This is a genomic window from Herbiconiux dendrobii (assembly GCF_052048175.1).
Classification (GTDB): Bacteria; Actinomycetota; Actinomycetes; order Actinomycetales; family Microbacteriaceae; genus Herbiconiux.
On sequence record NZ_JBLZQV010000001.1, the window covers coordinates 900,183 to 955,619 of the forward strand.

The following is a 55,437-nucleotide window of genomic DNA, read 5'->3' on the forward strand; positions in this document are numbered from 1 at the left end:
CCGCCCCCGCACTCACTCCGACCCACTGACGAAAGACTCATCATGACCATCGCACCGACCTCCACCTTCCCCCTCCGGTTCGAGCTCACGCCGTCGCAGGATGCGCGTGACGAGGCCGAGCGCGAGGTCATCCTGTCCGACCCCGGCTTCGGAAAGCACTTCACCGACCACATGGTGAAGATCGACTGGACGATCGCCGACGGCTGGCACGACGCCGAGGTCATCCCGTACGGCCCGCTGCTGCTGGACCCCTCGGCCGCCGTGCTGCACTACGCGCAGGAGATCTTCGAAGGACTCAAGGCCTACCGCCACGCCGACGGCTCGATCTGGACCTTCCGCCCCGAGAAGAACGCCGAGCGCCTGCAGCGCTCCGCCCGCCGCCTCGCGTTGCCCGAGCTCGCCACCGAGGACTTCGTGGAGTCGCTCAAGCAGCTCGTCGCCATCGACGGCGGCTGGGTGCCGAGCGCACCCGAGACGAGCCTCTACATCCGCCCGTTCATGATCGCGAACGAGTCGTTCCTCGGCGTGCGGCCCTCGCAGAAGGTGGGCTACTACGTGATCGCGAGCCCCGCGGGCGCCTACTTCTCGGGCGGCGTCTCGCCGGTGTCGATCTGGCTCTCGACCGAGTACTCGCGCGCCGGCCGTGGCGGCACGGGCGCCGCCAAGTGCGGCGGCAACTACGCGGCCTCGCTGCTGCCGCAGCAGGAGGCCTACGAGAACGGATGCGCCCAGGTGCTCTTCCTCGACGGCGAGACCGGCGAGCACGTCGACGAGCTCGGCGGCATGAACGTGTTCTTCGTGCACCAGGGCGGCAGGATCGTCACCCCGCGCCTCACCGGCACCATCCTCGAGGGCATCACGCGCGACAGCATCATCCAGCTGGCGAAGGACCGCGGGCTGACGGTGGAGGAGCGCGACGTGACCATCGACGAGTGGCGCGAGGGCGTGGCATCCGGCGAGATCACCGAAGTGTTCGCCTGCGGCACGGCAGCCGTCATCACGCCCATCTCGGCGCTCAAGTCGCCCGGGGAGACGATCGGCGACGAGAACGCGCCCGCCGGCGAGCTGACGATGTCGATCCGCCAGGAGCTGACCGACATCCAGTACGGCCGCATCGCCGACCGCCACGGCTGGCTCACCCGGCTGGACGCCTGAGCGACCGCTCCGGCCGGTGGGCGGCGCGCTGTCGTCGCCGTAGGGTTGAGGCATGAAGATCGCACGGTTCAGCCATCAGGGCGCCATCAACTTCGGCATTCTCGACCAGAACGAGGCCGGGAGCACCGACCTGGTGGTGCTGAACGGCGACCCCATGTACGCCGGGTTCGACACCACGGGGGAGCGGGTGCCGCTGGCCGACGCCACCCTGCTGGCACCGGTCATCCCCCGCTCCAAGGTGGTGGCGGTGGGCAAGAACTACCACGACCACGTGGCCGAGATGGGGACAGGCGAGGCGCCCAAGGAGCCGCTGCTGTTCCTCAAGCCCAACACCTCGGTGATCGGCCCGGGCGACCGGATCGTGCGGCCCCGCCAGTCGAACCGCGTCGACTACGAGGGCGAGCTGGCGATCGTGATCGGCTCGGTGGCGAAGAACGTGGCGGCGGCGGATGCGGCGAGCGTGATCTTCGGCTACACGGTGGCCAACGACGTGACGGCGCGCGACCTGCAGAAGAGCGACGGCCAGTGGGCCCGCGCGAAGGGCTTCGACACGTTCTGCCCGCTCGGCCCCGTGATCGAGACCGAGTTCGACCTCGCGGCTTCGACCGTGGAGACCCGCCTGAACGGCGTGCTCAAGCAGAGCGCCCCGCTGACCGACATGATCCACGGTGTGGCCGCGATCGTGGAGTACGCCTCCGCGGTGTTCACGCTGCTGCCGGGCGACGTCATCCTCACCGGTACGCCGGCCGGGATCGGCTCGATGGAGTCCGGAGACACCGTCGAGGTGGAGATCTCGGGTATCGGCGTGCTGTCGAACCCCTTCGTGTAGGGCCCCGGGCGCGGCGCCGAGGGCACCGCTCGGCCATTCGGCAGTTCGGCTATTCGGCGGTGAGTCCGGCCGCCACGTCGAGGGCGTCGAGGGCCGCGGCGATCCGGGCGATCTGATCGGCGTCGAGCTCTTCGAAGACGGCGAGCACGCGCTCGGCGCGCTCGGCGCGGGCCTGGTCGATGGCTTCGGCGCCCGCCGCGGTGCCCTCCACGAAGAAGGAGCGACCGTCGTCGGGATCGGCGCTGCGGGTGACCAGCGCGCGGTTCTCGAGGTCGGCGAGCAGGCGCGTGACGGTGGGGGCGGCGACGTTCTCGATGCGCGCCACATCGCCCGGACGGATCGGGCCGCAGCGCACAATCGTGGCCAGCGCCGAGACCTGACCCGGCGTCAGCGCGCTGCTGGCCCGGATGCGGCGGTTCAGACGGCCGACCGACTGGGCCAGCCGGGCGGCGATCTCGGCGAGTTCGGGTTCGGTGTGTTCAGTCATCGAAGGGCTTTCGGTCGCCGGCGGGGAGGTTGCGACGAGTCTTTCACATCACGCAAGCATCGTGGCACATCACAAAGGCATCGGGGGGAGACGCCCCGCCGCCCGCCGATTCGGAGGCGCCGCCCGCGTCGTGCCAAGCTGTGCAGGTGAATTCGCGCGGCGCCTCGGGACCGGGATCCGGCTGGCGCGGCTTCGAGCGCGGGGAGAGCGCCTACCGCCGCATCGTGTTCGCCTTGTTCGCGGCCGGCTTCGCCACCTTCGCGCAGGTGTTCGACGCGCAGGCGGTGCTGCCCGCACTCCGCACCGACCTCGGCATCTCCTCCGCCACCGCGGCCCTGACGGTCTCGGCCACCACGATCGGGCTGGCGATCTCGGTGCTGCCGTGGGCATCCGTCGCCGACCGGATCGGCCGCACCACGGCCATGAAGATCTCGCTGGTCGCCGCGACCGCGATCTCGTTCACGGTGCCGCTCATGCCCACCTTCGAGACCGTTCTGCTGGCGCGCGGCTTCGTGGGCCTGGCTCTGGGAGCGGTGCCCGCGGTGGCCGTGGCCTACCTCGCCGAAGAGCTGCACGTCGACTGGGTGTCGGTGGCCGCCGGCACCTACGTGGCCGGCAACACCATCGGCGGGATCGTGGGGCGGCTGGTGGCCGGTCCGCTGTCGGAATCGGTGGGCTGGCGGATCGGGCTCGAGGCGGTGGCGGTGCTCGGTGCCCTGGCCGCTCTCGCGTTCTGCCTGCTGGTTCCCGAGGCGCGCGGTTTCCGGCCCGCGCCGGCCGGCGGACCGACACTGCGGCGACGCGTGTTCGCCAACCTCCGCGACCCCACGATGCTCGCCCTGTTCGCCCAGGGGTTCCTGCTGATGGGCGCGTTCGCGGTGGTGTACAACTACTTCAGCTTCCACGTGGTGGGCAGCCCGTTCTTCGTGCCCGAGGCCCTGGTGAGCCTGCTGTTCCTGGCCTACCTGGCCGGCACCGTCGCCAGCCGGGTCTCGGGCGGGCTGGTGCGCCGCTTCGGCCCGCTGCGCGTGATGCTCTGCGGCATCGCGGTGATGATCGGGGGAGCGCTGCTGCTGGCCAGCGACGTTCTGGCGGTGGCCATCCTTGGGCTCGTGGTGTTCACGATCGGCTGCTTCAGCGCGCATCCGGTGGCCAGCGGGCTGAGCGGACGGATGGCGCGCGTCGGCCGCGCGCAGGCCACGGCGATCTACCAGCTCTCCTGGCTCGGCGGCACCGCCTTCTTCGGCTGGGCCGTGGGGCTCGTGTACGACGGCCGCGGGTGGGGCGCGACGCTCGCGACGGTGATCGGGATGTGCCTGGTGGCGGCCCTGGCCGCGGTGGTGGGACTGCGGCTGCTGGCGGGACGGCGGCCCGGCACGGGGGCTTGAGCCGAGCGGGCGGGAATGTGTACAGTGTTCACATCGGGCTTCCGACTCCGTGACCGTCGTCGATCCGGATGTCGGTGGAATACGGAAGGCTACGGATCGTGTTCACCCCTGAGAGCACGCGTGCTCTCCCCTCACTTCTTCCCCACCTCATCCCGCCCTCATCGACAGGATCTCCGTGACCGACACCTCCTCCACCACCCTCGCCGAGTCGGCGGGTGACTCCGGCGTGCAGGTCGTACGCCGCAACAAGCTCGTCATCAACCTGCTGCTGGTCTCCGCGTTCGTGGTCATCCTGAACGAGACCATCATGGGTGTGGCCATCCCGCACCTCGTGGTCGATCTGAACATCACCGAGGTGGCCGCGCAGTGGCTGTCGACGGCGTTCATGCTCACGATGGCGGTGGTCATCCCCATCACGGGCTTCCTGCTGCAGCGCTTCAACACGCGGCCGATCTTCATCGCCGCCATGACGCTGTTCAGCATCGGCACCCTGATCGCGGCCGTCGCGCCCGGCTTCGAGGTGCTGCTGGTGGCGCGCGTGGTGCAGGCCAGCGGTACGGCCATCATGATGCCGCTGCTGATGACGACGGTGATGACCCTGGTGCCGCCGGCCGTGCGCGGGCGCACGATGGGCAACATCTCGATCGTCATCTCGGTGGCCCCGGCGATCGGGCCCACCATCTCCGGCATCATCCTCAGCACGCTCTCCTGGCGCTGGATGTTCATCCTCGTGCTGCCCATCGCCATCGGCTCGCTCGTGCTCGGCTTCCTCAAGGTCAAGAACGTGACGGTGCCGCGCGACGTGCCGATCGACGTGTTCTCGGTCATCCTCTCGGCCTTCGGCTTCGGCGGGCTGGTCTACGGGCTCAGCAACATCGGCGGCGCCACGGCCACGTTCGTGTCGAGCTGGCTGCCGCTGATCGTGGGCCTCGTGGCGCTCGCCGCCTTCGTGCTGCGCCAGATGGCGCTGCAGCGCTCCGACCGGGCGCTGCTGGATCTGCGCACCTTCCGCTCGCGCACCTTCACGGTGGCGGTGCTGCTGATGGGGGTGAGCATGATGGCGCTGTTCGGCACCATCATCGTGCTGCCGTTCTTCATGCAGAACGTGCTGCAGCTCGACGCCCTCACCACCGGTCTGCTGCTACTGCCGGGCGGTCTCGTGATGGGCGCGCTGGCGCCGTTCGTGGGGCGGCTGTACGACAAGGTCGGTCCGCGACCGCTCGTCATCCCGGGCGCGATCATCGTGAGCGGTGTGCTCTGGGGCCTCACCATGGTGAACGAGTACACCTCGATGTGGTTCGTGCTGGCCGCGCACATCACGCTCTCGGTGGGCCTGGCGTTCATGTTCACGCCGCTGTTCACCGCCGGCCTCGGATCGCTCCGGCCCCGGCTGTACTCGCACGGTTCGGCCATCATCGGCACTGTGCAGCAGCTCGCCGGCGCCGCAGGCACCGCGCTGTTCATCGCCGTGATGTCGGGCGTCACCGTCACCCAGCTGGCCACCGGCGCGAGCCAGGTCACCTCCTCGGCGGCCGGCATCCAGGCGGCTTTCCTGTGCGGGGCGATCATCTCGCTCGCCGGTGTCGTGGCCTCGTTCTTCGTGCGGCGGCCGCCGGAGTCGGCGCACGGCGACGACGAACTGCTCGAGTCGGGGGCCGGGGGAGCCGCCCAGGGCGTGCCGATCGGTCACTGAGCCGCGTCAGGCGCGGGCGGAGGCCCGGTACTCGACCTCGGGTCGGCCGGGCGTCCCGTACCGCTGGGCACGCTCGGCGGCCCCGGTGCCGGTGAGGTGCTCGAGGTACCGCCGAGCCGTCACCCTCGAGAGCGTCAGCTGAGCGCCGAGCTCGGCCGCCGAGAGGCCGGCCGGGGCGGCGGCCCGAAGGTGCGCCCGGATGCGGTCCAGCGTCTCGACGGTGAGGCCCTTCGGCAGGGGCGTGCCTGAGCCCTGCCGGAGTGCCGCCAAGGTGGAGTCGACCTCCTGCTGGTCGGTCACGGCCGAGGCGCCGATGCGGTCGTGGAAGTCCCGGTAGGCCCGCAGCTTCTCGGCGAACAAAGCGAAACCGAAGGGCTTGATCAAATACTGCACGATGCCGAGCGAGACGGCGCTGCGCACCACCGCGGCGTCGCGCACGGCGGTCACCGCGATGACGTCGGTCTCGATGCCGGCGGCACGCAGGCGCCGGCAGAGGTCGATCCCCGTGGTGTCGGGCAGGTTCACGTCGAGCAGGATCAGGTCGACGGGCTCGCCGGTGCCTTCCAGGCCGTCGCGCAGCAGCCGGATCGCCTCGTGCCCCGTGTGCGCGATGCCGGCGACCTCGAAGCCGTCCAGCCGGCCCAGGTAGGCGGCGTGCGCGTCGGCGGTGAGCGGCTCGTCCTCCACCACGAGCACGCGCAGCGGCGGCTGGACCGGGTCGCTCATGAGCGGCCGGCCGGGGTGGGAACCGGCTCCACCGCCGAGGGGAGCGTGACGGTGAACGCCGATCCGTCCACCCGGATCGAGCCGTGCAACCGGTTCACCGCCTGGCGGGCCAGCGCCAGACCGATGCCGTGGCTGTCGCCCGCCTTGGTCGTGCGGCCCAGGTCGAACATGGTGGCGGCGATCTCGGGATCCGGTCCCGGCCCGCTGTCGGAGACCTCGATCAGGAGGCCGTCGTCCGGTGCCGGCAACGGCTGCACCGTCACGGTCACCGAGCCCGAACCCGGGCCGCCCACGGCATCCATCGCGTTGTCGATCAGGTTGCCGACGATGGTGATCAGCTCCCGCGGCGGCACGGCGCCGCCGGTCAGCGGCTGCGGGATCGACACCTCGAGGTCGATGCCGCGCCCGGCGGCCTGCGCCGACTTGCCGAGCAGCAGGGCCATCAGCACCGGCTCGTCGAGGGCGGTCAGGATGCGATCGGCCAGCTGCTGACTGAGGCCCAGCTCCCCGGCGGCGAGTTCGGCCGCCTCCGCGGGGCGATCCAGTTCGATCAAAGCGATCATCGTGTGCAGCCGGTTCGCGAACTCGTGCGCCTGCGAGCGGAGCGCATCGGAGAGCGTGGTGAGGGTGGCGAGTTCGCCCGTGAGCTCTTGCAGCTTGGTGTGGTCGCGCAGCGTGGTGACGGTGCCGGCGAACCCGGGTGCGCTGCGCCGCCCTGCGCGGCCTGCCCTGCCCGCCCCGGCGCTGGCCGCCGCGGCGTGGCCTGCCCTACCGGACCCGGCGCGGCCACGGGGAGCCACGATCCGGTCGCGGTCGACCACCAGCACGTGCGTGGGCGTGATCAAGATCTGATCGACCACCGGATCGACGCCGGCCAGCACCTCGGAGACGGCACCGCTCAGCGCGAGATCGGCCAAGGGGACCGGATCGGCGCGGCCCCCGCGCCGGGCGGCGAGCGGCGGCAGCCCGAGCATCTCGGCCGCGCGGTCGTTGTAGAGCACCACCCGGCGCGCGTCGTCCTGCAGCACCAGTCCCTCCCCGATGGCGTGCAGCACCCCCTCGTAGTAGGCGAACATGCGGCTCATCTCCTCGGCACCGCGCCCGCCGGTGACCCGCCGGAGGTAACGGCTGAGGGCCCACGACGCCGCTCCGCCGACCAGCAGCGCGAGCGCCGCCGCGATCAGCACGGTGCCGATCCGGCCGCCGAGCGCCACCTGCGTGTTCGACACGGTGATGCCCGCCGCGATCAGCGCGCGGACCTGCCCGGCGGCGTCCTCGATCGGCACCACGGCCCGCACCGAGGGGCCGAGCGTGCCGGTGTAGGTCTCGGTGAACGCCTCGCCGGCCAGCGCGCGGTCGATGGTGCCGAGGAAGGGCTTGCCGATCTCGGCGGGGTCGCGGTGCGTGTAGCGGATGCCGTCGGTCGACATGATCGTGACGAAGTCGATCCCGGTGGCCTCCATCACCGCGACGGCGTAGGGCTGCAGCGTCGCGCTGGGGTCGGCGCTCGTCACGCCCTCCAGCGTGAACGGATCCTGCGCGATCGTCTCCGCCACGGCGAGACTGCGGGCCGCGGCGTCCCGCTCCACGTCGGCACGGGCGTCGGCCCAGATCAGTGCCACGGCCGCGGCGGTGAGGCCGACGATGACGACGAACTGCAACGCCAGCAGCCGCGTCGCGATGCTCCACCGTCTCATCCGTCGATCCCGCTCATCCGTCGATCCCGTCGTCGTGCGCGGCCCCGTCGCCGCGTGCTCCTACTGTAGGCAGCGCTCCGGCCGCGCGGGACGATCCGTGCGCGACCAGTATGAACACAACTCCCTCGAGCCCAGGTGCCCCCCGCAGTCTGGGCGGAACGCATCCGGACCCCCCAGGACCAACACCCGGTGGGCCGCACTCAAGGAAGAGGGAAGCACATGTCGTCGAGCACCGTGTCATCGAGCACCCGGGAGGCCGGCCGGAGACCCCGCCGCCGGCTGGACCCCTCGCACTATCTCTACATCGCCGTGATCGTCGCGGTCGTCTCGGGCGCGGCGCTCGGCCTGCTCGCCCCGGAGTTCGCGGTGGGGCTCAAGCCGCTCGGCGACGCCTTCGTGGGGCTGATCAAGATGATGATCGCGCCGATCATCTTCTGCACGATCGTGCTCGGCGTCGGTTCGATCGCGAAGGCCGCCACCGTCGGCAAGGTGGGCGGGCTCGCGCTCGGCTACTTCATCGTGATGTCGACCTTCGCCCTGACGATCGGCCTCGTGGTGGGCAACCTCATCCACCCCGGAGAGGGCCTGAACATCGGTGCGAGCACCTACGACGCCGGCGACTCCGCCGAGGCGGCCACCCCCACCGAGTTCGTGCTCGGGATCATCCCGACCTCGCTGCTGTCGTCGCTGACGGCCGGGAACATCCTGCAGGTGCTGTTCGTGGCGCTGCTCGTCGGTTTCGCGCTGCAGAAGATGGGGCCGCGCGGGGTGCCGATCCTGGGCGCGATCCGGCAGATCCAGGCGCTGGTGTTCCGCATCCTCTCGATGATCATGTGGGTCGCCCCGATCGGAGCCTTCGGCGCCATCGCCGCCGTGGTGGGCAACACCGGGTTCCAGGCCATCCTGAGTCTCGGCACGCTGATGATCGCGTTCTACATCACCTGCGCGCTGTTCATCGTGGTGGTGCTCGGCTCGCTGCTGTGGATGGTGGCCCGCGTCAACATCTTCCGGCTGATGAAGTACCTGGCCCGCGAGTACCTGTTGATCGTCTCGACCTCCTCGAGCGAGGTGGCGCTGCCGCGGCTGATCGCCAAGATGGAGCACATCGGCGTCTCCAAGCCCGTGGCCGGCATCACGGTGCCGACCGGCTACTCGTTCAACCTCGACGGCACGGCCATCTACCTCACGATGTCGTCGCTGTTCATCGCCAGCGCGATGGGCACGCCGCTGGCGCTGGGGGAGCAGATCTCGCTGCTGCTGTTCATGATGCTGGCCTCGAAGGGCGCCGCCGGTGTCACCGGCGCCGGGCTCGCCACCCTGGCGGGCGGCCTGCAGGCCCACCGGCCCGACCTCGTCGACGGCGTGGGCGTGATCGTGGGCATCGACCGCTTCATGTCGGAGGCGCGCGCGCTCACCAACTTCACCGGGAACGCCGTGGCCACCGTGCTGGTGGGCACCTGGACCCGGCAGCTGGACCGCGAGCAGCTCACCGCGGTGCTCGCGGGGGAGCGGCCCTTCGACGAGTCGACGATGAGCGTCGACGACCACCTGGGAACGGATGAGGCGGCCGAGGCCGCGCAGGAGGGCGCCGGCGGGGTAGCGGCCGCGGCGGCTCGCACCTCCGTGGCATCCGGCACCGAAGCCCGTCCTTCGACGGCGGCGCTCACCGCGATCGTGGAGGGCGAGGTCACCACGACCCGGCGCTGAACGCCGGCCGGCGGGCCTCCGGTACCCCTGCGGATTCGCGGGGGTACCACCGTTTCCCCCGCGAGGGCAGCGGCGTGAACGGCGCCGCGGCCGCCCGGGCGAGGTGGGCGGTGAACAGCGAACGGTCGGGCGCGCTCGCGAGGTAGCACTCGAGCAGCTGGGCCGTGGCGAAGGCGTCGACGGATGCGCGGTGCGCGCCCTCGAGGTCGATGCCGAACACCTCGCACAGCCGGGCAAGGGAACGCCGTGAATCGGGCAGGTACCGGCGGGCCAGGCGCTGCGTGCAGAGCGAGACGGGCGGGGCGGCGAAGCGGTAGCCGATCAGCTCGAGTTCGGCGACGAGGAAGCGCAGGTCGAAACCCGCGTTGTGCGCCACGACCACCCGGCCGCGCAGCAGCTCGAGCAGTTCGGGGGCGATCTCGCCGAAGTCGGGGGCGTTCACCAGCGCGGCGCGGGTGATGCGGTGCACGAAGGTGGGGCCCACCGGGCCGTGCGCGTTGATCAGTGTGTCCCACCGGCCCGTGATGACGCCGTCGGCATCGGAGTGCACCACCGCGATCTCCAGAGCGCGGGCGCCGCGGGAGGGCGCGAGCCCGCTGGTCTCGAAGTCGATCGTGGCGAATCCGCCGGGTGCCATGGTGCTCGCTCTGTTCGGGGTGAGGGTGAGGGGTGAAGGGTGAGGGGTGCTGGGGGTGGTGGGGTTCTCGGTCGTGCGCTCTCGACGCTAATCGCGGCCACCGACATCCGGCGCCCCCACGCCGTCGGTGGGCCGGAGTACCCTCGGGGCATGAGTCACTCGACGGGCATCTCCCGCGGCGAGGCGCTCGAGGTGTGCGCCGGCCTGCCGGCCACCACCGAGGAGCGCCCCTTCGGGCCGGAGACCTCGGTGTTCAAGGTGGTGGGCAAGGTCTTCGCGCTGACCGACCTCGAGAGCGAGCCCGCAACCCTCACCCTGAAGGCCGCTCCGCCGCACGCCGAGGCGCTGGTGCGCGAGCATCCGTGGATCATCCCCGGCTACCACATGAACAAGAAGCACTGGGTGACGCTGACGCTCGGCCCGGGGTCGGATGCCGCCCTCGTGGCCGACCTCATCGTGAACTCCTACGACCTCGTCGTGGCCGGGCTGCCCCGGGCGAAGCGGCCCTAGGGGCCTCGGCGGGTCAGAGGGTCAGAGGCGCGCGATCCGGTCGATGTCCTCGAGGAACTCGAAGGCGACGTCGTCGGAGACCGTGCGGCGGGTCGAGCGCACCGCGGTGAGGTAGTCGTCGGTGGACGGGCCCACGGGGCCGGCACCGGGCCCGCCGTGGCCGGCGCCGACCGGGATGCTGCCGTGCAGCGCGCGCTCGAGTGCGGCCTGTGAGGCCTTGCGGGCCGAGAACTCGATGTCGGCCGGCGTGAAGCCCGCCGTGTGCTCCACCAGCACCGCGACATCCACCGACGCCGCCACGTCGCGGGGCAGGTAGCCGCTCCAGATCGCGCGCCGGGCATCCGTGTCGGGGAGGCCGATCGGCACGACATAGTCGAAGCGGCCGTGGCGCAGGAACGCGGCATCCACCGCCCGGATGAAGTTCGTGGCGCAGATCAGCAGCCGTCCCGACTGCTCGCGGAACTCCGGGATCAGCTTGAGCAGTTCGTTCGTGACGCCCTGCGTGGGCGAGGGCGGCTCGCCCTGGCGATGCGAGGCGATCTCCTCCACCTCGTCGATGAAGACCACGGCGTGCTCGAGCTCGGAGATCTTCTGGAAGGTCTCGCGCAGCGCGCCCGCGAGGCCCTTCGGGTCGCCGGCGAGGCGCGAGGGGAAGACCTCCACGAACGACCACTCCAGGCGCGAGGCGACGGCCTTGGCGAACGTGGTCTTGCCGGTGCCGGGAGGGCCGAAGAGCATCACCGCGCGCGGCGGCACGACGCCGAAACGCTCGGCCAGGTCGGGTTCGGCGAGGGGGGTGACGAGCCGCAGCTCGAGCATCTCCTTCTCCTTCTGCATGCCGCCGACGGCGTCCCAGAGGCCGCGAGGGAGCAGCCGGCCGCCGAGCTCGCGCAGCACCAGCAGCTCCTCGCGCTGCACCGGCAGCTCGCGCTCGACGTACCGCAGGTTGCGTTTGAGCTCGAAGCCCTGCTCGGTGAAGTCGTCGAGCCGGGCCTGGGACTCGGGCATGAGCGCCGAGAGCTTGGCGAGGCCGAGCGGGGCCATGTGGCGCTCGAGGGCGGCGAGCATCCGGGCTCCGACGCCCGAGTCGCGCACCGAGGCCTCGGTGGCGAAGAACACGATCCAGCCCTGCGCGTGCGCGGCACGGCCCACGGCCGCGCCGACGATCCGGTCGCCCTCGACGGCCACCACGGCGTGGTCGATCTGGCAGGAGGCGATGACCTCGGAGAGCGCGTAGACGGGCTCGCCGTCGCTCAGCCGGGCCTGCTCCCAGAGGTGCAGGATGCCGTCGAGGTCGTCGGGGTGGAAATCACGGATGTGCGGGGTGGTCATGCCTGACGCTACCAAGCGGCGGCGCGGCATCCGGGGCCCGGCGGCGCATCCGTTCCCGAAGAATCGCGGTTCTTCCGGTCAGCCGAAGAACACCGGTTCGACCGGCCGGTGGGCCGGCGGCTGGGGGCCTGCGGGCCGGCTTGCTCGACTCAGTGGCTCAGCCGTGCCAGACCTTCACGCGGCCGACCGTGGCGTACAGCGCCGAGAGCAGGGCGATGAAGGGCACGAAGATGCGCAGGAAGTAGCTGAGCTCGGTGATCACGAGGAAGTCGCCGAGCGCGAACAGCGCGATGGCGACGAGGCCGGCGATCAGGGTGTTGCGGAACGGCACGAACCAGCCGATCTGCGCGGTGGCGAAGCCCACCGAGGCGAAGACGATGCCCGTGTCGATGAGGAATGCGCCCAGGCGCGGGTCGGCGATGTTCGGAGCGATGAACCAGAGAGCGAGCGCGATCAGCCAGAAGATCACGAACACGCCGCCCTTCAGCGGCTTCGGCAGCTCTTTGCGCGGCGCCTCCGGCAGCACGACTGTCGTCATCGGGAACGCTCCTTCACCTCGTCGCGGGATGGCGATCCGTCCCGCGCGTTCACAGAGAACTCTACCGGTTCCCGTGCATCCCAGAAGGTCGCCTCGATGACACACGCGAGCAGCCCGCCCGAACGGGGTCCGCGACGCCGGCCGCCGGTGAGGAGGCCCGTGAGGCCGGTGACGAGCCGACTCAGCGGACACGGCGGCCGAGAGGGCGAAGCGGTGGGCCCCGCCGATCCGTCACGCCGGGTGACGTGGCGGGCGCGGGCGGGCACTAGAGCGACCGGGGCGCGGTGAATCTGCCCTCGGCGGCGAGGCGGCGGATGCGGGCCAGGGCGGCGGCCTCCGAGGAGGAGGCTCGGCCCATGAAGCTGCGGACGATCGCGAGAACCCGGCCGGTGGCCCAGATGACGGGCAGCGGGGAGCGGCGCAGGCCCAGCATCCGGCGGTATTCCGGGGGCAGGGACGCGACGGCTCCGGCGAAGAGGATGCGGTAGGCGGGAAGGAAGCCGCGCGCGAGCGGTGGGCGGCGGATGAAGCGCACGGCCTCGGCCACGCGCTCGTCGCTCTTCAGCACGCCGGCCAGCCGGAACGCCTCGAGCTGTTCGTGCAGCTCGGCGGCGCTGCGGGGCGGATCGGCCACCCCGATCAGCTCGCCCGCCGTCGCCCACTCGCGCACGTAGCCGTCCGCGCCGCCGCGGATCGGCCCGCCCCAGAGGGTGTGGCTGCCGAGGAAGGCGTCGGTGAAGACCAGGTGCACCCACGACAGCAGCTCCGGATCGCCGGCCGAGTAAGCGCGCGTCACTCCCGCGGCGTCGACGTAGTCTCCGCGCACGCGGTCGTGGAAGTGTGCAACGCGGCCCGACTCGTGTCGCGCCAGCGCGGTGTCGGCGAAGGTGACCGTGACGAGCCAGCGGATGGTGCCGGAGAGCCGGCCGAGCGGATCCTCCCGGTACCGCGACCAGTCGTGCACCCCCGCCATCGCCCCCGGATGCAGGGTCTGCATGAGCAGGGCCCGGATGCCGGCGACCAGCGTCGCCATGTCGCCGTGCACCGCCCAGGCGGCCGACCCGGGGCCGAAGTAGCCGGCATCCTCCCCCTCGGCCATCGCGGCGACCCACTCGGGGCGTCCGTCGCTCCGACCCGAGAGCGTGGAGAGGAGGTGGGATCGCCAGCGCGCGGCGGCGGCACCGCGGCGGGCCGGCTGCGGGGCACTCGCCGGTGCGCTCGTCGGATGGCTCATCGTCCGAGCGTAGGACGCCCACCTGAGTGGACGACTTCGGCGTGGGCGGTTGGCCCGGGCGGGGGTGAGCGGGCAGAGTGGGAGGGCTAGTGCGCGCATCCGTGATGCCGTCGCCGACACGACAGATGACAACACGTGAGGGGAACACGCATGTCCGATCCATCCATTCCGGCTCCCGGGGGAGCGCCGGTCGCACCCGCCGGGGTGCCCGCGCCGGCCGCCGCCGCGCCGTCGACCGACGTCGCGCTGCAGCTGAACGGGCTCAGCAAGCGGTTCGGCGACAAGGTGGCCGTCGACTCGCTCAGCCTGAGCGTGCCCACGGGCTCGTTCTACGGTCTCGTCGGCCCGAACGGCGCCGGCAAGACCACGACGCTGTCGATGGCCACGGGGCTGCTGCGCCCGGATGCCGGCCAGTCGCTCGTCCACGGCGTCGACATGTGGCGGGAGCCGCTGAAGGCCAAGGCCCTCGTCGGCAACCTCTCCGACGGCGTGAAGCTCTTCGACCGGCTCACCGGTGAGCAGCTCGTCACCTACAACGGGCTGCTGTTCGGCCTGGACCGCGCCGAGGTGGCCGAGCGCGTCGGCGACCTGCTGCGGCTGCTCGATCTCGAGAGCGCCGCCGGTACCCTCGTCGTCGACTACTCGGCCGGCATGACCAAGAAGATCGCCCTGGCCTGCGCCCTCGTGCACGCGCCCAGCCTGCTCGTGCTCGACGAGCCGTTCGAGTCGGTCGACCCCGTGTCGGCCGCGAACATCCGCGACATCCTCACCGGCTACGTGCAGAACGGCGGCACGGTGATCGTCTCCAGCCACGTGATGGACCTGGTGCAGCGGATGTGCGACCACGTCGCCGTCGTCGCCCACGGCCGGGTGCTCGTGGCCGGCACGGTCGACGAGGTGCGCGGCGGATCCACGCTCGAAGACCGCTTCGTCGAACTCGTCGGCGGTCGCACCCACGCGGAGGGGCCGGAATGGTTGCGGCGCTCGTAAGGCTGCGCTTCCTGGTGCTGCGCAACTCGCTGAAGCGCAGTCCCTGGCAGCTCGTGGCCGTGATCATCGGGGCGATCTACGGGGTCGGCATCCTGGCGCTCGCCGTGGCGGGGCTGATCGCGCTGGGGTTCGCGCCGGTCGAACTGGCCTCGACCATCGTGATCCTGGCCGGTTCGGCGCTCATCCTGGGCTGGATCGTGGTGCCGCTGGTGGCCTTCGGCATCGAGCAGACGCTCGACCCGGCGCGGCTCGTCGTGTTCCCGCTGTCGATGCGGCAGCTCATGCTGGGGCTCACGCTCACGGGCATCCTGGGCGTGCCGGGGATCGTCACCTCGATCGCGGTGCTGGCGACGGTGGCCACCTGGATCCGCTCGCCCGCCGCCGCGGTCGCCGCCCTGGTGAGCGGCGTGATCGCGGTGCTCATCTGCGTGATCGGGTCGCGCACCATGGCCGCGCTGTCGACCAGCCTGCAGTCGAACCGGCGCTTCCGCGAGGTCGGCGGCATCCTGATCTTCATTCCGCTCATCCTGATCGGGCCGGTGATCGCGGGCATCAGCCGCGGGGTGGCCGCGTCGGCCGAGGGCCTGCCCGACATCGCCCGGGCGCTCAGCTGGTCGCCGCTCGGAGCGCCGTGGTCGGTTCCCGCCGACATCGCGATCGGCGACTGGGGGCCGGCCCTCGTGAAGTTCGCGATCGCGCTGGCCACCCTGGCGCTCCTGCTCGTGGTGTGGCGGCGGAGCCTCGCGATCGCGCTCGTGACGCCGCGGGCCTCGTCGGCCAAGCGTGTGGCGCGCGGTAAGACCGGCCTGTTCGGCGTGCTGCCCGCCTCGCCCGCGGGGGCGATCGCCGCACGCTCGCTCACCTACTGGCGCCGCGATCCGCGCTACACCCGCCAGCTGATCATCGTGCCGCTCGTACCGGTGCTGCTCTGGTTCTACTCCAACAACACCGAGCTGCCCTGGCTGGTGAACCTCACCGGCCCGCTGATCGCCTACTTCCTGGCGCTCGCGATCTACGCCGACATCTCCTACGACGGCACCGCCTTCGCCACGCACGTGGCCGACGGCGTACGCGGAATCGACGACCGGATCGGGCGCGTGACGGCGCTCGCCGTGATCGCGGTGCCGCTCGCACTGCTCGGCACGATCATCCCCGTGGCCGTCACGGACTCGTGGGGCTCGTTGCCGTTGCTGCTCGGACTCGCGGCGGGAGCCCTGCTCGGCGGGTTCGGCGTGGTGAGCGTCTCGTCGGCGCTGATCATCGTGCCGGTGCCGCAGGCGGGCGACAATCCGTTCAAGTCGGCACCCGGCGCCGGGTTCACGACCGCCCTGGTGGGCTTCGCGGCCTGGGGGGTCTCGCTCGCGCTGCTCATCCCGGTGGCGGTGCTGGCCGTGCTCAGCCTGGTGTTCTCCTCGGCGCTGTTCGGCTGGCTGACGCTGCTGGTGGGCGTGGTGCTGGGGGCGGTGTTCCTGGTGGTGGGGCTGCGGATCGGCGCGGCGCAGTTCGAGCGCCGGGCGCCCGACATCCTGACCCGGCTGAAGTCGCTCCGCAGCGCCGCCTGAGCGCCGCCGCCAACCCCGGCAAGAGCGGCGCCGCCGGGGCGGGGCGCGGCGGGGTGGATCGGGGACGAGCAAGGGCGGGCAGGTCGCGCGGGCTCATGGCAGGGTTGAGGGCATGAGCCTCGACGCGTCCTCGACCTCCCCGCAGCCTCCGACCGCATCGGGGGCGACGGATGCGGGCGGCGCCGCGGCGCCGGCGGGGCGCCACCCGCGGCCCGCGCTGCGTGACCTGCTCACCGACCGGCTGGGCGAGGTGGGGCTGCGCAGTGCCCAGATCCTGCTCGGGCTGGTGCTGGCGGCCGTGATCGTGTTCGCGCTCGTGCAGCTGAAGCTCGTGGTGATCCCGGTGCTCGTGGCGCTGATCCTGGCCGCGGCGCTGTCGCCGGTGATCCGCTGGATGCGGCGGCACGGCGTGCCCGCGATGGTCGCGACCTGGATCACGCTGATCGGCGGCATCGTGATCTTCGGCGGGATCGTGACCCTCATCGTGTTCGCGGTGCGCGGGCAGTGGGACGAGCTGTCGCAGTCGGCGAGCGACGGCGTCGATCAGGTCACGGGCTACCTGCAGAGCGGCGCCCTGCCGATCGACCCCTCGCAGCTCGACGGCGCACGCGACGCCGTGGTCGGCTTCTTCACCTCCAGCCAGTTCGGCACCGGGGCGCTCGCCGGGGTGTCGGCTGCGGCCGAGGTCGTCACCGGGGCGCTGCTGGCCGTCGTGGTGCTGTTCTTCTTCCTCAAGGACGGCGACCGGATCTGGGCCTTCTTCCTCCGCCCGTTCCGCGGGCGCGCGCTCGCCCGCGGGCAACGGATCGGCGGCACCGCGGTGAAGACGCTCGGCGGCTACGTTCGCGGCACGGCCATCATCGCGTTCGTCGACGCCGCCGGTATCGGGATCGGCCTCGCGGTGCTCGGCGTTCCGCTGGCCTTGCCGCTCGCGGTGATCGTCTTCATCGGCGCCTTCATCCCGATCGTGGGCGCGACCGTGGCCGGTATCCTGGCCGCGCTCGTGGCGCTGGTGGCCAACGGACCCGTCGTGGCGCTCATCGTGGTGGCGATCGTGATCGCCGTGAACCAGCTCGAGGGCAACTTCCTGCAGCCCGTGGTGCAGGCGCGCTCGCTGAAGCTGCATCCGCTGGTCATCCTGGTGGCGCTGACCGCGGGCACGATCCTCGGCGGCATCGTCGGCGCGGTGCTGTCGGTGCCGATCGCGGCGGTGGCCTGGGCCATCCTCAAGGCCTGGAACCCGCCGAGCGAGCCGGCGCCGGCGTTCGCCGAGCCCTCGGACGAGGAGAAGCGCGAGCTCGACGAGAAGCAGCGGGCGGAGGATCGCAAGAAGGCCGAGAAGAAGGCGAAGAAAGCTTCTCGCGAGGCACCGAAGGCGCCGTCCGCCACGACATAATTGGCCGCACCGAGGGTCGAAGATCGCTTGCGCTTGGGCGCGACAGCCATGAGGATTGCTCAATGGCACTCCTCGTCTCGCACGCACTGCACGCTCACGCCGCCTCGACCGGTGGGTATCGAGCCGAGGGGTGGAGCCCCGCGTTCGCCCTGATGCTCGGCGGGCCGACGCCGGCCGGCGCCTCGGTGGTGCTCTCGGTGGAGCAGCCGGATGGGGCGCCGTGGTTCGACGCACGGGTGGCGGTGCCGGAGCTGGCCGACGACGGCTGGACGCGCGTGGAGCTGCGCCACGACGGCAGCGGGAGCGGCGGTGGTTCGGGCGACCTCGACGGGCCCGGCTCCGCGCGGTTCACGCTGCGGCTGGTCTCGGAGCTCGACGGTGTGGACGACGTGTTGCACGAGGGAGTCGTGACCGCGGTGGCGCTCGAGGGCGAGCACCGGTACGCCCTCGCGGTGGGTGGTCTGCTGTCGCGCGCTCTGATGTGCCTCGACGCCGTCGACGAACCGGATGCACCCCGGTTGCGGGTCACCGTCTCGCTGGGCGGTGACGTCGACGGGTCGCGTCTGGAGGCGCACTGCTTCCGGAACGGCGTGCGGTTCGCAGCGGCATCCGGGATGCAGACCGATGCGGTGTCGACCGCGACCGACGGATCGGTGGTGGTGACCGAGGCCACCGCCACGTTCGACACGGTGCGCGGCTGGAACAACCTGCAGGACTCCGGCTGGGGTGCCGGGTGGGAGTTGCTGGATGCGGGCGACGCCGGGTACGAGCTGAAGGTGCTGTGCGATTCGCGGGTGGTGCGGATCGTCGCGTTCTCGGTGGCGGGCGGGCGGATCGTGGCGCCGGGAGCGGTCGAGGCCGATCCGTGGACGGGGTGGGTGATGCTCGGCGAGGCGCGGATCGTGGGGGAAGAGCAGGTCGTGGGTGAGGAGACGCCGGCGGGGCCGACGGCGGGTGCGTGGAGGGGAGGGCCCGGCCTCGACGAAGGGACCTCCGGTGCCGGGCGGCTCGCGGGGATCGACGAGGTGTACGCGCTGCGGACCCACCGCGTGGGGGAGCCCGGTGGGGCGCCCGGTCTCGGCGATGGATCGGCGGGTGCGGTGCTCGGAGACGGGACCGCGGAGGCGGCGTCCGCGGGTGCGGTGCTGGACGACGGGGCGCCGGCAGCGGTGCAGGCGTTCGTCGACCGGGCCGAGCGGCTGCTGCTGACGTGGGAGTCCGACCTGGTCGGTGCCGCGCCGCCGTTCGACCTCGCCCAGGTGCTGACGGCCGAGGCGGTGGAGCGGGAGGCGCCGGGCTATCGCGAACTGCGTGAGGCCGTGGCATCCGTGCCCGACGACTACGCCGTGCGGATGTCGGGTGAGCCGAGCACGATGGGTGCCCTGCGTGCCCGGGTGACGGCGCTGTTCGACGCCGCCCGCGCGCGCATCGGGAGCGCTTCGCAGGCGGAGGACGACGCACTCGCGCCGTTCCGCGCGGTGCTGAGGGGCGACAAGCGCGAGGTCTTCGACGAGCATCCGGCCGACTCGTTCCAGTACGTCACGACGGATCGGCGGTCGATCGAGACCCCGGACGAGCTGGCCGCCGCGGAGTACTGGTACTTCGAGGGCCCGCTCGACCTGCCCGGCACGGCCACCGCCGACGGTGTGCAGGTGAGGGTCTCGGTGCAGGGCTGGCGCGTGGTGGGTTACCGGTTCGACGGCGACGGGATGCTGCTGGACCAGTTCGAGAACCAGGGCCACGGCGCGAACGCCCCGCTGTCGGCCTACCGCCCGCGCCCGTGAGCCTGTGCACCCGCCGCGCCCGGCGCATGGTGCAGCCGGGGCATCCGCAGCGTCAGGCCGGGCGGCCACGGCGTCGGCCGGGCATCCGCGGCGTCAGGCGGGGACCTGCGCGATCCACTGACGGAGGATGGCGGTGAACGCGTCGCGCCGGGACTCCACCGCGGGCAGGTCGGCGAAGGCGACGACCGCCCGGTCGGGTGCGAGGCGGGTGAGCAGCGCATCCGGATCGTCGACGACGATCTCCGGATTCCCCGGCCGTGGCTTCGCTCCCGTGTGCAGCACGACCCGCACCGGGGTGCGGGGCCGCAGGTTGAGCGTGGCGAAGTCATCGGCCAGGGCGAAGCTCGGTGCGTTCCACTTCACCCGCTCGTGCACACGCGGATCGGCGGCCAGGATGACCTCGCGCAGTGCCAGGACCACCTCGCGGTCGGGGTGGTCGAGATCGCTCAGGTACGCATCGATGCCGGGCACGCGCTCAGCGTAGCGGGCTGGGCCTCAGCGCTCGAGGCGCGCCAGGCGCGCGCGGGCACCGAGGAAGACCCCGTACGCGATCAGCCCGATGCCCACCGCGATCAGCACCACGATGCCGAACGGCAGATCGGCCAGCGCCTTCAGCGCGCCGTCCAGTCCCGAGGCCTTCTCCGGGTCGACGGTCAGCGCCGCCACGACGAACAGCACCCCCACCACGCCGAGCGCGATGCCCTTGGCGATGTACCCGACCATGCCGAGCACCACGACTCCGCGTCCGGCCGCGCCGGACGGAACCCGGATGAGCTTGCGGAACGTGCGCCGGATGCCGATCGACACGAACCCCACGCCACCGCCGAACACGGCGAGTCCGATCGCGATCAGCAGGAACACGCCGCCGGGGGTCGACAGCAGCCGGGCGCTCAGCGTCTGGCTGGAGTCGGACGAGCTGGTGGAGCCGCCGAGGGCGAACACCAGGGCGGTGATGCCCAGCGCGATGTAGACCACGCCTTTGCCGGCCTCCGTCGCCCGGCGCCCCCACGTCTTCTTGGCGTCGCCAGCCGTAATGAGGGGCAACTGCACCATCTGCCAGAGGCCGAGCGCGAACAGTCCCACCACGGCGAGCCAGAGCACGAACAGGCCGCCCGGCGTGTCGGAGACGCCGCGGAGCGCGCCGGACTGATCGGCCTCGCCGCCGGACCCGCCCGCCACGGCGATGCCGATCGCGATGGCGCCGATCAGGATGTGCAGCAGTCCGTTGACGGCGTAGCCGCTCCGGGCGAGCACCCGGAAGGCGCGGTTGTCGCTGACGTCGCGGGCAGCGCGTTTCGGGCTCGAATTCATCTGCCCAGCGTGCCACGGGTGACGGCGTTCGGCACGCCGACCGAACAGCACCCGCGTGCGAGCATCCGCCCGGGCGTGGTCAGCGCTTCGAGCGGGCCGAGGCGGGCGGGATGTCGCCCGACAGCCGTGCGGCCACGAGCGCCTCGCTGCGCGAGCCGACGCCGAGCTTGCGGTAGATGTGCCGCACGTGCGTCTTGATCGTGTTGTGCGAGATGAAGAACTGCTGCGACAACTCGCGGAGCGACCGTCCGGCGCCGAGACCGATCAGGATCTCCTGCTCCCGCTCGCTCAGTCGGGCCAGCGGGCCGTCGTCACGGCTCAGGGAGTCGGACAGCTCGAGCAGCAGCTCGCTGACCCGCGGAGGCTGCGGACGGGCGATCGCCGCCGTCACCATCCGCCCGAGCAGCACCGGTGGCAGGTGATAGAGGGCGCGGCGGAACCCGCTGTCGGCGCACAGCAGCATCGCGTAGTCGAAGCTGGAAGCGCTGCGGGACTCGTCGCCGAGCGCGGCGCGGGCGGTGGAGTCGACCAGCAGGGCTTCGATCAGCGAGCCGCGCGAGTGCATCTCGCCGAGCCGCAGGCACTCGGCCACGGCGCCGATGGCCTCCTCGTGCCGGCCCTGGCCGATGAACAGCCAGCCGCTGTAGCGACCGCTGCAGAAGAGGTGCCGTGCGTCGTCGAGCTGGGCGCCGGGCGGCTTCTCGGCGGGGTGGTTGCGGCCGAGCGCGGCCTCGATTCCGACCCGGATGACGTAGGTGAGGGAGTCCAGCAGATGGGCGCCGGTCCAGCGGTGCGCGAGCTGACGAGCGAGGCGGAGCGGTTCGAGAGCCTCGGAGGGCCGACCTCGAACCAGAAGCGTCATCGATGTCACGAGGGCCGAGTAGCTGCGCCACTCCGTTCCGCGCACCGCCCCGTCGAGATCCGGCGCCAATTCGGCGGCGCGGTCGAAGTTGCCGCGGTCGAGCTCCATCAGGGCGAGCGCGAACACCGCCGGGGCGGCGGCCGCCGAGTGCCGCAGGGGGATCTCGCTCGGGTCGTCGGGGTGCTCGGCGGCATCCGCGGCGGCGAAGGCGCGATCGACCCACTCCTGCACCTGGGGGTAGTTCTCGTTCAGCAGGGCGTAGAGCGCGGCCGTACCGTACGCCCGCACGCGCTCGTCGGGCAGCAGCTGCTCACGGGCCATGGCGAGTGCCGGCCCGATCGAGGACTCGTGGTGGTCGAACGCGGCGCGATGCCAGTCGAGGATCGATCGTTCCAGGCGCAGGCGCACCTCCATCCCGATCCGCCAGTCGAACTGTGCGGAGCGGTCCCGCTCCAGATCCTCGCGGAGCCTCTCCAGCAGCTCGTGCGCGCGCTCGAACCGGCCGCGGTGCCGCTGATCCACCGCGAAGACCAGGCGTGCCATCATGTCGTGCGGATGCGCATCCGACCCGGCGCTTCCCGCTGCGGCCGGATGTGCGGCCTCGCGCTCGGCGTCGTGCACGGCGAGCTGACGCTTGGCCTCCGCGAAGTACAGGGTCGACGTGGCGCGCTCGACCGACTCCGCGGCGCTGTAATAGGTGCAGGCGAGACCGGTGAGCAGCCACGGATCGGCCTGCCAGACCCCGGTCGGCAGAGCGCGGATGGTGACGCGGACGAGGGCCGGATCACTGATCACGTACCGCCGCCAGGAGTCGGTGACGAGCGCAGCCGCGTCGGCGGATCGCCCCTCGTCGAGGGCGCTCCGAACCGCGTCACTCCACAGCCGAGCTGGTCGCACCAGTACGCGCACTCCCGTCAAGGGCGCGATCTCCAAGCCGCGTCCCCTCGTCGAATATAAGTCGACAGACCAGCAACCAGGAAATGATGAGAGCTGCGGATCGGGTTCCCCGGGCCCCGCGCCCCGTAGAATCGACGGGTCATGAGCGCACCGTCACCGCATCCCGCAGCCCCCGCCCACCCCTTCTCCGACGCCACCGGATCCGAGGTGCGCGTGCGGTTCTGCCCGAGCCCCACCGGCACCCCGCACGTCGGTCTCGTGCGCACCGCGCTGTTCAACTGGGCCTACGCCCGGCACACCGGCGGCACGCTGGTGTTCCGGATCGAGGACACGGATGCGAACCGCGACTCCGAAGAGAGCTACGAGCTCATCATCGAGGCGCTGAGCTGGCTCGGCCTCACCTGGGACGAGGGTGTGAACGTGGGCGGCCCGCACGGCCCCTACCGCCAGTCGGAGCGTTACGACATCTACCGTGACGTGATCGCCCGCCTGATCGAGTCGGGCCACGTGTACGAGAGCTTCTCGAACGCCGAGGAGATCGACGCCCGCAACGAGGCGGCCGGCCGCTCGAAGCAGCACGGCTACGACAACTACGACCGCGACCTCACCGAGGAGCAGAAGGCGGCGTTCCGCGCCGAGGGCCGCGAGCCCGCGCTCCGCCTGCGGGTTCCGGATGCCGACCTGTCGTTCGACGACCTGGTGCGCGGCGAGATCACCTTCCCGGCGGGCTCCTTCACCGACTTCGTGATCGTACGCCCGAACGGGCATCCGCTCTACACGCTCGTGAACCCGGTCGACGACGCCCTGATGGGAATCACGCACGTGCTGCGCGGCGAAGACCTGCTCTCCTCGACGCCCCGCCAGATCGCGCTGTACCACGCGCTGATCGACATCGGGGTGACCTCGTTCGTGCCCCGCTTCGGGCACCTGCCCTACGTGATGGGGGAGGGCAACAAGAAGCTCTCCAAGCGCGACCCGGAGTCGAACCTGTTCCACCACCGCGACCGCGGCTTCATCCCCGAGGGCCTGGTGAACTACCTGGCGCTGCTCGGATGGTCGCTGGCTCCGGATCGCGACGTGTTCTCGATCGAGGAGATGGTGGCCGCCTTCGACGTGGAGGACGTGCTGCCGAACCCCGCCCGCTTCGACCTCAAGAAGGCCGAGTCGATCAACGGAGACCACATCCGCCTGCTGTCGGAGGAGGACTTCGCCGGGCGCCTGGTGCCGTACCTCGCCGCTGCCGGCGTCGTGTCCCTGCCCGTCTCGGATGCCGACGCCGCGGTGCTCGCCGAGGTCGCGCCGCTCGTGCAGACGCGCATGGCTCTGCTGGGCGAAGCTCCCGAGCTGATGGGCTCGTTCTTCGTCTCCGCCGACGAGCTCACCTACGCCGAGGACGCGCTGGCCGGGCTGCCCGAGAACAGCGGTCTCGTACTGGTCGCCGCCATCGGGGCGGTCGAGAACATTCCCGAATCGGAATGGACCGCCGAGAGCATCCAGAACGCGCTCGCCGCGGCGCTGATCGAGGGGCTCGGGCTCAAGCCGCGCATCGCCTACGGGCCGCTGCGGGTGGCGCTCTCCGGGCGCCGCATCTCGCCGCCGCTGTTCGAGTCGATGGAGATCCTGGGCAAGGCCGAGACGGTCGCGCGCCTCGACGCGCTGGTGAAGTCGCGATGAGCGGGGTGGATGCGGCAGCGTCCGCACATGCGGCTGCGACCGGTACTGCGCCGGGCGCGGCTGCGGAGGTGGCATCCGGCGCCGATCGCTACGACGTCGTCATCATCGGCGGCGGGCCCGCCGGCCTGTCGACGGGCCTCAACCTCGTGCGGGCACGCCGTCGGGTGCTCATCCTGGACAGCAACCGCCCGCGGCACTCGGCCACGCTCGTGTCGCACGGCTTCCTGACGCGCGACGGCGTCTCGCCGCTGGAGCTGCGCGCGCTCGGCCGCGAGGAGTTCGCCGGGTACCCGGATGCCGAGTTCCACCAGGGGCTCGTCGGCTCGGTGACGGCTTCCGCCGGCGGCGGGTTCACGATCACGTCGCGCGGGGTGCGCGGGTCGGCCGATCGGACGATCGAGGCGCCCGTCGTGGTGCTGGCGAGCGGGCTCAGCGAGACGCTGCCGGCGCTGCCGAGCATCCGGGCCTATTACGGCACGAGCCTGCACAGCTGCATCGAGTGCGACGCCTTCGAGAAGAGCGGCGAGGCGCTGGCGCTGATCGGCTCGACGCCGGACCTGGCCGAGCGCGCCCTGCTGATCTCGCAGGTGACCGACGACCTGATCGTGTTCACGGGCGGGTCGCCCGACGCCGTCACGGCCACGGAGGAGGCCGACCTCGTCGCCCGCGGCATCGCGATCGAGCGTCGTCCCCTCGCCGATGTCGTAGGCGACCGGTCGGGCCTCACCGGGGTGCAGCTGGAGGACGGCACGGTCGTTCCCCGCACGGGCGGCTTCGTGCGCCCGCTCTGGTCGGTGCCGCTCGCCTTCGCCGAGACGCTCGGCTTCGAGCAGGACGACGAGGGGCACATCGTGGTGGACGGGCGCGGGGCGACATCCGTACCCGGGCTCTACGCGGTGGGCGACCTCACGCCCCCCGGCCCGCAGCAGCTGATCGTGGCCGCCGGCGCCGGCGCGCGCGTCGCCGCCGCGGTGAACCGCGCCCTCATCGGCTGAGCCGCCCGGATCGGCGCGCGGCGAGTCGACGCCGAGCGCTTAGGCTCAGCAGGTGATGGTTCAGGATCTGTTCGGCGTGCAGGGCGTGGTCGAGGGTGCGGGCGTGTGGGGGCTGCTGATCGTCTGCGCGATCGTGTTCGCCGAGACGGGGCTGCTGATCGGCTTCTTCCTGCCGGGTGACACGCTGCTGTTCTTCACCGGGCTGCTGACGTTCACGGGGGCGATCCCGCTGCCGCTGCCGGTGGTCGTCCTGGCGGTCTTCGTAGCCGCGGTGCTCGGCGATCAGCTGGGCTACCTGATCGGCCTGAAGGCCGGTCCGGGCATCTTCGAGAAGCGCGATTCCGGCTTCTTCAGCCGCAAGAACGTGGAACGCACGCAGTCGTTCTTCGACCGCTTCGGCGGCTGGGCCGTGACGATCGCGCGCTTCGTGGGCGTGGTGCGCACCTTCGCCCCGGTGGCGGCGGGCGTCGGCAAGATGCACTACCTGCACTTCCTCGGCTTCAACGCGCTCGGCGCGGCCATCTGGGCGGCGGCGATCGTCGGCCTCGGCTTCGTGCTCGGCAACATCCCCGAGGTGGCCGCGGTCGTGGAGCAGTACATGGAGTGGGTGCTGATCGGCATCGTCGTGATCACGGTCGGCTCGGCCGTCGTCGCCTACCTCCGCCAGCGCCGGGCCTCCCGCAAAGAGGCCGCCCAGGAGTAGATTGTCGGTCACGGATCCGGTCGACCGGAGGTGACGCGATGACCGAGGCGCAGCATCCCGAGCGGTCGCTCTCGCTGGCGTGGACGCGCGAGTCGGAGGCGGGCGGCGGCGGCCGCGAAGACCTCACGGTGGCGTTCTCGCCCGGCGGATGCGTGGCCGTGGGCCATGTGGTGCTCGCCGATCCGGAGCCCTACGACGTGTACTACCGGGTCGAGTGCGACGACGGATGGCGCAGCCGCTACGTCTCGGTCGCCGAGACGCTGCGCGGCCGCTCCCTCGCGATGCGCTCGACCGGAGACGGCCGATGGGTGAGCGACGACGCCCGGATGCTGCCCGGCCTCGCCGACGCGATCGACGTCGACATCTCGGTCACCCCGTTCAGCAACACCCTCCCCGTGCGCCGGTTGCAGCTGGCGGTGGGGGAGAGCGCCGACATCGTGACGGCGTACGTGGACGTGGCGCTGATGCGGGTGAGCGCCGATCCGCAGCGCTACACCCGGGTGGAGTCGACGGTGTACCGCTACGAGTCGCGCGACTCCGACTTCGTGCGCGATCTGCGGGTGGACGAGGAGGGCTTCGTGCTCGAGTATCCGGGCTGGTTCAGGCGGCTGTGAGCCCGGCCGGGCCGGCCCGCTCGCTGGGCGCCCGCGCTTTTGGATCACCGGTCGGCATGCGCTACCGTGGAGGGTCGGCTCCGGCTTCGGTCGGGGACGGTGGGGTATGGTGTAATTGGCAACACGGCTGATTCTGGTTCAGTTGTTCTTGGTTCGAGTCCAGGTACCCCAGCACTGTAAGGCCCCTCTCGAGGGGCCTTTTTTGTTGCCCTCTTTCGTGGCACACTGGTTCACTAGACGCACAAGTGTTCACGATGCGAACGGAGCGCAGATGATCTCGAAAGTGGTCGACGACACCGCCGAGGCGGTGGCGGGCATCGAAGACGGCTCGACGGTGATGATCGGGGGCTTCGGGCTCGCCGGGCATCCGGTCGCCCTCATCGACGCCCTGCTCGAGCAGGGCGCCACCGGCCTCACCATCGTGAGCAACAACGCCGGCAACGGCGACACCGGGCTCGCGGCCCTGCTGAAGGCGGGGCGGGTGGCGAAGGTGATCTGCTCGTTCCCGCGCCAGAGCGACTCCTGGGTGTTCGACGGCCTCTACCGGGCCGGCGAGCTGGAGCTCGAGCTCGTGCCCCAGGGCAACCTGGCCGAGCGCATCCGGGCGGCCGGTGCGGGCATCGGCGCCTTCTTCACGCCCACCGGCGTGGGCACCCTCGTGGCCGAGGGCAAGGAGGAGCGCACCATCGACGGCCGCGACTACATCCTCGAGTACCCGATCCGCGCCGACTACGCCCTCGTCTCGGCGTTCAAGGCCGACCGGTGGGGCAACCTGGTCTACCGCAAGACCGCCCGTAACTTCGGGCCGATCATGGCCACGGCCGCTCGCACCACGGTGGTGCAGGTCGACGAGGTCGTGGAGCTCGGCGCGCTCGACCCCGAGACGGTCGTCACCCCCGGCCTGTTCGTGGATCGCGTGGTGGCGCTGGGGGAACGGGCCTGGCTGAGCGACGGCCGGTTCGTCGGAGCGGAGGCGGCCTCATGAGCACCGGCATCGACCGGCGTGCTCTCGCCGCACGCATCGCCCAGGACATCCCGGAGGGTGCCGTCGTGAACCTCGGCATCGGCGCCCCCACCCTCATCGCCGACTACCTCCCCGAGGGGCTCGAGATCATCCTGCACACCGAGAACGGGCTGCTCGGCATGGGCCCGGCGCCCGCGCCCGGCCGCATCGATCCCGACCTCATCAACGCCGGCAAGCAGCCCGTCACCGAGCTCACCGGAGCCGCCTACTTCCACCACGCCGACTCCTTCGCCATGATGCGCGGCGGGCACCTCGACATCTGCGTGCTCGGCGCCTTCCAGGTCTCCGAGCACGGCGACCTGGCCAACTGGCACACCGGCGGGCCCGACGCCATCCCGGCCGTCGGCGGCGCCATGGATCTCGCCCTCGGCGCGAAGCAGGTGTTCGTGATGACGGATCTGCTCACCCGCGACGGGGTGTCGAAACTCGTGACGGAGTGCAGCTATCCGCTCACCGGGCGGCGCTGCGTGAGCCGGGTGTACACCGACCGTGCGGTGTTCGAGGTCACCGAGGGTGGCCTCGTCGTGTCGGAGACGTTCGGCGGCACGACGGTGGACGAGCTGCGCGCGATCACCGGGCTCGCGCTCGAGGACGGCGTCGCGCGCGCCTCGGCCGCGTCCGGCGACGCCGCGTCCCACCACGCCGCATCCGGCCACGCCGCATCCGGTGCCTCCACAGACGGGAGCCCCGCATGACCGCCAGCTTCGTCTACGACGCCGTGCGCACGCCCTTCGGCCGGTTCGGCAAGGCGCTCGCCGGGGTGCGACCCGACGACCTGCTGGCGACCGCCCTCCGCGGGGTGCTGGAGCGCCACCCCGATCTCGACCCGGCGGCCGTCGACGACGTGGTGGCGGGCGCCGCCAACCAGGCCGGCGAAGACAACCGCGACGTCGCCCGGATGGCCGTGCTGCTCGCGGGACTGCCGACCTCGGTGCCCGGCGTCACCGTCAACCGGCTCTGCGGATCGAGCGTGCAGGCCGTGATGGATGCCAGCCGGGCGGTCGAGACCGGCGATGTGCAGCTCGTGCTCGCGGGCGGCGTGGAGTCGATGAGCCGGGCGCCCTGGGTGCTCGCCAAGCCCGAGCGCGCCTACCCGGCGGGCGACGAGCGCCTGCACTCGACGACCCTCGGCTGGCGGCTGGTCAACCGGCGCATGCCCGAGGAGTGGACGATCTCGCTCGGCGAGTCGAACGAGCGCCTCGCGGAGCGCTTCGGCATCACCCGCGAGGAGCAGGACGCCTACGCCGCCGCCAGCCACGTGAAGGCGGCCGCCGCGTGGGACGCCGGCCTCTACGACCCGGAGATCGTGCCGGTTCCCGGTGTGACGCTGACGCGCGACGAGGGCATCCGGCCCGACGCCACCGCCGCGTCGCTGGCCGCGCTCACGCCGGCCTTCCGCCCCGACGGCAGCATCACGGCCGGCAACGCCTCGCCGCTGAACGACGGCGCCTCGATGCTCGTCATCGGCTCGGAGTCCGCTCCGATCGACGCCGAACCGCTGGCCAGGATCATCGGCCGGGCCGCCGCCGCGGTCGACCCCGACGTGTTCGGCATCGGCCCCGTCGAGGCCGTGAACCGGGCGCTCGCGAACGCCGGCAAGACCTGGGCCGACGTCGACGTGGTGGAACTCAACGAGGCTTTCGCGGCGCAGTCCCTGGCGTGTCTCCGGCTCTGGCCGGAGCTGGATCCCGCCATCGTGAACATCCACGGCGGCGCCATCGCGATCGGCCATCCGCTCGGCGCCTCGGGCGGGCGGATTATCGGGCATGCAGCACACGAACTGGTGCGCCGCGGCGGCGGTGTGGCGGTGGCGGCGATCTGCATCGGGGTGGGGCAGGGCCTCGCGGTGGTGCTCGAGCGCTAGCCCGGAACGATGCGACTAGCCTGAGACGATGCGAGAGGATGCGGGCGAGCCGGGCGGCGGCTTCGTGCAGTCGCTCGCACGCGGTCTGGCGGTGATCACGGCGTTCGACGCCGAGCGGCCCGAGATGACGCTGAGCCAGGTGGCCGCCGTGACCGGGCTGAGTCGGGCGACGGCCCGCCGGTTCCTGCTCACGCTCGTCGAACTCGGCTACGTGCGCTCCGACGGCCGGCTGTTCGCCCTCACCCCCCGGGTGCTCGAGCTCGGCTACAGCTTCCTCGGCGGCCTCGGGCTGCCCGAGATCGCGCAGCCGCACCTCGAGCGGCTCTCCCGGGAGCTCGGCGAGTCCACGTCGGCGTCGGTGCTCGACGGCCCCGACATCGTCTACGTCGCGCGCGTGCCCACGCGGCGCATCATGACCGTCGGCATCACCATCGGCACCCGCTTCCCCGCCTACGCCACCTCGATGGGGCGGGTGATGCTCGCCGCGCTGCCGGCCGACGAGCGCGCCGCCCGGCTCGCGCATCCGGAGCCCGTCGCCTTCACGGCCAGCACCCTCACCTCGGCCCCTGCACTCGAGGCCGAGATCGCCCGGGTGCGCGAGCAGGGCTGGTCGATCGTCGACCAGGAACTGGAGAACGGGCTGCGCTCGGTGGCCGTTCCGGTCGTCCGGGCGGGTCGCGTGGTCGCCGCCGTCAACGTCTCGGCCACCGGATCGTCGAGCCTGGAACGGATGCGCGAGGTCTTCGTGCCCTCGCTGCTCGCGGTGGCCTCGGCGATCGGCCGCGAACTGGAGCACTCCCGGCCCGATGCGGGGCCGTTCGCCTGAGTCGCCGACGGCGCCCGGCGGCCTAGTCTGGAGGTCGCGGCGGTGCGCCGCGGGTGGACGGAGAAGACGATGACCGAACTCATTCCGGCGGAGTACGCGCCCCTGCTCGAGCAGCCCAACTACGGGCACCTGGGCACGATCCGGCCCGACGACACCGTGCAGGTGAACCCGATGTGGTTCCTGCGCGACGGGGACACCCTCCGCTTCACGCACACGACCAAGCGGGCGAAGTACCGCAACCTGCAGCACAACCCCTCGATGAGCCTGTCGGTGATCGACCCCGAGAACCCGTTCCGGTACATCGAGGTGCGGGGCACGCTGGTGGCCGTCGAGCCCGACCCGACCGGGGCCTTCTACGTGGTGCTCGGCCGCCGGTACGGCAACCCCGAGCAGACGCCGCCGCCGGACTCGCCCGACCGGGTCGTGCTGGTGATGCAGATCGAGAAGTTCACGGCGCAGTAGTCGCGATGACAGACGCAGAGTACACACGCAACTGGGCCGGGAACGTCGCCTACCGCGCCGAGCGCTTCGCCCGCCCGACCTCGCTCGAGGCACTGCCCGAGATCGTGAGCGAGAACGCGCGGGTGCGCGTGGTCGGGTCGCGGCACTCGTTCAACGACCTGGCCGACACCGAGGGGGTTCAGGTCTCCCTGGCCGAGGTGGCCGTCGACCTCGAGCGCGACCTCGTGGTCGACGCGGCGGCCGGCACCGCCCGCGTGCCCGCCTGGCTGCGCTACGGCGACATCGCCGAGCCCCTGACCGAGCGCGGGTTCGCCCTGCCGAGCCTGGCCTCGCTCCCGCACATCTCGGTCGCGGGCGCCGTCGCCACGGGCACCCACGGCTCGGGCGACCGGCTCGGATCGCTCGCGACCCAGGTCGTGGCGATCGAGCTGATCGACGGGCGCGGCGAACAGCGCACGCTCCGGCGCGGCGAGCCCGACTTCGACGGCGCCGTGGTGTCGCTCGGCGCGCTCGGGATCGTCACCCACCTCACGCTCGCCGTCGAGCCCGCCTACGAGGTGGCGCAGACGGTGTACCAGGGTGCCCGCTGGGATCGCGTGCTGGCCGACTTCGACCGCGTGACCTCCGCGGGCGACAGCGTGAGCCTGTTCACCACCTGGCGGAGCGCCGAGCTGATCGACCAGTGGTGGGTGAAGTCGCGGGTCGGGGGCGACCCTCGCGAGCTGCCCGAGATCGGCGCGGTGGCGTCATCCGTCCAGCTGCATCCGATCCCCGGCATCGACGGCGACCCGTGCACGCCCCAGCTCGGCGTCGCCGGGCCCTGGTACGACCGGCTGCCGCACTTCCGGCTCGGGTTCACGCCCTCGGCCGGCGACGAGATCCAGACCGAGTACCTCGTCGCCCGGGAGGACGCGCCCCGCACGATCGCCGCCCTGCAGGGTCTGGCCGAGCGGATCGCACCCGTGTTGCAGATCGCCGAGGTGCGCACCGTGGCCGCCGACGAGCTGTGGCTGAGTCCCGCCTCGGGGCGCGACGTGGTGGCGTTCCACTTCACCTGGCATCCGGATGCTGCGCCCGTTCTCGCCGTGCTCCGCGAGATCGAGGCGGTGCTGCCCGACTCGGCCCGCACCCACTGGGGCAAGGTCTTCGACCGCTCGGACTGGCTGTCGCGCTACCCGCGCGCCGGCGACTTCCGTCGCCTCCGGGCCGCCTTCGACCCCGAGGACCGCTTCGTCAACGCCTACCTGCGCCGGCTCGGCCTGGACTGACGCGCCCGGGGCGGCGCTGCCGAGATGCCAGAACTGTCGTCATGATCCTCGCCTCTCGTCAGTCGCCGAGCGCGCCGAGCGGTCAGGGCTGCTCGAGCGAGGCGGCGGCCTGCCGGAAGATCTCGCGCATCCACACGTGCTCGGGATCGCGGTCGTGCACCGGATGCCACCAGAGCGCGTTCAGGATGGGCGTAGCGTCGAACGGTAGCCCAACAGTGCGCACGCCGGGCAGCGCCGCCACGAGCGGAGCCAGCGCCGTCTGGATGAGCCCGATGCGCCGCGTGCCGACCACGAAGTGCGGCAGGGCGAGGAAGCTCTCGACCACCGCCTCGGTGTGCGGCTCGATGCCGAGCTGCTGCACCTGCCGCACGGCCGAGGTGAAGGCGGAGCGGGACTGGTAGGTGGTGACCCAGGGCAGCTCGGCCATGTTCTGCATGGTCAGCGTCTCGCCCACCGCGTCGTTGTCGTCGGCGACGACCGCCACCCACTGGTCGTGCCACAGGTCGTCATAGGGCAGATCGACGATGAACCCGTGCGGGATGATCAGGCCGTCGGCCGCCCGCAGACGGTTCGCGGCATCCTCGACGATGAACGGATTGTGCAGCACGAAGCGGAAGCGCACCCCCGGAGCGATGTTCGCTGCGAGGTCGGAGACCGCCTTCGCGATCGTGGCGAATCCGTAGTCCGAGCCGAACACCGTGAACTCCCGGGTGGAGCCGGCCGGGCTCCAGCTGGTCTGGCTCTCGAACACGCGGCGGGAGGCCTCGAGGGCGATGGTCGTCAGCTCCGTGAGCCGGATGGCGAGCGGGGTGAGCTCGTAGTTGTTGCCCTGGCGGGCGAGCAGCGGATCGTCGAAGTGCGAACGCAGGCGCGCCAGCGAGGCACTGAGGGCGGGCTGGCTGAGCCGCAGGCGCTCGGCGGCCCGGGTGACGCTCCGCTCGGTGAGGAGCGCATCCAGCGACACCAGCAGATTGAGGTCCAGACGGGACAGCAGACGTTCATCGGTCACGGCGGTGTGATCCTTCGGTCGGGGTCTTCGCCGCCATTCTTGCATAAACGACACTGATGACGACCATAGTCAGACTGTCATTCCCTGATACCCACCACGGCGTCGATAGTGGGGGAAGGGCCGACGGAGGCCCGCAGAAAGGGTCGACGATGATCAAGCTCCTCTCCCACCTCTCGTACGTGGCGATCACCTCGCCCGACGTCGAAGCGTCGGTCGAGTTCTACGTGAACCAGGTCGGACTGACCGTGGTCGATCGCCAGGACGGCGCCGTGTATCTTCGCTGCTGGGGCGACTACTACCGCTACAGCGTGGTCGTCGTGCCGGGCGACGAGCCCTCGCTCGCCACCATGGCCTGGCGCACCTCGAGCCCCGAGGCGCTGGAGGAGGCCGCGAAGCGACTCGAGGCCGCCGGGGTGGAGGGCGAATGGTTCGACGGCGTCTCGATCGGCCGCGCCTACCGCTTCACCGGGCCGTGGGGCCACAGCATGACGCTGCACTGGGACGTCGAACGCCACCAGGCCGCCGGGCACGTCGCCTCGATCTTCCCCGACCGCCCCGAGAAGCGCTCCACGGTCGCCGGCGCCCCGCGCCAGCTCGACCACGTGACCGTCGCTACGAGCGACGTCGACGCCTTCGCCGCCTGGTACAACGACGTGCTCGGCTTTCGCATCATGGCCCGCACCGTTCTCGACGAGGCGCCGATCTCGGTGTTCTCGGTGCTCACCACCAACGAGAAGTCGCACGACCTCGGCGTGGTGCTCGACGGCTCGAGTCGCGCCGGCCGCGTGAACCACTACGCCTTCTGGGTCGACACCCGTGAAGAGCTGCTGATCGCCGCCGACGTGCTGATGGAGAACGGCACGCCGATCGAGTACGGCCCGTCGATCCACGGCATCGGCGAACAGAACTTCCTCTACTACCGCGAGCCCTCCTCGCTCCGGATCGAGCTGAACACCGGCGGCTACCGCAACTACGTGCCCGACTGGACGCCCAACACCTGGAAGCCCTCGCTCGGCTCGAACAACCTGTACCGCAACGGCGCCATGCCGATGTCGATGACCGAGTCGTTCCCGCCGGCCGACGGCCCGAGCGCCACTGAGGAGGGCGTGCCCGACGAGATCAAGGACGCCCTCCTCAACCCCTACGCCACGCAAGGTCGCGGCTGATGGCCTTCGGTGAACTGCCCGACGCCGCCTTCTCGCTCGTGCGGGTGACGGTTCCGGATGCGGCCGAGCCGCGCGTCGGGCTGGTCGTCGGCGACCGGGTCACCCTGCTGAACGACGACGAACTCGGTGCCGGCGGTCTGAACGGGTTCCTCGAATCGCCGGACTGGGATCGCCTCGCGGCGATCGCCCGCGCGGGCGACGAGCGGCGGTGGACGGAGCTGGCGGACGTGACCTTGACGGCACCCGTCGCTCCGCGGCAGGTGCTGCAGACCGGTGCGAACTACCGCACACACGTCATCGACCTCGTGGTCTCCGGTCTCGCGCCCGACGACCCGCGCTCGCCCGAGGAGGCTCGCGCTTGGGCCGGCCGGATGATGGACGACCGGCGGGAGAACGGCGAGCCGTACTTCTTCATCGGCCTTCCGGCCTGCGTCGTCGGCCCCGACGAGCCGCTCGCCCTGCCGTCGTACAGCGAGAAGCACGACTGGGAGCTCGAGCTCGCGGTGGTGATCGGAGCCCGCGCCTTCCGGGTCTCGCGCGAGGAGGCGATGGATCACGTCGCCGGCTACACGATCGTCAACGACATCACCACCCGCGACCTCGTGTTCCGCAAGGACATGAAGGAGATCGGCACCGACTGGTACCGCGGCAAGAACGCCCCGGGCTTCCTGCCCACCGGGCCGTTCCTGGTGCCCGCGCCGTTCGTCGACCCCGCAGCCCTGGGCATCCGGCTCGACCTGAACGGCGACACGATGCAGGACGCCTCCACGAGCGACCTGCTCTTCGACATCCCGGCCCTGGTGTCGGGAGCGTCGCAGACCATGCCGCTGTTGCCCGGCGACCTGCTGCTCACGGGCAGCCCCGCCGGCAACGGGGCGCACTGGGGCCGCCTCCTGCGCGCGGGCGACGAGATGGTCGGCTCGATCGAGGGGCTCGGCCGCCAGACGGTTCGCTGCGTGGCGGAGGCGGCCTGATGACGCGGCCGGCTCAGAACCCCACCGAGAACCCCGCCGAGCTCGACCGCTCCGACCCCGCATCGGAGATCGCCCGGGCCGCCGAGGCCTTCCGCAACTGGGGCCGCTGGGGCGCGGACGACGCGCTCGGCACCCTCAACCTGATCGACGGCGCGAAGCGGATCGAGGCCGCCGCGCTCGTGCGCGAGGGCCTCTCGGTGTCGCTGGCGCAGAGCTTCGACATGAACGGCCCGCAGAAGGGCTGGCGGCGGCGCACCAATCCGGTGCACACCATGCTCGACACGGGAACGGATGCCGAGCGCGGCAACCAGGGGTTCCCGCACGGCATCGGCGGAGCCGACGACATCGTGGCGATGCCCCTGCAGTGCTCCACGCAGTGGGACGGGCTCGGCCACATCTTCGATCACGGCCGGGCCTGGAACGGCCGCGCCGCGGGCGACGTGGTGACCAGCGAGGGCGACCTCGTGACCGGCATCGAGCACGCGGCCTCGGCCATCGTGTCGCGCGGCGTGCTGCTGGATGTCGGCCGGTTCCTCGAGCCCGGGTCGGGCGAGCTCGCCGACGGCTACGCCATCACCGTGGCCGATCTCGAGGGGTGCATCATCGCTCAGGGCGCGAGCAGCCGGGTGGGCGCGGGCGACATCGTGCTGGTGCGCACCGGCCGGCTCGCCCGGGCGCGCCGCGAGGGCTGGGGCGACTACGCCGGAGGCGACAGCCCCGGTCTGTCGTTCACGACGGCCGGCTGGCTGCACCGCAGCGACATCGCGGCGATCGCCACCGACACCTGGGGGTTCGAGGTGCGGCCGAACGAGTTCGACGTGGCCTTCCAGCCCCTGCACCAGGTGGCCATCCCGAACATCGGCCTCACCATCGGCGAGATGTGGGACCTCGACGAGCTCGCCCGGCTGTGCCGGGATCGAGCCCGCTACGACGTCCTGCTCGCGGCCCCGCCGCTGCCCATCACGGGCGCGGTCGGCTCGCCGATCAATCCCGTCGCCGTGCTCTGACGACGCCGGCAGGCCCGCCGCATCACCGCATCACCGCATCACCGCATCACTCCGGAACAGAGAGGTTCTGACAATGACCGAGGACACCAAGTGACCGCCGTACGAACGGTGGCGATCGCGGGCAGCGGCGCCTCCGGCATGGCCGCCGCCATCCTGCTCGCGCAAGGAGGCGTCGAGGTCGACGTCTTCGAGCTGCGGGGCGGGCTGAACGAACACGGCTCCGGCATCACGCTGCAGGGCAACGCCCTGCGCGTGCTCGACCGGCTGGGGGTGTGGAACGAGGCGCGCGAGCTCGGCCATCCCTTCGAGGGGCTGTCGCTCCGGGCGCCCGGCCCCGACGCCCCGGTGGTCGCCGAACTGCCCGAGGTGAAGACCGGCGGGCCCGACTACCCCGCGGGGATGGGGATGTACCGTCCCGACCTGGCCCGGGTGCTGCTGCGCCGCGCCGAGGAGCTCGGGGTGCGCGTGCACTTCGGCGCCCCCGTCACGAACCTCGTTCAGACGGCCGCGGGCGTCGAGCTCGAGATCGCCGACGCGCCCGCGGGCACCTTCGACCTGCTCATCGGCGCCGACGGTGTGCACTCGCTGGTGCGCTCGCTGGTCGGCATCCCGACCCGGCCCGAGCCCACCGGCATGGGCATCTGGCGCACCTTCGTGTCGCGGCCCGCCGAGGTGGAGCACACCGAGCTCTACTACGGCGGCCCCTCCTACATCGCCGGGTACACGCCCACGGGCGACGACACGATGTACGCGTTCCTGGTGGAGAAGGCGCAGGACCGCGCCGGCGTCACCGAGGCCGAGGCCGTCGAGATCATGCGGCAGCAGTCGCTGGCCTACGGCGGTCCGTGGGAGTCGATCCGCGCCGACCTCGAGGCCGGATCCCGGGTGAACTACACCTGGTTCACCGCGCATGTGGTGCCGGCGCCCTGGAACCGCGGGCGCGTGGTCGTGATCGGCGACGCCGCCCACAGCTGCCCGCCCACCATCGCGCAGGGCGCAGCGCAGGCGCTGGAAGACGCCCTCGTTCTGAGCGAACTGCTGCTCGCCGCCGACGAGCTCGACGACGAGCTGTGGACCCCCTTCCACGCCCGCCGCATCCCGCGGGCGACCGCGGTGGTCGAGGCCTCCGTGCAACTCGGGCGATGGCAGCTCGAGGCCGATCGCGAGGCCGACGCCCCGGGCCTGCTGTTCGGCATCGCGCACCGGATGGCGGAACCCGCATGATCACCGACGTGCACGCGCACCTGCTGCTTCCTCAGCTGCACGCGGCCGTGGAGAGCCGCGACCCGGCGGGTGCGGCCGAGGCCGCCGCGCTCGAGCGCCGCCGCAACGGCCTGCCGAGCCTGGAGGCGTCAGGCCGGATGATCGGGGAACGCTTCGCGAAGCTCACCGACCTCGGCACGCGGCTCGCCGCCATGGACGCCCAGGGCGTGCAGCGCCAGTGGGTGAGCGCCTCGCCGAGCCACTTCTACCCCTGGGCGAACGAGGGACTCGCGGTGTGGACCGCCGCCGAGGCGAACCGACTGATCGCCGAGCACGTGGCCCAGGCATCCGGTCGGCTCACCGGCCTCGGCCTGGTACCGCTGCAGCATCCGGCCCGCCTGGTGGAACTGCTCGACGACGCGGTGCTCGGCCGCGGGCTCGCCGGTGTGGAGATCTCGTCGTTCGCGGGCGACGTCGAGCTCTCGGATGACCGCCTGGAGCCGTTCTGGGCCCGGGCCGCCGAGCTCGGCGCGGTGGTGTTCCTGCATCCTTTCGGGTGCAGCCTCGACGAGCGCCTGGACCGGTTCTACCTGGCCAACACGGTGGGGCAGCCGGCCGAGAACGCGGTGGCGCTCTCGCACCTCATCTTTTCGGGGGTGCTCGACCGGCATCCCGGGCTCCGCCTGGTGGCGGCGCACGGCGGCGGCTACCTGCCCACCGTCATAGGCCGTTCCGATCACGCCTGGCGGGTGCGGCCCGAGGCGCGGCAGTGCGCGCACGAGCCCTCGAGCTACCTCACGAAGCTCTGGTACGACACGGTCGTGCACGACGAGCGCACGCTCCGCGCGCTGATCGAGGTGGCCGGGGCGTCACGGGTGCTGCTCGGCAGCGACTTCCCGTTCGACATGGGGCTCGAGGATCCCGTCGCCACGGTGCGGGCGGCCGGGCTGCCCGACGAGGTGCGGGATGCCGTGCTCGGTGAGAACGCCGAGGCACTCCTGCCGGGCGGGGTGCGCTCATGAGGATCGCACGCTGGCGGCACGGGGATGTGCGGGGTGACGGGTTCGTCGTCGGCGACGAGGTGATCGGCTTCGCCGACGGCTCCACGGTGGCCGAGGTCCTGGCCGCCGGCCTCGACGCCGCCCGAGTGCTCGAACGCGAGACGGCACAGGCGCACGCGCTGGGACGGGTATCGGGGGTGCTTCTCCACGAGGTGACCCTGCTCGCCCCGCTGGTGCCCGCCACCATCCGCGACTTCGTGGCGTTCGAGGAGCACGTCGAGGGCGTCAGCGCCTCCGTCGACGGCCGCAGCGAGGTGGTGCCCGAGTGGTACGAGGCCCCCACCTTCTACTTCACGAACCCGCACACGGTGCGGGCGAGTGGCGAGACCGTGCGGCCGCCCGAGACGGCGCGGCTCGACTTCGAGCTCGAGCTCGCCGCCGTGATCGGGGGCGTGCCCGGCCGGCCGGGAGAGAACCTCACGGTCGACGAGGCGGGTTCGCACATCTTCGGCTACACCGTGATGAACGACTGGTCGGCCCGCGATCTGCAGTCCCGTGAGATGAAGGTGCGGCTCGGCCCCTGCAAGGGCAAGGACTTCGCCACGACCCTGGGCCCGTGGATCGTGACCGCCGACGAGCTGGAGGGTTTCGTCGACGACGAGGGTTTCCTCGCGGTGCGGGCCGAGGTGCTCGTGAACGGCGCCCTGATCGGCCACGACCTGGTGTCGAACATGGGCTGGCCCTTCGCGGCTCTGGTGGCCTACGCCTCCCGCAACTCCGTGGTGGTGCCGGGCGATCTGCTGGGCTCCGGCACCGTCGGCAACGGCGGATGCCTCGCCGAGCTCTGGGGGAGGACCGGCGGTCTCACGCCGCCGCCGCTCGTGGCGGGTGACGAGGTGCGGATGGTGATCGAGGGCGTCGGCGAGATCGTGAACGTGGTCGGGCATCCGCTCGCCGCCCCCGCGATCGGCCACGCCTCGCTCCGCAGCCGGTCCCGCACCCGCTGAGGCGCACCCGCTGTACGAATCAGCCCCCATCACCGCCGAGCGGGATGGGGGCTGAAGCGTGTTCGCGGCGGGTGGCTCAGTGGGCGGCCACCACCGGGGTGCGCGTCACCGCGGCCGACCGGGAGAGCACGAGGGCGAGCACGACCGCGAGCACCAGGGCGGCCACCCCCAGCGCGCCGAGCGCGGCCGGCAGGGTGCCCACTCCGCCCTGGAGGGCGAGGATGAGGAGCGGGCAGGCGAACTGGCCGAAGAAGAGGAAGCCGGTCCAGAGGCCGGTGCCCCGGCCGCGCTGCTCGAACGCGAGCCCCGAGATCGCCCAGGTGACCAGGGTCGGGAGCAGGATGCCGTTGCCGAACGAGGTGATGATCGCCCCGACGACGGCGACGGGCGTCGAGGGCGCGAACCAGATCACCACCAGTCCGATCCCGCCGAGCCCGAGGGCGATCGGCAGCAGTCGGTGGGCTCCGAAGCGCGCGATCCAGCGGAACAGGATGGCGCCGATCGCCGTCGCCAGCGAGGCCGCGGCCGTCACCGCGCCGATCACCGCCACCTCGGTGATGCCTTGCCCGGCGAGCACGTAGGGCATCTCGACGATCAGCGAGTAGAACAGGATGCCGCCGAACAGCGTGACCGCGAGCGGCAGGGCCAGCGCACGCCACGGGATCGGGGGCAGCTTCGCCTTCACTCCGGAGGCGGCCCTCTGCACCCGCGGCTGCCAGATCAGGAACGCGACCGGGACCACCAGCACGAGGCTCACGGCGTAGAGCCAGAACGGCGTGCGCCATCCGTTCGCCCCCAGAGCGCCGCCGAGCACGAAGAAGGCGGTCGCCGCCAGGGAGGTGACGACCGTCTGCAGCCCGAAGTACTTGTTCCGCCGCGCTCCGACGAAGTAGTCGGCGAGCAGGGTGGTGCAGCAGGTCATGATGGCGGCCTCGGTGATGCCGACGCCGACGCGGCTGATCACGATGCCCCCGAGGCTGTCGAGGTAGAGGGGCGCGGTGCCCAGCAGGGCGTAGGCGATCAGGGCCACGACGAGCAGGCGCTTACGGCCCAGCCGATCGACGATGGCACCCGCGAAGGGCGCGATCAGGGCGATCATCAGCGCCGGGATGGTGAGCACGAGGGGCACGAGGGCGTCGGATCCCGGCACCGACGCGAAGACGCCGGTGAGGGTGGGGAGGATCGGCGCCAGCAGCACCGCGCCGAGCACGGGGAGGCAGCTGCCGATCAGCAGCAGCACCCCCTGGATCGTGGTGGCGGGTCTGCCGGTGACGGGATTGACCACCGCGTCGCGCACGGTGCGCGGAGCGTCGGTGAGTGAGGCGCTGTTCGTCATTGAACACCCTTTCTGGACGGTTACCCGATGGTGGTCGCGCGGTGGTTCATCAGGGAAGACGCTTTAGGGGATACGGCTGATAGCTCCCGTTTATAGTGCCCGTGGCTGTCGGGCCGGCGGCCAGCCGGTGTACGCCTCGGCCAGATAGGTGCGGCCGGCCTCGGACTCGACCACGGTGCGCAGCTCGCCGAGCTGCCGCCGGCGGTCGAAGTCGCCGGCATCGGGGGCCGTGTGCAGCAGGCTCGTCATCCACCACGAGAAGTGCTGGGCCTTCCAGATGCGGTCGAGGGCCCGCTCGGCGTAGGTGTCGATGAGCCGCTCGTCGCCCTCGCCGAGCAGCGCGCGCAGGGCCTCGGCCAGCAGCACGACGTCGGCGACGGCGAGGTTCATGCCCTTGGCGCCGGTGGGCGGCACCGTGTGCGCGGCGTCGCCGACCAGGGCCACCCGGCCGCGGCGCAGCTCGTGCGCCACGAAGCTGCGGAAGCGCAGCACGTCGCGCTGGATGATCGGGCCCTCGTTCAGGGTCGTGCCGGGCACCCGTGCCTGCAGGGCGTCCCAGATCTCGGCGTCGCTCGGCGCGGCCGCGTCGGCGTCGGGGTCGCACTGGAAGTACATCCGCTGCACCTGGGGGCTGCGCTGGCTGATCAGGGCGAAGCCCTGGTCGGAGTTGCTGTAGATGAGCTCCCGGGCGCTCGGCGGCGCCTCGCACAGGATGCCGAACCAGGCGAACGGGTACTCCCGCAGGTAGGCGCCCGAGCGCGAGCCGGTGACGGCGGCGCGCACGACGCTCCGCGATCCGTCGGCGCCCACCACGAAGTCGGCGTCGATCCGCAGCGGCTCGCCCTGCGCATCCGTGGCGACGACCGCCGGGTGCAGCGCGTTCGAGTCGTCGACGCCCTGGACCGTCGCGCCGAAACGGATGTCCTGACCGGCACCGAGCCGGAGCGCGAGCAGGTCTTTCAGCACCTCGTGCTGCGGGTAGAGCCAGACACTGCGGCCCACCAGGGAGGGGAAGTCGATGCGGTGGCCCTCGCCGCCGGAGTCGCCGAAGCGCAACTCGATGCCGTCGTGCCGGTGGCCGACGGTGTCGACGCGGGTGGCCGGATCGATCGCGCGCAGCAGATCGACGGTGCCCTGCTCCAGGATGCCGGCGCGGATGGTCGACTCGATCTCGGCGCGCGAGCGGGAGTCGACGATCACCGACTCGAGGCCGGCGTCGGCCAGCAGCTGGGACAGGACGAGCCCGGCGGGCCCGGCGCCGACGATGGCGACGCGGGTGCGGATGGTGGTGGACATGGCGTCTCCTTCGACGATGGTGCCGCCATTGTGCGAGGCGGGTGCGCATCCGGAGTCCATGATTCCCGATGATCGGGAATCCGCGTCAGGAGCGGTAGCCGAGCGAGCGGGCGATGTCGACGGCCGCCCGATGCAGCTCCACGACCGCGAAGGCGGGCTCCGCGTCGCGGGGCAGCACCACCGAGAGGGCGGCGATCACGCTCCCGGTCTCGTCGCGCACGGGGACGGCGATTCCGGTCGACACCTCCTCGATGGAGCCCGGCGCGATGGCGTGGCCGAGCTGCCGCACCTCGGCGAGTTTGCGGCGAACGGCCTCCGGATCGCTCAGGGTCGCCCGGGTGAACGGCGCCAGCCGTGACGAGAGCACCCGTTCCTGCAGATCGGGCGCCCCGAACGCGAGCAGCACCAGGCCGGAGCTCGAGGCGTGCAGGGGCAGCCGGCCGGCCACGCGGGTGATGTTCGAGCCGGAGTCGGGGCTGCTGAGACGTTCGAGGAAGAGCGCCTCGTCCTGCTCCAGGATGGCGAGCTGGGTGTGCTCGCGCACCCGCGACTGCACCCGCTCCATGAACGGCATCGCGGCCTGGCGCAGCCGGAGCGCGTGCGAGGAGCGGGTCGACAACTCCCAGAGCCGCATGCCGATGCGCACCCGGCGCTCCTCGTCGCGCTCCAGCAGTCCGGCCTCGACGAGCTCGTTCACGATGCGGTGCGCGGTGGAGCTCGGCAGGCCGGCGCGGCGGCCGATCTCGGTGGCGGTCTGCACCGTGCGGGTGGGGGTGAAGGTGTCCAGGATGCGTACCAGGCGGTCGGTCGCGGAGTCGCCCGTGGGGGAGTTGGCCATGCTCCAGGATGCCACGCCTGCGCCATCGTTCCCATTCATCGGGAAGACTTCACATCCGGTCCGCCCGATGCCCCACCATGGATCCATCCCGTTCCGAGGCGTCGAAGGAGACACCGTGACCGCACCGACCGCCGTGGCTCCCGAGAGCCTGCTGGCCGCGCCCGACCAGGCCTCGCAGCGCGAGATCACCGCCGAGATCGGCGAACGGCACGCCGAACTGGCCCGCCGTGAACAGGCCGGGGAGAGCATCCGGTCGACGGTGCACGACTTCCCGCCGTATCGATCCAGCCTTCTGCGGCACCCCACCAAGAACCTCAAGCTGGTCGATCCCGAGACCATCGAGCTGCTGTCGCCCGCCTTCGGGCAGCGCGACGTGGCGGCGGTCGAGAGCGACCTCACCGTGCAGCACGCGGGGGAGCCGCTGGGCGAGCGGATGACCGTGCGCGGCCGCCTCACCGACTCGTGGGGCCGGCCCCTCGCGAACCAGCTGATCGAGATCTGGCAGGCCAACTCGGCCGGCCGGTACATCCATCAGCGCGACCAGCATCCGGCGCCGCTCGACCCGAACTTCACCGGGGCGGGGCGGGCCGTCACGAACGCCGCCGGCGAGTACGCGTTCACCACGATCAAACCCGGCCCGTATCCGTGGAAGAACCACGTCAACGCCTGGCGGCCCGCGCACATCCACTTCTCCGTCTTCGGCAGTTCGTTCACGCAGCGGCTGGTGACGCAGATGTACTTCCCGGGCGACCCGCTGTTCGCGCTCGATCCCATCTTCAACTCCATCTGGCGGCCGAAAGACCGGGAGAGCCTGATCGGCGTCTACGACCACGACCTCACCTCGCCCGAGTGGGCCACGGGGTATCGTTTCGACATCGTGGTCGACGGGCCGGATGCCACGTGGTTCGAGAACGAGAACGAGAGCGAGTGACCGTGTCCGTTCCCGCACGCACCCTGCGGCCGACGCCCGGCCAGACGGTCGGCCCGTTCTTCGCCTACGGCCTGGCGTATGAGCGGATGAACCAGGTCGTCGATCCCTATGCTCCCGGTGCCGTGCTGCTCGGCGGCACGGTCTTCGACGGGGCGGGCGACCCGGTGCCCGACGCCTTCGTGGAGATCTTCGGTGCCGATCCGGACGGGGTCGTACCGCGCTCCCGGGGCGCGTTCCGGCGTGACGACCACACGTTCACCGGCTTCGGCCGGGCCTTCACGAACGACGACGGCCGCTACGAGTTCTTCACCCGCGCTCCCGGGGCCGCACCGGGCCGGGCCGCGTTCTTCGCCGCCATCGTCTACGCCCGTGGGCTGCCCGACAAGCTGCACACCCGCATCTACCTGCCCGACGACGCCGCCGCTCTGGCGGCCGATCCGTTCCTCGCCTCGCTCGACGCGGGGGAGCGGGCGACGCTCGTCGCCTCGCGCGCGGCCGACGGTCAGCTGCACCAGGACATCCGCCTGCAGGGCGAGGGGGAGACGGTGTTCCTTGCCTTCTGACGCCTTCGACCGCGGACTGCTCGCGCCGGTGACGGTGGGGCACGACGACCTCGTCTCCGACGACGCCGTGTACGCCGCCCTCGTGGAGGCCGAACTCGGGCTGGTGCGGGCCTGGTCGGCGATCGGTGCCCTCCCCGCCGAGACGGCCGGGGCGATCGGCGCCGCGTGGGGTCCGGATGCCGAGGCCGTGCCTGGAGCCGGGACCGTGCTCGGGGCCGGGTCTGCGGCCGGGGCCGGGTCCGGGTCTGCGGCCGGGGCCGGGTCTTCGCTCGCGATCGACGTGGCCGGGCTCGCGGAGGCTGCGATCGACGGTGGCAACCCCGTGATTCCGCTCGTGGGTCTGCTCAAGGGGGCGCTCCCGGCCGACGAGCGCCGCTGGGTGCACCGCGGCGCCACCAGCCAGGACGTGCTCGACACCGCGCTCATGCTCGTCGCACGCCGGGCGGTCGACGCCGTCGTCGTCGACCTCGCCGAGGCCGAGGCGTCGCTGGCCGCCTTCGCCGCCGAGCACCGCGACCTCGTGGCGGCCGGCCGCACCCTCGGCCAGCACGCCGTGCCCACGACCGTCGGGCTCCGTGCCGCAGTCTGGCTCGGCGGCATCCGGCGTGCCCGCCTTCGTCTCCAGCAGCTCACCCTGCCGGTCCAGCTCGGTGGGGCGGCCGGAACCCGGGCCTCGTTCCTCGAACTCGGTGGCCCCGAGGCCGCGTTGCTGCCGGCCCGGTACGCCGAGGCGCTCGGGCTCGACGACGCGCACGACGTCTGGCACACCAGCCGCTGGCCCGTCACCGAGCTCGCCGACGCCCTCACCCAGACCACGGATGCGCTGGGCAAGCTGGCCGGAGACGTCGTGACCCTCTCGCGCACCGAGATAGCCGAGCTCTCCGCCGGGGCCGGTGGCGGATCGTCGGCCATGCCGCAGAAGAGCAACCCCGTGTCGGCCGTGCTCATCCGCTCGGCCGCCCTGCGCGCCCCGCAGCTCGCGGCGACCCTGCACCTGTGCGCCGCGCTCGCCGACGACGAGCGCCCGGCCGGAGCCTGGCACGCCGAGTGGCCGACGCTGCGCGAGCTGCTGCGGGTCGTGCTGGGGGCGAGCGCTCACGCGGCGAGGCTCGCTGCGGCCCTGCGTGTCGACCAAGAGGCGGTGGCCCGGAATCTCGCGGTCACTCACGGACTCATCCTGGCCGAGCGGCTCTCGATCGTGCTCACGCCCCTCATCGGCGCCGAGCGCGTGGCTGCCCTGGTGTCCGCCGCCGGTAAGGGCGGCGACCTGGCGGCGCTGCTCGCCGAGCTGCCCGAGGCGCGCGACCTCGACATCGCCGCGCTCCTGGACCCGGCGACCTACACCGGCGACGCCGCACCCGCCGTCGATGGTGCCAACGGCCGTGGCGCCGCCGACCGTGTAGCCGCCGACGACGGCGCCATCACCCGCGACGGCGCCACCACCGACAGCGCCACCGCCCACGACAGCACCGAGGAGGCGCGGCGATGACCGTTCCCACGCTGGCCATCCGGGAGCTCGGCGGCGGTGCCGGGCTGCCGCTGCTCGTGCTCGGGCCGTCGCTCGGCACTTCGACGATTCTGTGGGAGGCCGCGGTGCCCGCGCTCGCCGAGCACTACCGCCTGCTGGCCTGGGATCTACCCGGGCACGGTGGGTCGGCGGCGACCGCCGACGCCTTCACCGTGGCCGAGCTGGCCGACGCGGTCGTGGCCGCGGTCGACGGCGTGACCGCCGGCGGGGAGTCCTTCTTCGTCGCCGGCGTCTCCCTCGGCGGTGCGACGGGCCTCGAACTGCTGCTGCGGCACGGCGACCGGGTGCGGGCGGCGGCGATCGTCGCCTCGGGCGCCCGGCTCGGCGACCCGCAGGCGTGGCACGACCGGGCGTCGAAGGTGCGGGCCGAGAGCACTTCCAGCCTCATCGTCTCCTCGGCGGAACGCTGGTTCGCACCCGGTTCGGTGGCCGCGCATCCGGAGCTCACCGGGCGTCTGCTGCATGCTCTGCAGGACGCCGACGACGAGTCGTACGCCCGGTGCTGCGAGGCGCTCGCCGCCCACGACGTGCGGGAACGGCTCGGAGAGGTCCCGGATCGCGTTCCGGTGCTCGCGCTCTGGGGTCGTCACGACGCCGTCGCTCCTGAGGCGAAGGCGGTCGAGGTCGCGACCGGTGTGCCGAATGGGGAGTCGGCCGTGATCGAGGGCGCCGCGCATCTTCCGCCTGCCGAGCAGCCGGAGGCCACCGCCGCCGCGCTGATCGAGTTCTTCGCCCGCCACACCGAGGGAGCACGCCCATGACCAGACCCGAAGGCGACGGCCTCACCGACGCCGAGCGCTGGGAGCAGGGCATGGCCGTGCGCCGCGCGGTGCTCTCCGCCGAGCACGTCGATCGCGCCACGGCGGCCACGACCGATCTGACCGCCGACTGGCAGGACTTCATCACCCGCACGGCCTGGGGTGACGTGTGGTCGCGCCCGGGACTGGACCGGCGCTCGCGCTCGATCGCGGTGCTCAGCTCGCTCATCGCCCATGGCCACGAGGAGGAGCTCGCGATGCACCTGCGCGCCGCTAGACGCAACGGGCTGACGGTGGCGGAGATCGGCGAGGTCATCCTGCAGTCGGCGATCTATTCGGGAGTCCCGGCCGCGAACACCGCGTTCCGCATCGCGTCCACGGTGTTCGCGGAGAACGCCTGAGGCGCGTCTCGTAAAGCGCCGGTGGTCGGCGGGCGACGATCGTCGGTATGGGGATCGCGGAGGACGTGTCCCTCAGCGGCCGGAGACTACAAATCGACCGGATCACCCACTCCGCGGGGGCTCTTCGATCGCAAAGATTCGAGCTTTCATCAGGTCTTTCTGATAGAATCTCAGTATGCAGAACGACGCTCAACTCCCAGAGATCGCCAACGATCTCCGCGGTGTCGTGGGCACGATCTGCGCAAGGCTGGCAGGGCTTCCCCACGAGGAATTGCTGAAGGTCATGGCCGATTTCGAGGCCATTGGGCGGACGATTTCGGCGGGGCAGGTGCGGGTGGCTGGTGAGGTCGGGGTGCGGTCGCGCAGCGAGCTGGGGGATGAGGGGTTGAGTCGGTCGCAGAACTTCACCAGCCCGGTCAAGCTCGTCTCCACCGTCACCGGCACCTCGGCGCGGGAGAGCAAGGCGCGACTCGAGCTCGGGCGCAGGCTTCGCGGTGGCGTGCTGTTGGGTGGCGGCGAAGGGCCAGCCCCGTTCCCGGCCGTCGGCCAGGCCCTTGACGACGGTGTCCTCGGGGTTGAGTCGGCGTCGATCATCGTCAACCGATGCACCGAACTGACGGAGCGCGGATGCGCCCCTGATGTCGTGGCCAGTGCCGAGCAGACCCTCGTCGACGAGACCCTTACGCGCCATCTGACTGCCGATCAGGCGGCCAGGCTCGCCACCCATCTGCGTGAGGTGATCGACCCGGATGGTGCCGAGCCCAGGGATGAGCGGCTCCAGCAGCAGCGGTCGCTCACGATTGCGCAGGCAAGCGATGGGATGATCCGTGGGCGGTTCGCGCTCACCCCCGAACAAGGCGGGGTGTGGTTGGCGAGCATCCAGGCCATGCAAAGCCCCCGCGTCGCCGGTTCACCGGGCGGCGGGCCCCGGTTCCTCACCGAAGACGAGTTCGTGGCGCAGACCGCCACTGCTGACATCCGCACGCAGGTGCAGAAGAACGCTGACACCGTCACCGAGTTGATCGCCCGCGCGGCCGGCGCCCCCGACATGCCGCGCCTGAACGGCGCCACCACCACGGTTAATGTCCACATCTCCCTCGATAACGTCGAGACCGGTCGCGGTGTGGGGTGGATCGACGGTATCGACGAACCCGTTCCCGCCTCCACCATCGCCCAACTGCGCTGCACCTCTCCGATCGCCGCGACTCTATTCAGTGATCGCGGTGCGGTGCTCTACCACGGCAAGACAGAACGCCTCTTCAGCCCCGCCCAGAACCGGGCCCTCGCCGCGCGAGACGGCGGGTGCGTGTGGCCCGACTGTGACCGGCCACCGTCGTTCTGTGAAACACACCATGCAGACGAATGGGTTTCCGCGGATCATCCGCCGGGACGTACCGATATCGACAATGGCGTGCTGCTCTGTCATTTCCATCACTCGCATCTGCATAAGTCGGCCTGGAAACTGACCATGCTTGCGGGTGTGCCGCACCTCATCCCACCGAGGTGGATCGACATCGCTCAAACACCGATCCCGACCACCCGGCGACGCACCCTCCGCCACCCAGCCGCCTAATCCAGCCTGCCCGTCTCTGAGAACCGGGCACAGTCATCGAGGGCAAGCGCGAAGCGCGCGGCAGCCCCATCGACGTGCCAACCACCCGGCCACCGAACCGCACGGGGCTGCCGCGCGCTCCGCGCTTGCCGACGATGATCATGGCCGGGTCGACAATTGTGTGGTTCGGTAAGGGCCTGATTGCATTCGGGGCAGTCGAAGATTGCCCGTGACAGTCGCGGACGGCCGGGCACGCGAGCCCGGCCGGCGAACGCGCCACTGCACACGCACCACGGTCTGATCCTGTCGCAGCTCTCCACTGGGACATCGTCGCGGTTCGGCCGCAGACTCCGACCAGATCAACCACAGGAGACGGTCGGAGATCACTGGCGGTCGGTCGATCACGTTCGATGAGGTCGACGTCAAGATTCGTGACGCCATCGAACAAAACTCGCCGTCTTGAAGCAACCATCACCATCTCGACACACGCTTCTCAAGGCACGCCCTCTGGTCCGCTCCGAGACACCGATCGAGCGAAACCGTCTGCTGGTCAGCGCTGGTCCGTGGGTGACGCGGGCAGGGCGGCGATCAGGCGCTCGGCGCTGCGCCGCGCGGAGGCCGTGCGCTGCGCCGAGACCTCGAGGTCGGCCATGAAGACGTTGCCGATGGCCAGGGTCAGGATGCCGTACGCGACGTCGGCACGGGCATCCGGTTCGCAGCCGGGGCGCGTCGTGGCGAGGATCGCGGCCAGCTCGGTCTGCGACGACAGGTACGCGTCGACCACGATCGCGTGGATGCGCGGATTCGTGCGCGCGGCGTCGACGAAGGCCAGCGCCACGGTGTTCTCGGGGCCGGGTTCGGCGAAGTCGCCGAACAGGTAGTCGAGCGCGGCCTCGATGGTGGTGGTGTTGTCCGGCAGAAAGGTGCCGCCGTGCGCCGCGACGGGATCCTCGGCCTCGGCCTCGGGCACCTCGCCGAAGTACAGCAGCACGGCGGCATCCGCGAGCACTGCGTCGCGGTTGCCGGCGTAGTGCCGTACGTGGCCGCGGGCCATCCCGGCCTCCTCGGCGATGCCGTCGAGTGTGGTGCCGGCGAGACCGTGCGCGGCGACGCAGCGGATGGCCGCCTCGAGGATCTGGCGGCGGCGTTCGGCAGCGAGGGAAGGGCGGCCCACAGTGGCTCCTGAAAAGTTATTAGTCGGACTTGACTAAAAACTATCAGAGTGTCTACCGTGTGGAAACCGCAACTTCGGAAGGACACCGTGATAGAGATCGAGAAGGTCGGCCCGGGGCCTGTCAGCCCCCTGGCCCGCGAGGAGTTCGTGCGGATGCGCGACGGGGTGCGCCTGGCCACCGACGTGTATCTGCCGGGCGGCGACGAGGCCCCGGGCGACACCATCCTCATCCGCCTGCCCTACGACAAGAGCGGCGCCTACACCTTCATCCCGCTGATCGCCGAGTACTTCATGCGCTCGGGGTATCGCGTCGTCGCGCAAGACGTGCGCGGCAAGTTCCGCTCCGAGGGCGAGACGCTGCTGTTCGTCAACGAGGCCTACGACGGCTACGACACGATCGACTGGATCGCGCAGCAGCCCTGGTCGAACGGCCGCGTGGCGATGTGGGGCGACAGCTACTACGGCTACACGCAGTGGGCGGCGGTCTCGACGCAGCATCCGGCTCTCAAGGCCATCGCACCCCGGGTGACCGGCACCCAGCTCGGCGAGCCGGTGCAGAAGAACGCTGACGACGTGGTGCGCCGGGTCGAGTGGGCCATCACCTACCTCTACCCGCTGTCCTACTTCCATTCGCAAGACGCCTACTTCTGGCCGCTCGACCCCGAGCGCCGCCCGTTCAGCGACCAGGCTGAGCAGGCGATCGCCGCCATCGGCTCGCGCTCCATCTCGTACGACCAGTGGTTCCCACGGCCCGTGCACCTGCGGCGGTTCCCCGCGGGCAGCCCGTTCGACGCCCGCCCCGTGCCGACTCTGCACACCATCGGCCTCTGGGACAACTGCGCGCCGCTGTCGTGGGCCGACGTGGCCGAGATACAGAAGCGGCCGGCCTGGGCGATGAACCACTTCCTGCGCCTGGAGGCGATGGACCACGAGTCGTTCTACCTCGACGACCCGCTCGAGGCCCGGGTCGAGGAGCGATCCGAGTCGCAGATCCGGGCCGAGTTGCCGCGGATGCTGCAGCCCGCCCTCGACTTCTTCGAGGTGTTCGTGCGCGCCAACGGCGGAGCCGACGACATCCCTCGTGTCACCTGGGCGCTCGCGGGCACCCGGGAGGTGCGCACCGCCGAGTCCTGGCCGCCGGCGCACACCGCAGAGCGCGCGCTCTTCGCCACCGCCGAAGGTCTGCTGGCGACGGCTCCGGATGCCGCGACCACCGAACGAGGGTGGACGCACGATCCCGCCGACACGGTCCCCTCCAGCGTCGCCAACGCCTTCGCCTTCCTCGCCGCCCAGCCCGACGAGGCGGCCCTCGGCGACCGTGACGACGTGCTGGTCTTCACGGGCGACGCGCTCGACGAGCAGCTCGACCTGGCCGGCCCCGTCACCGCGACCGCCCGCATCCACTCCGACGGGCCGGTCATGGACTTCTTCGTGCGCCTGCTCGACGTGGCCCCCGACGGGCGGGCGTTCCGGATCGCGCGCGGCCAGGTGCAGCTCACCGACGCCAGGCGGCCCACCGGCGTGACCGTCGACCTCGGCCAGGTGGCCTACCGGCTCGCGCCGGGCCATCGGCTGCGGGTGCACGTCAGCAGCAGCGACCACCCCGAGTTCATCCCGCAGCCCGGCACCGGCGAGGACCCCTGGTCGGCGGTCGAGACCCGGCCCAACCGCCAGACCCTCGTCCTCGGTCCCGAGGCCGGATTCGCCCTGACCATCACCACCCTGGAGGACTGATGACGACCCCATCCGCGACCACTGTTCCGACCCTGCCCGACCCCGTTCTCGAGTTCGCCTTCGAGATCCGCGCCGGCATCGACCCCTTCGTGCGGATCGGCCGCAGCGCCGACGAGGAGCTGACGTTCACGCCCGTGAGCGGCGGAACCGTGGCCGGCCCGCTGCTGAACGGCACGGTGCTCCCGGGCGGCGGCGACTGGGCTGTGGAGCGCAGCGGCACCGCCCAGCTCGAGGCCCGCTACCTGATCCGGGCCGACGACGGCACCGCGATCGACATCCTCAACCGCGGCTACTACCGGGCCTCCGAGGAGGTCATGGCGCGGGTGGAGGCAGGGGAGAACGTCTCCGAGAGCGAGTACTACTTCCGCACCGCGCCGGTGTTCCAGACGGATGCCCCGGCCCACCGCTGGCTCGCCGAGCACCAGTTCGTGGGGCTCGCGCGCGACGAAGACGGCCAGGTCTGCATCCGCATCTACGTGGTGCGCTGAGATGACCGCGGCGTTCGACAGCATCCTCGTGGGCGGCCGGGCCTTCTCGGCCGGTTGGGAGGGGTCGCGCCCGCTGGGGGTGGGCGTGCGCGACGGCCGGATCGCGGCCGTCGCCGCCGACGACGAGCTGCGCGCGGCCGGGGCCGCCGAGGTGGTGGAGCTGCGCGGCGGCCTCGTGCTGCCGGCCTTCCACGACGCCCACGCGCATCCGATCGCCGGGGCCGTGGAGCTGCTGCAGTGCGACCTCGCCGACGCGGCCGACGCCGACGACTGCCTCGCGCGCGTCGAGCGGTACGCCGCGACGCTGCCCGAGGGCGCGTGGGTGCTCGGCGGTGGCTGGTCGATGCCGCACTTCCCGGGTGGCACCCCCACCCGTCATCAACTGGACCGCGTGGTGGGCGGGCGCCCGGTCATGCTGCACAACCGCGACCACCACGGCGTGTGGGTGAGCACTTGCACGCTCGAGCTCGCCGGAATCACCGCCGCCACGCCCGATCCCGCCGACGGCCGGATCGAACGCGAGGCCGACGGCACCCCGAGCGGCGTGCTGCACGAGGGCGCGGCGCACCTGATCGACCACGTCGTCCCCGGCACCAGCACCGAGCTCGCCGCCCGCGCGCTCGACCGGGCGCAGAGCGACTTCTTCGCACTCGGTCTCTCCGGCTGGCAGGACGCCTGGGTGGGCCGCACCGCCGGTGTCGACGACCTGCTCGACACCTACGTCGCCGCCGTGCAGGCCGGCACGTTGCGCGCCCGCATCACCGCCGCCCTGTGGTGGGAGCGCGACGGTGGCCTCGCCCAGCTCGCCGGCCTGCGTGAACGCCGTGCCCGGGTCGAGGCCCTCGGCCGGCCCGATCTGCTGATCGCCGACACCGTCAAGATCATGGTCGACGGGGTCGCCGAGAACTTCACGGCCGCGCTCAGCGAGCCGTACCGCGATGCCTGCGGGCACGCGACCGGCAACAGCGGACTCACCTTCCTCTCCCCGCACGACCTCACCGAGGCCGTGGTGGCGTTGGATGCCGAGGGCTTCGAGGTGCACCTGCACGCGCTCGGCGACCGGGCCGTGACCCTCGCGCTCGACGCCCTCGAGGCGGCGCGCGACACCAACGGGGTGCGCGCATCCCGCCACCACCTGGCCCACCTGCAGCTCGTGCAGAGCGCCGACGTGCCACGCTTCGCCGCCCTGGGCGCCACCGCCAACCTGCAGATGCTGTGGGGTGCCGTCGACGACCAGCTCGACGAGCTGACCTTCCCGTTCATCGATCCGCGACTGGTCGGGCGGCACTACCCGTTCCGCGAGCTGCGGGATGCGGGAGCACGGCTCGCCGCCGGATCGGACTGGCCGGTCTCGACCCAGGACCCGATCGAGGCCATCCACGTCGCCGTCAACCGCGCGGCCCCGGGGGAGGAGCCGGACGACCGCATCCGCACCGATCAGGCGCTGGACCTGGCCGACGCACTCGCCGCGTACACGGCCGGGTCGGCGTGGGTGGGCGGCCGGAGCGCCACGACCGGTGCACTGGTGCCGGGGATGGCCGCGGATCTCACGGTGCTCGACATCGATCCGTTCGGCTCGGCGCCCGAGGAGCTGTACCGCGTGCGCGTGCGGCAGACCCGGGTGGCGGGGGAGAGCGTCTACGGTGCGGACTCCGACACCGGCGCCGACGTCGAGGGTGCGCTGTGATCGGCGGTGGAGCGGGTCGACCGGGGCAGCCCCGCCATCGTGGCGTGCACCATCGCTCTCACGCGCGCGTCGTCCCAGTGCTCCGGATCCTCCATGGTGGCGATGTACGTTCCGCGAACGAGCACGTACAGCAGCTCGGCGACGTGCCGGGGGTCGGCGAAGCCGGACTCGCGCGCGGTCGCTTCCAGGTCGTCCTGGAACTCGAGCGACTCCCGCTGCAGCGAGGCCCGCAGCTCGGGCTCGACGTCCACGTTGGCCACGATCTCGAGGATGAGCGTGCGCAGAACGGCGTCGTCGGGGCTCGAGCTCAGCGACCAGTCGACCAGGCCGGCGAGCCGATCGGGAGCCGGCAGCGCCGTGACGCTGGCGTTGCGCTCGTCGAGCCAGCGGTCCCGTCCCTGGTCGAGGGCGTTCTTGATGAGCGCGGCGCGAGACGGCAGGTAGTTCGTGACGAGGGTGGTGGAACCCCCGAGCTCGCGGGCCACCGAACGGATGGTGACCGACTGCGCACCCGTGGTGCGCGCCACCCGGATGGTCGCCGCAGCGATGTCGGCGTATCGCTGGTCGGTATTCACCTCGCGGGGCATGACATCAACTCTATACAGCGCCGTAACGTGGATGCAACAATGATGTACAACACTGTTGCACAACAGATACGAAAGGGAACGAGATGAGAATCCGAGGCACAGCCGCCGCGGTCGTCGCAGTCGGGGCAGCGGTCGTGCTGCTCGCGGGATGCACACCCCGGGACAGCAGCACCGACACTCCTTCGGGAGCATCCGCCACCTCCACCCCCGTCGACCTCGTCTCGTCGATGCCCGCGGGCACGAAGGCCGTCGACGAGGTCACCTGGGGCCTGGCCGAAGGGGAGCCGGCGCTGCTGGCTCCCGGGGGCGACTACAACTTCGTCACCCCGAACCTGTGCGACAACCTGCTGCGGGTGACGCCCGACTTCGGCGTCGAGGCCGGCATCGCCGAGAGCGCCGAGTTCGTCGACCCGGTCACCTTCGTCATCGACATCCGCCCCGGCGTCACCTTCTCCGACGGCTCGCCCGTCACCCCCGACGACGTGGTCTACAGCCTCGAGCGCGACCGCGATCAGCGCTCGGCGTTCTACGGCGCGACCGTGCTCATCGCGCCCGGCGCCGACGGCATCGCCGTCACCGGCGAGAACCAGGTGACCGTCCGCTTCGTCGCCCCCGACTCCACGTTCCGCGATGCGATCGCGGGCGGCGCCGGGGCCGTGCTGAGCAAGGCGTTCGGCGAGCAGGCGGGCGCCGCCCTCGGCACCTCGGCCGGCGGCGTGCTGTGCGCCGGTCCCTACAAGCTCGAGTCGTGGACCCCCGGGCAGGAGATCGTGACGGTCGCCAACGACACCTACTGGGGCGGTGCTCCCGAGGTGAAGAAGATCACCTACAAGTTCGTGCCCGACGGCACCACGCTCACCAACGCACTGTTGGCCGGGGAGATCGACGGGGCGTTCAACGTGCCGCCGGCGAACCGCGGCGAGTTCGAGTCGTCCGACGCCGGCACCTTCGTGGTCGGTCCCTCGACCGCGTCGTTCTCGTTCGGCCCCACGCGCAGCGAGGGCCTGGGCGCGAACCCGAAGATCCGGCAGG

At 71.5% G+C, this 55,437-nt stretch carries 53 protein-coding genes and 1 tRNA gene (2 of these 54 running past the window's edge); 38 read left to right on the forward strand and 16 right to left on the reverse strand.

Annotated elements, in window-relative coordinates; all coding sequences use genetic code 11:
- The 3 genes in view from ACN4JJ_RS04150 to ACN4JJ_RS04160 are tightly spaced (at most 52 nt apart) and all read left to right on the forward strand, a layout consistent with a single transcriptional unit that may run on beyond the window.
- Window positions 1-29: the 3' portion of a 3-isopropylmalate dehydrogenase gene (locus tag ACN4JJ_RS04150; RefSeq protein WP_440708637.1), read on the forward strand. It extends 1,045 nt beyond the left edge of the window; only the last 29 of its 1,074 coding nucleotides appear in the window; its start codon lies off the left edge, out of view; it ends in the stop codon at window positions 27-29.
- 13 nt (window positions 30-42) lie between these two features.
- On the forward strand, window positions 43-1,155 hold the full coding sequence (locus ACN4JJ_RS04155) for a branched-chain amino acid aminotransferase (RefSeq protein ID WP_440708638.1): 1,113 nt from the start codon (window positions 43-45) through the stop codon (window positions 1,153-1,155).
- 52 nt (window positions 1,156-1,207) lie between these two features.
- The gene (locus ACN4JJ_RS04160; protein WP_440708639.1) at window positions 1,208-1,984 is read left to right on the forward strand and encodes a fumarylacetoacetate hydrolase family protein; all 777 of its coding nucleotides are present in this window, start codon (window positions 1,208-1,210) and stop codon (window positions 1,982-1,984) included.
- A 49-nt stretch (window positions 1,985-2,033) separates the two neighbouring features.
- Here the strand turns inward: ACN4JJ_RS04160 and ACN4JJ_RS04165 are convergent, their stop codons facing one another.
- A complete protein-coding gene (locus tag ACN4JJ_RS04165; RefSeq protein WP_440708640.1) occupies window positions 2,034-2,471 on the reverse strand; it encodes a MarR family winged helix-turn-helix transcriptional regulator in 438 nt (145 codons plus the stop codon).
- A gap of 146 nt (window positions 2,472-2,617) precedes the next feature.
- Here ACN4JJ_RS04165 and ACN4JJ_RS04170 point away from each other — a divergent pair, with 146 nt between their 5' ends.
- On the forward strand, window positions 2,618-3,859 hold the full coding sequence (locus ACN4JJ_RS04170) for an MFS transporter (protein WP_440708641.1): 1,242 nt from the start codon (window positions 2,618-2,620) through the stop codon (window positions 3,857-3,859).
- A gap of 175 nt (window positions 3,860-4,034) precedes the next feature.
- Window positions 4,035-5,552, forward strand: coding sequence for an MDR family MFS transporter (locus ACN4JJ_RS04175; RefSeq protein ID WP_440708642.1), 1,518 nt, complete (start codon window positions 4,035-4,037; stop codon window positions 5,550-5,552).
- Window positions 5,553-5,558: 6 nt separating this feature from the next.
- Here ACN4JJ_RS04175 and ACN4JJ_RS04180 read toward each other — a convergent pair whose 3' ends face one another.
- Window positions 5,559-6,278, reverse strand: coding sequence for a response regulator (locus ACN4JJ_RS04180; protein ID WP_440708643.1), 720 nt, complete (start codon window positions 6,276-6,278; stop codon window positions 5,559-5,561).
- Complete coding sequence (locus ACN4JJ_RS04185; protein WP_440708644.1) at window positions 6,275-7,975, reverse strand: sensor histidine kinase; 1,701 nt, start codon at window positions 7,973-7,975, stop codon at window positions 6,275-6,277. Before ACN4JJ_RS04185 ends, ACN4JJ_RS04180 begins: the two co-directional genes overlap by 4 nt.
- Before the next feature lie 219 nt (window positions 7,976-8,194).
- Here ACN4JJ_RS04185 and ACN4JJ_RS04190 point away from each other — a divergent pair, with 219 nt between their 5' ends.
- Entirely contained in the window at window positions 8,195-9,682 is a 1,488-nt protein-coding gene (locus ACN4JJ_RS04190; protein WP_440708645.1) for a cation:dicarboxylate symporter family transporter, read from the forward strand.
- Here the strand turns inward: ACN4JJ_RS04190 and ACN4JJ_RS04195 are convergent.
- Window positions 9,663-10,319 (reverse strand): 3'-5' exonuclease, encoded by a 657-nt coding sequence (locus ACN4JJ_RS04195; RefSeq protein WP_440708646.1) that lies wholly within the window; start codon window positions 10,317-10,319, stop codon window positions 9,663-9,665. The genes ACN4JJ_RS04190 and ACN4JJ_RS04195 overlap by 20 nt on opposite strands.
- A 150-nt stretch (window positions 10,320-10,469) precedes the next feature.
- Between ACN4JJ_RS04195 and ACN4JJ_RS04200 the strand changes: the two genes are divergently transcribed.
- Window positions 10,470-10,829, forward strand: coding sequence for an MmcQ/YjbR family DNA-binding protein (locus tag ACN4JJ_RS04200; protein WP_440708647.1), 360 nt, complete (start codon window positions 10,470-10,472; stop codon window positions 10,827-10,829).
- 21 nt (window positions 10,830-10,850) lie between these two features.
- On the opposite strand, the gene ACN4JJ_RS04205 is transcribed toward ACN4JJ_RS04200, so the two are convergent.
- From ACN4JJ_RS04205 to ACN4JJ_RS04215, 3 genes are all read right to left on the reverse strand, one after another.
- Window positions 10,851-12,161, reverse strand: a complete 1,311-nt coding sequence (locus ACN4JJ_RS04205; RefSeq protein ID WP_440708648.1) for an ATP-binding protein — start codon at window positions 12,159-12,161, stop codon at window positions 10,851-10,853.
- Between the two features lie 157 nt (window positions 12,162-12,318).
- Entirely contained in the window at window positions 12,319-12,699 is a 381-nt protein-coding gene (locus tag ACN4JJ_RS04210) for a hypothetical protein (RefSeq protein WP_440708649.1), read from the reverse strand.
- Window positions 12,700-12,964: 265 nt separating this feature from the next.
- On the reverse strand, window positions 12,965-13,933 hold the full coding sequence (locus ACN4JJ_RS04215) for an oxygenase MpaB family protein (RefSeq protein ID WP_440708650.1): 969 nt from the start codon (window positions 13,931-13,933) through the stop codon (window positions 12,965-12,967).
- Window positions 13,934-14,083: 150 nt separating this feature from the next.
- Here ACN4JJ_RS04215 and ACN4JJ_RS04220 point away from each other — a divergent pair, with 150 nt between their 5' ends.
- The 4 genes from ACN4JJ_RS04220 to ACN4JJ_RS04235 all read left to right on the forward strand — a co-directional run bounded on the left by ACN4JJ_RS04220 (window position 14,084) and on the right by ACN4JJ_RS04235 (window position 19,665).
- On the forward strand, window positions 14,084-14,923 hold the full coding sequence (locus ACN4JJ_RS04220; protein ID WP_440708651.1) for an ABC transporter ATP-binding protein: 840 nt from the start codon (window positions 14,084-14,086) through the stop codon (window positions 14,921-14,923).
- The gene (locus tag ACN4JJ_RS04225; protein ID WP_440708652.1) at window positions 14,905-16,485 is read left to right on the forward strand and encodes a transporter; all 1,581 of its coding nucleotides are present in this window, start codon (window positions 14,905-14,907) and stop codon (window positions 16,483-16,485) included. Before ACN4JJ_RS04220 ends, ACN4JJ_RS04225 begins: the two co-directional genes overlap by 19 nt.
- A 112-nt stretch (window positions 16,486-16,597) precedes the next feature.
- Complete coding sequence (locus ACN4JJ_RS04230; RefSeq protein ID WP_440708653.1) at window positions 16,598-17,881, forward strand: AI-2E family transporter; 1,284 nt, start codon at window positions 16,598-16,600, stop codon at window positions 17,879-17,881.
- A gap of 62 nt (window positions 17,882-17,943) precedes the next feature.
- Complete coding sequence (locus ACN4JJ_RS04235) at window positions 17,944-19,665, forward strand: hypothetical protein (protein WP_440708654.1); 1,722 nt, start codon at window positions 17,944-17,946, stop codon at window positions 19,663-19,665.
- 93 nt (window positions 19,666-19,758) lie between these two features.
- On the opposite strand, the gene ACN4JJ_RS04240 is transcribed toward ACN4JJ_RS04235, so the two are convergent.
- From ACN4JJ_RS04240 to ACN4JJ_RS04250, 3 genes are all read right to left on the reverse strand, one after another.
- Window positions 19,759-20,136 (reverse strand): DUF1801 domain-containing protein, encoded by a 378-nt coding sequence (locus ACN4JJ_RS04240; protein ID WP_440708655.1) that lies wholly within the window; start codon window positions 20,134-20,136, stop codon window positions 19,759-19,761.
- Between the two features lie 24 nt (window positions 20,137-20,160).
- Window positions 20,161-20,976, reverse strand: coding sequence for a DUF1206 domain-containing protein (locus ACN4JJ_RS04245; protein WP_440708656.1), 816 nt, complete (start codon window positions 20,974-20,976; stop codon window positions 20,161-20,163).
- 79 nt (window positions 20,977-21,055) lie between these two features.
- The gene (locus tag ACN4JJ_RS04250; protein WP_440708657.1) at window positions 21,056-22,771 is read right to left on the reverse strand and encodes a helix-turn-helix transcriptional regulator; all 1,716 of its coding nucleotides are present in this window, start codon (window positions 22,769-22,771) and stop codon (window positions 21,056-21,058) included.
- Between the two features lie 105 nt (window positions 22,772-22,876).
- Between ACN4JJ_RS04250 and gltX the strand changes: the two genes are divergently transcribed.
- The 11 genes from gltX to ACN4JJ_RS04305 all read left to right on the forward strand — a co-directional run bounded on the left by gltX (window position 22,877) and on the right by ACN4JJ_RS04305 (window position 32,165).
- Window positions 22,877-24,409, forward strand: coding sequence for a glutamate--tRNA ligase (gene gltX, locus ACN4JJ_RS04255; RefSeq protein WP_440708658.1), 1,533 nt, complete (start codon window positions 22,877-22,879; stop codon window positions 24,407-24,409).
- A complete protein-coding gene (locus tag ACN4JJ_RS04260; RefSeq protein WP_440708659.1) occupies window positions 24,406-25,404 on the forward strand; it encodes an NAD(P)/FAD-dependent oxidoreductase in 999 nt (332 codons plus the stop codon). The genes gltX and ACN4JJ_RS04260 overlap by 4 nt, the downstream gene beginning before the upstream one ends.
- Before the next feature lie 55 nt (window positions 25,405-25,459).
- Window positions 25,460-26,107 (forward strand): DedA family protein, encoded by a 648-nt coding sequence (locus ACN4JJ_RS04265; RefSeq protein WP_440708787.1) that lies wholly within the window; start codon window positions 25,460-25,462, stop codon window positions 26,105-26,107.
- Window positions 26,108-26,145: 38 nt separating this feature from the next.
- Window positions 26,146-26,721 carry a putative glycolipid-binding domain-containing protein gene (locus ACN4JJ_RS04270; RefSeq protein WP_440708660.1) on the forward strand — a complete coding sequence of 192 codons (576 nt, stop codon included), beginning with the start codon at window positions 26,146-26,148 and terminating at the stop codon, window positions 26,719-26,721.
- 100 nt (window positions 26,722-26,821) lie between these two features.
- A tRNA-Gln gene (locus ACN4JJ_RS04275) sits at window positions 26,822-26,893 on the forward strand.
- 99 nt (window positions 26,894-26,992) lie between these two features.
- Window positions 26,993-27,706, forward strand: a complete 714-nt coding sequence (locus tag ACN4JJ_RS04280) for a 3-oxoacid CoA-transferase subunit A (RefSeq protein ID WP_440708661.1) — start codon at window positions 26,993-26,995, stop codon at window positions 27,704-27,706.
- Window positions 27,703-28,440, forward strand: coding sequence for a 3-oxoacid CoA-transferase subunit B (locus ACN4JJ_RS04285; protein WP_440708662.1), 738 nt, complete (start codon window positions 27,703-27,705; stop codon window positions 28,438-28,440). The genes ACN4JJ_RS04280 and ACN4JJ_RS04285 overlap by 4 nt, the downstream gene beginning before the upstream one ends.
- Window positions 28,437-29,609, forward strand: a complete 1,173-nt coding sequence (locus ACN4JJ_RS04290; RefSeq protein WP_440708663.1) for a thiolase family protein — start codon at window positions 28,437-28,439, stop codon at window positions 29,607-29,609. The genes ACN4JJ_RS04285 and ACN4JJ_RS04290 overlap by 4 nt, the downstream gene beginning before the upstream one ends.
- A gap of 28 nt (window positions 29,610-29,637) precedes the next feature.
- Window positions 29,638-30,435: an IclR family transcriptional regulator domain-containing protein gene (locus ACN4JJ_RS04295; protein WP_440708664.1), complete on the forward strand. Its 798-nt coding sequence runs from the start codon at window positions 29,638-29,640 to the stop codon at window positions 30,433-30,435.
- Between the two features lie 69 nt (window positions 30,436-30,504).
- A complete protein-coding gene (locus ACN4JJ_RS04300) occupies window positions 30,505-30,897 on the forward strand; it encodes a PPOX class F420-dependent oxidoreductase (protein ID WP_440708665.1) in 393 nt (130 codons plus the stop codon).
- A 5-nt stretch (window positions 30,898-30,902) separates the two neighbouring features.
- Window positions 30,903-32,165, forward strand: a complete 1,263-nt coding sequence (locus ACN4JJ_RS04305) for an FAD-binding protein (protein WP_440708666.1) — start codon at window positions 30,903-30,905, stop codon at window positions 32,163-32,165.
- A gap of 82 nt (window positions 32,166-32,247) precedes the next feature.
- Here the strand turns inward: ACN4JJ_RS04305 and ACN4JJ_RS04310 are convergent, their stop codons facing one another.
- Window positions 32,248-33,174, reverse strand: coding sequence for a LysR family transcriptional regulator (locus tag ACN4JJ_RS04310; RefSeq protein WP_440708667.1), 927 nt, complete (start codon window positions 33,172-33,174; stop codon window positions 32,248-32,250).
- Between the two features lie 149 nt (window positions 33,175-33,323).
- Between ACN4JJ_RS04310 and ACN4JJ_RS04315 the strand changes: the two genes are divergently transcribed.
- From ACN4JJ_RS04315 to ACN4JJ_RS04340, 6 genes are all read left to right on the forward strand, one after another.
- Window positions 33,324-34,340: a VOC family protein gene (locus tag ACN4JJ_RS04315; protein WP_440708668.1), complete on the forward strand. Its 1,017-nt coding sequence runs from the start codon at window positions 33,324-33,326 to the stop codon at window positions 34,338-34,340.
- Window positions 34,340-35,314 carry a fumarylacetoacetate hydrolase family protein gene (locus ACN4JJ_RS04320; protein WP_440708669.1) on the forward strand — a complete coding sequence of 325 codons (975 nt, stop codon included), beginning with the start codon at window positions 34,340-34,342 and terminating at the stop codon, window positions 35,312-35,314. Before ACN4JJ_RS04315 ends, ACN4JJ_RS04320 begins: the two co-directional genes overlap by 1 nt.
- Window positions 35,314-36,321 carry a cyclase family protein gene (locus ACN4JJ_RS04325; RefSeq protein ID WP_440708670.1) on the forward strand — a complete coding sequence of 336 codons (1,008 nt, stop codon included), beginning with the start codon at window positions 35,314-35,316 and terminating at the stop codon, window positions 36,319-36,321. The genes ACN4JJ_RS04320 and ACN4JJ_RS04325 overlap by 1 nt, the downstream gene beginning before the upstream one ends.
- A 90-nt stretch (window positions 36,322-36,411) precedes the next feature.
- Window positions 36,412-37,545 (forward strand): FAD-dependent monooxygenase, encoded by a 1,134-nt coding sequence (locus ACN4JJ_RS04330; protein WP_440708671.1) that lies wholly within the window; start codon window positions 36,412-36,414, stop codon window positions 37,543-37,545.
- Complete coding sequence (locus ACN4JJ_RS04335; protein WP_440708672.1) at window positions 37,542-38,546, forward strand: amidohydrolase family protein; 1,005 nt, start codon at window positions 37,542-37,544, stop codon at window positions 38,544-38,546. The genes ACN4JJ_RS04330 and ACN4JJ_RS04335 overlap by 4 nt, the downstream gene beginning before the upstream one ends.
- On the forward strand, window positions 38,543-39,532 hold the full coding sequence (locus ACN4JJ_RS04340) for a fumarylacetoacetate hydrolase family protein (RefSeq protein WP_440708673.1): 990 nt from the start codon (window positions 38,543-38,545) through the stop codon (window positions 39,530-39,532). Before ACN4JJ_RS04335 ends, ACN4JJ_RS04340 begins: the two co-directional genes overlap by 4 nt.
- A gap of 76 nt (window positions 39,533-39,608) precedes the next feature.
- Here ACN4JJ_RS04340 and ACN4JJ_RS04345 read toward each other — a convergent pair whose 3' ends face one another.
- From ACN4JJ_RS04345 to ACN4JJ_RS04355, 3 genes are all read right to left on the reverse strand, one after another.
- On the reverse strand, window positions 39,609-40,868 hold the full coding sequence (locus tag ACN4JJ_RS04345; RefSeq protein ID WP_440708674.1) for an MFS transporter: 1,260 nt from the start codon (window positions 40,866-40,868) through the stop codon (window positions 39,609-39,611).
- A gap of 90 nt (window positions 40,869-40,958) precedes the next feature.
- Window positions 40,959-42,164: a 4-hydroxybenzoate 3-monooxygenase gene (locus tag ACN4JJ_RS04350; protein WP_440708675.1), complete on the reverse strand. Its 1,206-nt coding sequence runs from the start codon at window positions 42,162-42,164 to the stop codon at window positions 40,959-40,961.
- 85 nt (window positions 42,165-42,249) lie between these two features.
- The gene (locus ACN4JJ_RS04355; RefSeq protein WP_440708676.1) at window positions 42,250-43,017 is read right to left on the reverse strand and encodes an IclR family transcriptional regulator; all 768 of its coding nucleotides are present in this window, start codon (window positions 43,015-43,017) and stop codon (window positions 42,250-42,252) included.
- Between the two features lie 52 nt (window positions 43,018-43,069).
- Between ACN4JJ_RS04355 and pcaH the strand changes: the two genes are divergently transcribed.
- The 6 genes from pcaH (at window position 43,070) to ACN4JJ_RS04385 (ending at window position 48,756) form a co-directional block, all read left to right on the forward strand.
- Window positions 43,070-43,933 (forward strand): protocatechuate 3,4-dioxygenase subunit beta, encoded by an 864-nt coding sequence (gene pcaH, locus ACN4JJ_RS04360; protein WP_440708677.1) that lies wholly within the window; start codon window positions 43,070-43,072, stop codon window positions 43,931-43,933.
- Window positions 43,934-43,935: 2 nt separating this feature from the next.
- Window positions 43,936-44,496: a protocatechuate 3,4-dioxygenase subunit alpha gene (gene pcaG, locus ACN4JJ_RS04365; protein ID WP_440708678.1), complete on the forward strand. Its 561-nt coding sequence runs from the start codon at window positions 43,936-43,938 to the stop codon at window positions 44,494-44,496.
- Entirely contained in the window at window positions 44,486-45,985 is a 1,500-nt protein-coding gene (locus ACN4JJ_RS04370) for a lyase family protein (protein ID WP_440708679.1), read from the forward strand. Before pcaG ends, ACN4JJ_RS04370 begins: the two co-directional genes overlap by 11 nt.
- Window positions 45,982-46,785 (forward strand): alpha/beta fold hydrolase, encoded by an 804-nt coding sequence (locus ACN4JJ_RS04375; protein ID WP_440708680.1) that lies wholly within the window; start codon window positions 45,982-45,984, stop codon window positions 46,783-46,785. Before ACN4JJ_RS04370 ends, ACN4JJ_RS04375 begins: the two co-directional genes overlap by 4 nt.
- Window positions 46,782-47,183 (forward strand): 4-carboxymuconolactone decarboxylase, encoded by a 402-nt coding sequence (gene pcaC / locus ACN4JJ_RS04380; RefSeq protein WP_440708681.1) that lies wholly within the window; start codon window positions 46,782-46,784, stop codon window positions 47,181-47,183. Before ACN4JJ_RS04375 ends, pcaC begins: the two co-directional genes overlap by 4 nt.
- Window positions 47,184-47,358: 175 nt before the next feature.
- Window positions 47,359-48,756: an HNH endonuclease signature motif containing protein gene (locus ACN4JJ_RS04385; protein ID WP_440708682.1), complete on the forward strand. Its 1,398-nt coding sequence runs from the start codon at window positions 47,359-47,361 to the stop codon at window positions 48,754-48,756.
- A gap of 529 nt (window positions 48,757-49,285) precedes the next feature.
- On the opposite strand, the gene ACN4JJ_RS04390 is transcribed toward ACN4JJ_RS04385, so the two are convergent.
- Window positions 49,286-49,909, reverse strand: coding sequence for a TetR/AcrR family transcriptional regulator (locus ACN4JJ_RS04390; protein WP_440708683.1), 624 nt, complete (start codon window positions 49,907-49,909; stop codon window positions 49,286-49,288).
- Window positions 49,910-49,996: 87 nt separating this feature from the next.
- Here ACN4JJ_RS04390 and ACN4JJ_RS04395 point away from each other — a divergent pair, with 87 nt between their 5' ends.
- Genes ACN4JJ_RS04395 through ACN4JJ_RS04405 form a run of 3 tightly spaced genes read left to right on the forward strand, consistent with a single transcriptional unit; the run spans window position 49,997 to window position 53,818 of the window.
- A complete protein-coding gene (locus ACN4JJ_RS04395) occupies window positions 49,997-51,643 on the forward strand; it encodes a CocE/NonD family hydrolase (protein WP_440708684.1) in 1,647 nt (548 codons plus the stop codon).
- Window positions 51,643-52,131, forward strand: a complete 489-nt coding sequence (locus ACN4JJ_RS04400; protein ID WP_440708685.1) for a DUF3237 domain-containing protein — start codon at window positions 51,643-51,645, stop codon at window positions 52,129-52,131. Before ACN4JJ_RS04395 ends, ACN4JJ_RS04400 begins: the two co-directional genes overlap by 1 nt.
- Window position 52,132: 1 nt before the next feature.
- Entirely contained in the window at window positions 52,133-53,818 is a 1,686-nt protein-coding gene (locus ACN4JJ_RS04405) for an amidohydrolase (RefSeq protein ID WP_440708686.1), read from the forward strand.
- Here ACN4JJ_RS04405 and ACN4JJ_RS04410 read toward each other — a convergent pair.
- A complete protein-coding gene (locus ACN4JJ_RS04410; RefSeq protein WP_440708687.1) occupies window positions 53,770-54,405 on the reverse strand; it encodes a TetR/AcrR family transcriptional regulator in 636 nt (211 codons plus the stop codon). The genes ACN4JJ_RS04405 and ACN4JJ_RS04410 overlap by 49 nt on opposite strands.
- An 83-nt stretch (window positions 54,406-54,488) precedes the next feature.
- Between ACN4JJ_RS04410 and ACN4JJ_RS04415 the strand changes: the two genes are divergently transcribed.
- Window positions 54,489-55,437, forward strand: partial view of an ABC transporter substrate-binding protein gene (locus tag ACN4JJ_RS04415; protein ID WP_440708688.1) — the 5' portion only. It continues 719 nt past the right edge of the window; only the first 949 of its 1,668 coding nucleotides appear in the window; its start codon is at window positions 54,489-54,491; its stop codon lies off the right edge, out of view.

Bases quoted from the DNA above. Each gene is read 5' to 3' on its own strand.
- ACN4JJ_RS04285 (WP_440708662.1), top strand. From the start codon at position 27,703: ATGAGCACCGGCATCGACCGGCGTGCTCTCGCCGCACGCATCGCCCAG.
- ACN4JJ_RS04295 (WP_440708664.1), top strand. From the start codon at position 29,638: ATGCGAGAGGATGCGGGCGAGCCGGGCGGCGGCTTCGTGCAGTCGCTC.
- ACN4JJ_RS04260 (WP_440708659.1), top strand. From the start codon at position 24,406: ATGAGCGGGGTGGATGCGGCAGCGTCCGCACATGCGGCTGCGACCGGT.
- ACN4JJ_RS04225 (WP_440708652.1), top strand. From the start codon at position 14,905: ATGGTTGCGGCGCTCGTAAGGCTGCGCTTCCTGGTGCTGCGCAACTCG.
- ACN4JJ_RS04400 (WP_440708685.1), top strand. From the start codon at position 51,643: ATGACGACCCCATCCGCGACCACTGTTCCGACCCTGCCCGACCCCGTT.
- ACN4JJ_RS04320 (WP_440708669.1), top strand. From the start codon at position 34,340: ATGGCCTTCGGTGAACTGCCCGACGCCGCCTTCTCGCTCGTGCGGGTG.
- ACN4JJ_RS04315 (WP_440708668.1), top strand. From the start codon at position 33,324: ATGATCAAGCTCCTCTCCCACCTCTCGTACGTGGCGATCACCTCGCCC.
- ACN4JJ_RS04160 (WP_440708639.1), top strand. From the start codon at position 1,208: ATGAAGATCGCACGGTTCAGCCATCAGGGCGCCATCAACTTCGGCATT.
- ACN4JJ_RS04180 (WP_440708643.1), bottom strand. From the start codon at position 6,278: ATGAGCGACCCGGTCCAGCCGCCGCTGCGCGTGCTCGTGGTGGAGGAC.
- ACN4JJ_RS04205 (WP_440708648.1), bottom strand. From the start codon at position 12,161: ATGACCACCCCGCACATCCGTGATTTCCACCCCGACGACCTCGACGGC.
- ACN4JJ_RS04410 (WP_440708687.1), bottom strand. From the start codon at position 54,405: ATGCCCCGCGAGGTGAATACCGACCAGCGATACGCCGACATCGCTGCG.
- ACN4JJ_RS04195 (WP_440708646.1), bottom strand. From the start codon at position 10,319: ATGGCACCCGGCGGATTCGCCACGATCGACTTCGAGACCAGCGGGCTC.
- ACN4JJ_RS04190 (WP_440708645.1), top strand. From the start codon at position 8,195: ATGTCGTCGAGCACCGTGTCATCGAGCACCCGGGAGGCCGGCCGGAGA.
- ACN4JJ_RS04220 (WP_440708651.1), top strand. From the start codon at position 14,084: ATGTCCGATCCATCCATTCCGGCTCCCGGGGGAGCGCCGGTCGCACCC.
- ACN4JJ_RS04210 (WP_440708649.1), bottom strand. From the start codon at position 12,699: ATGACGACAGTCGTGCTGCCGGAGGCGCCGCGCAAAGAGCTGCCGAAG.
- ACN4JJ_RS04325 (WP_440708670.1), top strand. From the start codon at position 35,314: ATGACGCGGCCGGCTCAGAACCCCACCGAGAACCCCGCCGAGCTCGAC.
- ACN4JJ_RS04215 (WP_440708650.1), bottom strand. From the start codon at position 13,933: ATGAGCCATCCGACGAGCGCACCGGCGAGTGCCCCGCAGCCGGCCCGC.
- ACN4JJ_RS04350 (WP_440708675.1), bottom strand. From the start codon at position 42,164: ATGTCCACCACCATCCGCACCCGCGTCGCCATCGTCGGCGCCGGGCCC.
- ACN4JJ_RS04270 (WP_440708660.1), top strand. From the start codon at position 26,146: ATGACCGAGGCGCAGCATCCCGAGCGGTCGCTCTCGCTGGCGTGGACG.
- ACN4JJ_RS04375 (WP_440708680.1), top strand. From the start codon at position 45,982: ATGACCGTTCCCACGCTGGCCATCCGGGAGCTCGGCGGCGGTGCCGGG.
- ACN4JJ_RS04230 (WP_440708653.1), top strand. From the start codon at position 16,598: ATGAGCCTCGACGCGTCCTCGACCTCCCCGCAGCCTCCGACCGCATCG.
- pcaC (WP_440708681.1), top strand. From the start codon at position 46,782: ATGACCAGACCCGAAGGCGACGGCCTCACCGACGCCGAGCGCTGGGAG.
- ACN4JJ_RS04165 (WP_440708640.1), bottom strand. From the start codon at position 2,471: ATGACTGAACACACCGAACCCGAACTCGCCGAGATCGCCGCCCGGCTG.
- ACN4JJ_RS04340 (WP_440708673.1), top strand. From the start codon at position 38,543: ATGAGGATCGCACGCTGGCGGCACGGGGATGTGCGGGGTGACGGGTTC.
- ACN4JJ_RS04345 (WP_440708674.1), bottom strand. From the start codon at position 40,868: ATGACGAACAGCGCCTCACTCACCGACGCTCCGCGCACCGTGCGCGAC.
- gltX (WP_440708658.1), top strand. From the start codon at position 22,877: ATGAGCGCACCGTCACCGCATCCCGCAGCCCCCGCCCACCCCTTCTCC.
- pcaH (WP_440708677.1), top strand. From the start codon at position 43,070: ATGCCCCACCATGGATCCATCCCGTTCCGAGGCGTCGAAGGAGACACC.
- ACN4JJ_RS04290 (WP_440708663.1), top strand. From the start codon at position 28,437: ATGACCGCCAGCTTCGTCTACGACGCCGTGCGCACGCCCTTCGGCCGG.
- ACN4JJ_RS04305 (WP_440708666.1), top strand. From the start codon at position 30,903: ATGACAGACGCAGAGTACACACGCAACTGGGCCGGGAACGTCGCCTAC.
- ACN4JJ_RS04185 (WP_440708644.1), bottom strand. From the start codon at position 7,975: ATGAGACGGTGGAGCATCGCGACGCGGCTGCTGGCGTTGCAGTTCGTC.
- ACN4JJ_RS04405 (WP_440708686.1), top strand. From the start codon at position 52,133: ATGACCGCGGCGTTCGACAGCATCCTCGTGGGCGGCCGGGCCTTCTCG.
- ACN4JJ_RS04280 (WP_440708661.1), top strand. From the start codon at position 26,993: ATGATCTCGAAAGTGGTCGACGACACCGCCGAGGCGGTGGCGGGCATC.
- ACN4JJ_RS04235 (WP_440708654.1), top strand. From the start codon at position 17,944: ATGGCACTCCTCGTCTCGCACGCACTGCACGCTCACGCCGCCTCGACC.
- ACN4JJ_RS04200 (WP_440708647.1), top strand. From the start codon at position 10,470: ATGAGTCACTCGACGGGCATCTCCCGCGGCGAGGCGCTCGAGGTGTGC.
- ACN4JJ_RS04245 (WP_440708656.1), bottom strand. From the start codon at position 20,976: ATGAATTCGAGCCCGAAACGCGCTGCCCGCGACGTCAGCGACAACCGC.
- ACN4JJ_RS04300 (WP_440708665.1), top strand. From the start codon at position 30,505: ATGACCGAACTCATTCCGGCGGAGTACGCGCCCCTGCTCGAGCAGCCC.
- ACN4JJ_RS04385 (WP_440708682.1), top strand. From the start codon at position 47,359: ATGCAGAACGACGCTCAACTCCCAGAGATCGCCAACGATCTCCGCGGT.
- ACN4JJ_RS04155 (WP_440708638.1), top strand. From the start codon at position 43: ATGACCATCGCACCGACCTCCACCTTCCCCCTCCGGTTCGAGCTCACG.
- ACN4JJ_RS04265 (WP_440708787.1), top strand. From the start codon at position 25,460: ATGGTTCAGGATCTGTTCGGCGTGCAGGGCGTGGTCGAGGGTGCGGGC.
- ACN4JJ_RS04335 (WP_440708672.1), top strand. From the start codon at position 37,542: ATGATCACCGACGTGCACGCGCACCTGCTGCTTCCTCAGCTGCACGCG.